Genomic DNA, 55236 nt, shown 5'->3' with positions numbered 1-55236 from the left:
CGTACCAGTCGGTGACGAGGGAGAGCGCCTCGGAGTCACAGTCCGGGTGGGTGTACGCGCACAGCAGGGCGTAGTCGTGCGATTCGAGGTCGTGCTCCTCCCAGACCCCCGACCCCTCCAGCATCCCCATCCGGCGCGCCCACGTCCTGGTGTGGGTACGCGCCGCCTCCACGTGGGGGTTGAGGCGTGCCGGATACGGCATGTAGAAATCCGGCAGAACGAAGGGCTGTGCCATGCGTGGGGGGCCTTTCGGTGAGCGTGGACATACCGCGCCACCCCCTACCCCTGGTCGGGTGGGGCCACGCACAGGCCGCATTAGTCGTATGAGCACCGGAAGGCGGAGGCGGTGCCATCCGTCAGCTCGTGGCGGCGGAACCCTTCCCCGCCTCGGGGAACACCGCACCCCTGCGGATGAACTCCGTCCGGAACTCCTCCCGGGGTATGCCACGGAACGTGAACGAGCCGTCCTTCACCTTGTCACGCAGCAGTATCTGATCACACCCGCCGCAGTACTTCGTGTGGTGCGCGTACTGCTCCCGCGCCCGCTCGCTCCGCGCGTCACGGGCGCGCACCGCGCCCCTGCTGCGATGGGCGGCGAAGCCCAGCACGACACCCAGGAGGAGGGCGCTCCACGCGATGCCCCCGTTGAAGGCGGCGAGCACGAACAGCACGGCGAGCCCCGTCAGCATGTAGGTCCGGTGGTGACGGCGAGGATCGAGCTCCGCCGCGCCCAGCGGCTTGGGGAGCCCCACGAGGGGAGACCCGGGACTCAGACCCTTCATACGAAAGCAGATGTCCATCTCCCTGTCCGGGCAGTCCGCCACCGTTCCCCCTCACCTCGAATGGGTGACACATGCCGCGTACATGTCCTGCCCATGCCGGTGATCCGTTATGCCCGGCACCGGCGGGCAGCGGCACGGTCACGCGCGGGAGAGCGTCACGTCCGACGCCTTCACGAAGGCCACCCGGTGACCGAACTGGATCTCGTAGTACGCCTCCTGGCCCCGCACCACCCGGTGCCCGGACGTGTCGAAGGCCGGCGCGTAGTAATACGCGCCCGGCACCCGGTCACCCACCACGTAACGCTGGCCCGCCAGGAGCTTGTACGGCAGCGGCGACACCGCCTGGACCGGTACGCCCGCCGGGTAGGCGGACGCCTCGGGGTAGGCCCGCCCGTAGACCGGGATCTCTGCCGCCCCGTCCTTGGGAGTCAGCACCCAGCCGCGCGCGCCCACGGCCGTCGGCCGCGTACGCGGGTTGTGGAACCAGGCCTTCTGCCCGAGGTACCAGATCGCGGTCCAGTCCCCACGCCGCTCCGCCACCGCGAACAGCTGGCCCGTCGAGGCCCGCGCCCCGGTGTCGTTGACGCCCGCGGTCGACTCCTCACCACCCGGCCGCAGCCCGACGTCCTTGACGAGAGGGGTGTTCTCCCCGGGCCCCGTGTGGAGCCGGACGGCGCCGCTGCCGTGCGGCGGGCAGGCCTCACCGGGCTTGGCGCACCCCGTGTAGAGCGGCTGGTGCGCGGTGTACCGGGGGCGGATCGTCACCACCGCGGCGCGGGGGCCGGCGGTCGGGGTGAACGGCCGCCCCAGCAGCTCGAAGTAGTGCGCCCAGTCCCAGTACGGACCCGGGTCGGTGTGCATACCGCGGACCGTGGCGGCGGTCGGGCCGGGCACATTGTCGTGGCCGAGGATGTGCTGCCGGTCCAGCGGCACGTCGTACCGCTTCGCCAGATACCGCACCAGCCGCGCCGAGGTGCGGTACATCGCCTCCGTGTACCAGGCGTCCGGCGACACCAGGAAACCCTCGTGCTCCAACCCCACCGACGTGGCGTTCACATACCAGTTGCCCGCGTGCCAGCCCACGTCCTTCAGCGGCACGTGCTGGGCGATGTGACCGTCGGACGACCGCAGCGAGTAGTGCCAGGACACGTACTCCGGGTCCTGCACCAGCTTCAGCGTCACGTCCCACGTCGCCTCCGTGTCGTGGACGACGATGTAGTCGACCGACGTGGACGCGGGCCGGTCCGCCTTGTCGTGGTTGCCGTAGTCGCCCTCGCCGAACTCCTCGTACGGGGCCGGGACCCACTCGCAGGCCACCGTCCTCGGACACTCGGTCCCGTCCGCCCCGGCCGTCCGCAGCCCCAGCCCGGCGGCCTGGGCCGTCTCCGGCACGACGTCCGGGTCGGCGGGCAGGGCCACCACCTGCCCGTTGTCCGTCGTACGACGCTCACCCGAACGGATGATGTCGTACACGTCGTTCGCGTACGTCGTGGCGGTCGCCGTGTCGTCGGCGCCCGAGTAGCGCGCCACCGCGCCGTACCAGTCACCCGGGTCGGTGCTCGCCGGGTGGCCCAACTCCCGCTGGGCGGCCGCCAGGAGGGCCGCGCCGCCGCGGATGTTCGCGGCCGTGCCGGTCCGCAGCCGCTCCGGGGCGATCCCGGACAGTCGCGCGGCCCGCTCCAGCGTTCGCAACCGGGGCGGCAGCGCCGACGGTTCCGGCAGCTCGGCGTCCGTCACGTCCTTCGCGGTACGGGAGGTGTCACCGCGCGCGTCCTCCGGGCCGTGCGAGTGGTGCGGCGCCGAGGCGAGCGCGGTGCGCGCGAAGGTCAGGTGCATCGGCCCGTACCCGCCGGTGACGCTCGGCGCGCCGCCGTGGCCGTCCCAGCGGGACTGCAGGTAAGAGACGGCGAGCAGCACGCTCTGTGGCACCCCGTACTCGGCGGCGGCCGCCGCGAAGTCGCGCTGCAGCGACCCGGACGTGGGCGGGCGCCCGGCGGTCGCGGAAGGAGCCGCCGAGACCAAGGGCAGCAGGAGTGCCACGGACGCCACCAACGCACCCGCCGTCCGTACCCGCCGTACCTGTCGTCCCGTGTGCCGCAGGACCTGTGGCCGTTCGTGTCGACGAGCCGAAGCGGACAAGACGGCCTCCTGGGACGGGTGATGTGCGACAGCACTCGTACAGGCGTATCGGCTGCCGGTCCGTCCGTCAATCAGGCGGTGAAGGAGGGGAGTTGACGTCCAGGGCAGTGCGGCGGGTGTTCCGGCCCCGTTCCGGCAGGGCTCAGTCGACCCGGACCGCGAGCAGGCAGGCGTCGTCGTCGTGGGCGCCCCGCTCGTACTCCTCGGTGAGCCGGTCGACGATCCGGCGCGGCGGCAGGCCGTTGCTCGCCGCCAGCAGCCCGGTCAGCGCGCTGATGCCCTCGGTGATGTCCTGACCACGCCGTTCGACCACCCCGTCGGTGTACAGCAGCAGCACATCACCTCGCTCCAGCCGGAACTCCGCCGTCTCGTAGGTGTGCCCCGGCAGCACCCCCAGCAGCGGCCCCCGGTGCTCCGTCGGCAGCGCGTACGCGCGCCCCTCGCGCAGCAGCAAGGGCGCCGGGTGCCCGGCACACGTCCACCGGAAGACCCGGTCGGCGCCGACGTGCCCGACCGACATCGTCGCCGTGGCCGAGGTGGGGTCGCTGCACACCAGCTCGTTGAGCCACGTGGTGACGTCCCCGGCACACGCCCCCGTCTGGGCGAGCCCCGCCACCGCATGGCGCTGCTGGGCCATCCGGGCCACCGCCTCCAGGCCGTGCCCGCTCGCGTCCCCGATGGCGATCAGCGCCCGGCCGTCCGCCAGCGGCCGGCACTTGTACCAGTCACCGCCCACCGCGGCGTCCGGCTCGGCGGGCAGATAGGCCGCCGCCACGGACAGGCCCAGTTCGGCCAGTCCCTCCGAGTACGTCGGCAACAGCGCCTCGCGCAGCGCCGAGGCCACATGCCGTTCCGCCGCGGCCTGCTGCCGCAACTGTTCCGTCTCGACCTGCTTCTCCACGAGCCGTCGACGGCTGCGCATCTGCGGAGTGAGGTCACGTGCCACGATCTGGAGCGCCCACGGCCGGCCGTCCGTGCCCGCCACCGGGCGGCCCAGCAGGTCGACCGTACGGACCTCGCCCAGCACCAGGAACCGGATCCTGGTCCAGGCCGGCTCCTCACCGGCCAGCACCGACGCGATGAACTCGCCGAACGGCCCCACATCGGCGGGCACCAGCGCATCGCACAGCTCCAGCAGGGACCACGGCAGCGTCGGGTCCGTACGGAAGATCCGCTGCAACCCCTCCGACCACGTCACCGACCCCGACAGCAGGTCCCAGCGCCCCCAGCCCATGGACGCCAGATGCTGCGCGTCGATGGTGAGGAGCTCCGCCTGGCTGCGCACCGGGCGCCAGGTCGTCAGCACCCGGTCGCCGCACGACGCCGCGTAATGCACCAGCTGGACCCGCCTGAGCCTGCCGTACCGCTCCTCGGTGTAGTCCACGACCAGGCCGTTCAGCGCACGGCCCGTCGCCATGACCTCCTTGAGCGCGGCCGGCAGCCCGCCCGTCGCCGCGCCCGGGCGGGCCTCCGCGAAGAAGAGCTGCCCCGCCTGCTGGTCGGGGGAGACCAGCCATTCGGCGGAGCGGATGTGGTTGCCCGCGCGGATGACGAAGTCGGTGACGGCACCCGAGTCGTCCCGTACGGGGGTGAGCAGCGCGGCCGACACCGGAATGGCCGGCAGCGCCGCGCACAGGCACGTCGAGGAGTCGTGCCCCTCGTCCGTGTCCACGCACGTGTGGTGAGCGCCCTGCCCCTGGCCGCACGGGCACTGGGCGGTCCCGGCACGGCCGGCGCCCTCCGGCGACGGCCCTCCCGCCTCGCCGGCGGACCGTCCCGCCGACGGCTCCGCCACTCCGGCCGTCTCCGACCTGCGGCGCACTTCCGCCCGCAGCGTCGCGATCTCGCGCTCGATGTAGGCCTTCAGCGACACCACGTCGCCGGTGAGCGACCGCGTCATGAGAACGCCACGGCCCCGGCGCCGGCAGCGGCCCCCGAGCCCGGACCCTGTCTTCTGCCGGGAAAATTCATGGTGACGGCCTTTCTCCTCGTACTCCTCACACACTCGTGCCCGTGCGGGGCATGTCCCGCACGGGCACGTACTCCGTCCGGGGGGTCAGGCGTGAACCCCATGACCCCGGTGGCCCCGCCCGGTGAACAGCCGGTAGAGGGCGAGAATGATCACCGAACCGACGATCGCGGCGATCCATGTCGACAGGTCGAAGAAACCGTCGATCGACTCCACACCGAAGATGACCTTGCCCAGCCAGCCGCCCAGCAGGCCGCCCACGATGCCGATCAGCATCGTCACCAGGATGCCGCCCGGGTCCCGCCCCGGCATCAGTGCCTTGGCTATCGCACCGGCGAGCAGCCCGATGATGATCCACGCGATGATTCCCATGCTCGACCTCCCGTAGCTTCCGCAGTTCCGCCACGCGGCGGGACATCCAGCGCGTTGCCGCGCCAGAGGCCGATAAACACCGCTGGCCCCACTGTCCCGTCCAAGGGGCGAACGACCCGGCCCGAACGAGCCGGGGGCGGGCACCTCCGTCGTCGTACCCGAACTGCCGACAGGGCCGTACCGCGTCCTCATCACCTCACCGGAACTGCCCGCCGCGGCCCGCAGCCCACCCCTGGCGATCCGCCACCCCTGACCCCCCGCACATCGACCGGGCCCGGGGAGTGGTCACGCCGCAAGCGACGGTGGCCGGACCGGCCGGGGATACGACAGCGCGCTGTGCGCCCGGTGTGTCGGCACCGGTCACACAGCGCGCTTCCCCCTCGTCGCCGGTCAGCGTGTGCCGACCGCCGCGCGCACGGCCCGCCGTGCCAGTGCGCAGTCATCGTGCAGCCGCCGCAGCAGCAGCCGCTGTTCCTCCCCGGTGGACACCGCCCCCGGCGCCGTCGGCACCGAACCGGCGGGTGGCGCTTCGCGTATCGTGCGCTGCACGGCCGTCTCGTACGTACGGATCTCCCGGGTCACCACCAGCATCAGGTTCACCAGGAACGCGTCCCGTGCCGCCGGGCCCTCGCGCTGCGCGAGCTGGCTGATGTGACGCCGGGCCGCGGGGGCGTCGCCCAGCACCGCCCACAGTGTCGCCAGGTCGTACCCCGGCAGGTACCAGCCCGCGTGCTCCCAGTCGACCAGCACCGGACCGGTCGGCGACAGCAGGATGTTCGACAGCAGCGCGTCCCCGTGACAGAACTGGCCCATGCCCTGGCGGCCACCCGCGTGCGCCAGCCCGTGCAGCAGTTTCTGCAGGTCGTCCCGGTCCCGGTCGGTGAACAGGCCCAGCTCGTGGTAGCGGGAGATCCGGGAGCCGTAGTCGAGCGGGGCGTCGAACGTGCCGGCGGGCGGGCGCCATCCGTTGAGCCGGGTGATCGCGCCGAGCGCGGCCCGCAAGTCCGCCCGGGGCGGCGCCTCCAGGGGGTGCCGGGTGAGTGCGGCGGCCCGGCCGGGCATCCGCTCGATCACCAGGGCGCAGTTGTCGGGGTCCGCGGCGATCAGGCGCGGCACACGCACCGGCGGCCGGTGGCGTACGAAGGACCGGTAGGCGGCGATCTCATGACGGAACCGCTCGACCCACGCGGGGGAGTGGTCCAGTAAACACTTGGCGACCGCGGTGGCGCGTCCGGTGGTCCCGACGAGCAGGACCGAGCGGCCGCTGCGCCGCATCACCTGCACCGGGTTGAACTCCGGGCAGATCCGGTGCACCGACGCGATCACCTTCCGCAGCTGCGCGCCCTGGGTGCCGGACAAGTCGATTCTCCCGCTGAGCGGGCCGGCCACCGTCCCCGTCCAGCGCCGGGCCCGACCCGCCTGGGTGGGATCCAGATACGGTCCGCTGCCGACCGGGACGGTGCGCTGCGGCCGGGGCGGGGCGGACACGGAGGACGATGCTGTGTACATGGGCGAGACAGATCCCTTCGTGTGCCGACGATTTGCGTACGCTGCCCCGTCCCGGCAACCGGCCGACACCCTGGGGAATGAGGGCCGGTTGCCGGGGCGGGGTGGCGCTTTCCTACCTGACACCCGGGCGCGGGTGGCACACCATCTGGCGGACCCTGGCGAACCCTGGCGAATAGTCGCCAGCCCTATGCCAGCGGGTTAGTGTCAACTCAGCCGAGAACCTGGGGGCTTGACGTGACCGGAGAACCCAACACCCGACTGGCAGACCTGTTCGGCCTCGCCGGCTGGTCCAAAGGGGAGCTCGCGAGACTCGTGAACCGGCAGGCGGCGGCCATGGGCCACCCGCAGCTGGCGACCGACACCTCGCGGGTCCGGCGCTGGATCGACATGGGAGAGACCCCGCGTGATCCCGTCCCCCGGGTGCTGGCAGCCCTGTTCACCGAGCGACTCGGCCGTGTCGTGACCATCGAGGACCTCGGGTTCGTACGACACGGGCGCGCCGGGAAACGGCGGGACGTCAGGAACACCGACAACCCTGACGGGCTGCCCTGGGCGCCCGAGCGTACGGCTGCGGTCCTCACCGAATTCACGGGAATGGACCTCATGCTCAACCGACGCGGCTTGGTGGGCGCGGGCGCCGCGCTCGCCGCAGGCTCCGCACTCACCAGCGCCATGCACGACTGGCTCCACACCGACCCCGCTCTCGCCACCGACGCACCCCGTCTCGACGATCCCCTGCACGCCGATCCCGCCGGTTTCGACCGCTACGAGGCCGCCCCCATCGGGTCGCAGGAGATCGAGGCGCTGGAACGCTCCGTCGAAGTGTTCCGCGCCTGGGACGCCGCCCGTGGCGGCGGGCTCCAGCGCAAGGCCGTCGTCGGCCAGCTCAACGAAGTCGGCGGCATGCTCGCCTACCGCCACCCCGACCACCTCCAGCGCCGGCTCTGGGGCGTCGCCGCCAACCTGGCGGTCCTGGCCGGCTGGATGTCCCACGACGTGGGCCTGGAGCCCACCGCCCAGAAGTACTTCGTCATCGCCGCCCACGCGGCCCGGGAGGGCGGCGACCGGCCACGCGCCGGTGAGGCCCTCTCCCGTGCCGCCCGTCAGATGGTCCACCTGGGCCGCCCCGACGAGGCCCTCGACCTGATGAAGCTCGCGCGGTCGGGCTCGGGTGAGGAGATCCTGCCGCGTACGCAGGCCATGCTGCACACCATCGAGGCCTGGGCGCAGGCGTCCATGGGCCGCGGTCAGGCGATGCGCCGCACCCTGGGCGAGGCCGAGGAGCTGTTCGTGTCGGACAAGACCGACGTACCTCTGCCGAGCTGGATGCAGACCTTCAAGAGTGAGGACCTGTACGGCATGCAGGCGCTCGCCTACCGGACGCTGGCCGAGCACGAGCCCGCCGCCGCCAAGCAGGCGCAGTACTTCGCGCAGAAGGCCCTGGCACTGCGCAACGACGGCCGGCAGCGGTCGAAGATCTTCGACTACCTCTCGATGGCGTCGGCCTGCTTCATCGCGGACGACCCCGAGCAGGCCGACCGTTACGCCAGGCTCGCGCTGATGTCGATGGGCGAGACGTCGTCGCAGCGCACCTGGGACCGGTTGCGGGAGATGTACCGGCTCACCGGGCAGTACGCGGGTTACTCGAAGATCGAGGACCTCCGCGAGGAGATCCAGCTGGCCATGCCGAAGAGCGCCGCCAAGAGGCCCAGGTCCCGCCGGGCCTGACGGCGTCGCACCTGACGACCTCACATCTGACGGCGTGCTCGGCCGGGGGCCGACCGGCCGCCGAGGAAGCCGCCGGCCCGCTGGGGCAGACGTCCCAGGACCGGACAGACACAGGCACTACGTACCCGGACGAACGGACCTGCCCGACGGACCGGTCGGACGCTCCGGGCCGACCACGACCCATCCGTCCCACCCATCCCGCATCCCGGTCCTCCGGGCCCAGGCATCACGACCGTACGCACCATGATGCCGGGCCGGACTCACCGGACTCATGAGCGGGCGCCGACCCTGGCGACCATCACACAGGCGTCGCCCTCACGGGGCGAACGGCCGAACTCCTCCACCACCGACCGCACACACTCCTGAGCATCGCGCGCCTGGGCGAACCGGGGCGCCAGCTCGAGCAACCTGTCCCTGCCGGGGCCACGGGTCAGTCCGTCCGTGTGCAGCACCAGCAGGTCCCCGGGCAGCAGCCGGACCTCGGCCTGCTCGTACGTCGCCCCGGACGTCGCCCCCAGCAGGGCGCCCTCCGGCCGAGTCAACGCGCGCCCCGTCCCGCCACGGAACAACAGCGGGGCGGGGTGGCCCGCCTGTGCCCAAGTGAGCGTGCGGGTCCGCGGGTCGTAGCGGCAGCACACTGCGCTGCCCAGCGCGGGCTGCGAGGAGGAGTCCAGCACCTGGTTGAGGTGGCCCATCAGGGCGCCGGGGCGGATTCCGGCGACCGCCATGCCCCGCAGGGCGCCCAGCAGCATCGCCATCGTGGACGTCGCGGACACCCCGTGCCCGGTCAGGTCGCCCGCGGTCAGCAGGGCGTCCCCGTCGGGCAGTTCGAGCGCGTCGTACCAGTCACCGCCGATCGTCGCGCTGGACCCGGACGGCAGGTACTGCCCCGCCAGGTCCAGCCCGGCGGGCCCGCCGTGCGGGAAGCCGGAGGAGCCGCGCCACGGCGGCAGGACCGCCTCCTGCAGCTCCACGGCCATCCGGTGCTCGGTCTGCTCGATGTGCTGGCGGCGCTGAAGGGAGTCGCGCGATTCGCGCACGGCCCGCTCGCTGCGGCGCAGTTCGCTGACGTCTCGTAAAACCGCCCACATCGACGCGGTGCATCCATCGACGTCCAGGACGGGCTCGCCCATCATGTGCAGCGTGCGCACCCGGCCGTCGGCACGGACGATCCGGAACTCGCCGTCGATGGGCTTGCCGTCGATCAGACAGCCGGTCACCATCGCCGTCAACAGGGCCTGGTCCTCGGCGAACACCATGGAGGGCAACTCGTCCAGGGTCATCGGGCCGGCTTCCGGTGAGCGGCCGAAGATGGCGTACAACTCGTCGGACCAACTGACCTCGTCGGTGAGGAGGTTCCACTCCGCGCTGCCGACCCGGCTGAGGAGCGACCCGGTGGGCGGCGGGTCCACGGGCGACTCGTCGGTGCCCATGCCGCCGTCGGACTCGGCCGACTCCGCGAGGCCGTCCGGCACACCTTCCTTGAGCTGACCCAACTGGGCGCCCAGATCGTCGAGTTGGTGCACGGCAAGGTCGCACAGCGCGCGCTGCCAGCGGCCCTGCGGGTCGTCCTCGTCCACCACGGCGTCCCGGCGCACGGCATCGACGTCTCCGCGCAGCCGACGGGTCTGCGAGATCAGGGCGTCCAGCGTGCCGCGCTCCGGCGGCTGTGGGGCGGGACGGTCCGCGAACAGATGGGACGGCGGCATGTCGTACTCCGATACGGGCGCGGCGCGGCCAGGGTCTGAAAAATAAGGACCGGTTACGACTGTTGCACAGGCGGAGACTGCCTGTAAGGGGTTTGGCAACACTCGATACGGTGGTGCTTGCGGCATATGCCAAAGGCCCGGTGGGAACCGGCCGTCCGGGCCGGAAGGCCACCGGATCCCGGGGGCGGGAGTGGGCGTGACGACCGGCGGGTCACGGCAGGATCGAGTCCACGTAGCCGCCGTCGACCCGCACCGCGGCGCCGGTCGTCGCCGACGCCTGGGGCGAGCTCAGGTAGACCACCATGTGCGCGATCTCCTCCGGCTCGATCAGCCGTTGCAACAGGGACTGCGGCCGGCGCTTGCGCATGAACACGCGCTGCGCCTCCTCCCAGGCCAGATCCTGGTCCACCAGCTCGTACACGAAGTCCTCGACACCACCCGTACGAGTGGGGCCCGCGATGACCGCGTTGACGGTGACGCCCGTCCCGGCGGCCTCCTTGGCGAAGCCCCGGCTCACCGCCAGCAGCGCCGTCTTCGACATGCCGTAGTGGATCATCTCGGCCGGGATCACCACGGCGGAGTCGCTGGCGATGTACTGCACGCGCCCCCAGCCGCGGCCCGTCATACCCGGCAGGTACGCCCGGGTCAGCCGCACCGCCGCGAGCACGTTCACCTCGAAGTACCGCCGCCACTCCGCGTCCGTGATGTCCAGCGCGGGCCGCGGCTCGAAGATGCCCAGGTTGTTGACGAGGACGTCCACCTCGGGCAGCAGCTCCACGGCCAGCTCGGCGCCCTCCTCGGTGGCGATGTCCGCGGCCACCGGCACCACCTCGGCGTCGGGGACCTCCGCCCGCAGCCGCTTCACGGCCGCGGTGACACCGTCCGACGTGCGCCCGTTGACCGCCACCGTCGCCCCCGAGCGTGCCAGGGCGGTGGCGATCGCCGCGCCGATGCCCTGCGTCGAGCCGGTGACCAGCGCCGTCCTGCCCGTGAGGTTCACATGCATCCGCCCGGTGTCCCTTCTCGCGTGCCGTCCCCCGCGTCCCATGGTGCCCCTCCGCCCCCGCCCTCACGCCCGGTACGAGGCTGACGTGGACCGCCGCGCAGGGGGTACCCGGACCTCCCGTGGCCGGGCCCCGGGCCGGGGCCCGGACGCAGCCGTCGCCGTCGGAAGGCAGGAGCCGTGAATATGAACGCCGGGAAGCGGGTCGTCGTCACTGGAGCCACCGGAAATGTCGGCACCAGTGTGGTGGCGGCCCTCGCCGATGACCCCCGGATCTCGTCCGTCCTGGGCCTCGCCCGCCGCCTGCCCGGCTGGTCACCGCAGAAGACCGACTGGGCCGAGGTGGACCTCCGCGAGGAGCCGGACCTGGTCAGGCACTTCGAGGGCGCCGACGCCGTGGTCCACCTGGCCTGGGCCTTCCAGCCCACACACGACCCGGTGGCCACCTGGCGCACCAACGTCCTCGGCAGCCTCCAGGTGTACCGGGACGTCTCCGCCGCCGGTGTGCCCGTGCTCGTCCACGCCTCGTCGGTCGGCGCGTACTCGCCCGGCCCGAAGGACAGCGCGGTCGACGAGTCCTGGCCCACGCACGGCTGGCCGGGGGCCGCGTACTGCCGGGAGAAGGCCTACCTCGAACGGGTCCTGGACGCCTTCGAGGCCCGTAACCCCGGGGTGCGGGTCGTACGGATGCGGCCGGCCTTCCTGTTCAAGCAGGAGTCGGGGAGCGAACAGCGGCGGATCTTCGCCGGCCGGTTCATGCCGGGGCAGCTCGCCGGGCCGAAGACGGTCCCGGTCGTGCCCGACATCCCCGGGCTGCGCTTCCAGGCCCTGCACACCGACGACGCCGCGCAGGCCTACCGGCTCGCGGTCATCAAGGAGGTCAGCGGCGCCTTCAACCTGGCCGCCGACCCGGTCCTGGACGCCCGTCAGCTCGCCGACCTGCTCGACGCCCGGGTCGTCCGCCTTCCCCGGCCGGCCATCCGCGCCGCACTGGCGGCCGGGTGGGGCCTGCGCCTGATCCCCGCCTCCCCGCAGCTCTTCGACGCCGTGCTGCGCATACCGCTCCTGGACTGCACGCGCGCCCGCGAGGAACTGGGCTGGCGGCCCCGCCGCTCCTCCCTGGAGGCCATCGAGGAGATGCTGGAGGGCATGCGCCACGGCGCCGGAATGGACACCGCCCCCCTCGCGGGCCGCAAGGTGAGCTGACCCGCCGGACAAGGCCGGGTCCACAGGTGACGGCGGCGGCCCCAGTGGGCAGACCGACAGGAGAGGGCGGGACGCCCGGGCGTCCCCACCCGCACATCCACTCGGCCGGCGACAGGGGGCAACGGTGCCGGACAGGCGTCCTCGCGGTTATCAACCCGACTGGCAACCGCGCCCCGCGACCCAGGATCTGCTCGCCGCCGTCGAGCTCATCCTCGGCAGATACGCGGCGCAATTACCGCTGACCATACGTCAGATATGGTACGCGGCCGTGTCCGACGGCGTCCTCGCGCGGCAGGAGCGGACGTACAAGCGCCTCGTCGACCTCCTCGGGATGGCCCGCCGCTCCGGGCGCATCTCCTGGCTGGCCATCGGTGACGGCACGGACGCCGCCGTGGTACCCGTCGCCTACGACGGCCCCGACGGGTTCCACCGGGTACAGCTTGACGCCGCCCGGGGCTTCCGGCTGGACCGCCAGGCCGGCCAGGAGGCCAGGCTGGAGGTCTGGTGCGACGCGGCCGGCCTGGTGCCGCAACTGGCCACCGTCACCGACCCCTGGGGTGTGCCCGTGTACGCGTCGGCGACCGGGCTGTCCGGCAAGCGGGCCGCCGCCCAGCGGGCGGCGGTGGGCGGCCACACCTCCGTACGGATCCTGGTGATCGGCGACTGGGACCCCAGCGGGCTGCACCTGTTCACGGCACTCGCCGAGGACGTCACGGCCTTCGCCGCGCTCGACGCCCCCGACGTGAGCATGCGTTTCGACCGGCTGGCCGTCACCGAGCAGCAGATCGCCGAGTTCCGCCTGCCCACGGCGCCGGTGAAGGCCAGCGACCGGCGCTCCTTCCCCGGTACGTCCACCACGCAGGCCGAGGCGCTGCCCCCCGACGCGCTGGCCGCGCTGGTGCGGGACGCGATCAGCGGCAGCCGCGACACCGAGATCCTGGCCGACGTCCTGGAGCGCGAGGAGGCCCAGCGGCGGGCCCTCCTCGACCGCTTCCCGGGGTAGCGCCGCCCTCAGGGCGGCGGGTCGCCGGGCGCCGCCGTCCCGCGCAGGCGGTCGAGACGGCTGATCACGGGAGTCGCAGTCACTCCGTGCAGGACCACCGAGCCCAGCACGGTGAACGCCACCACCGCCCACAGCTCCCGCGCCGTCCCCCCGAAGTCGTCCTGCCCCAGCGCGTACGCCAGGTAGTAGAGCGACCCGATGCCCCGCAGCCCGAACACGGCCGTCACGATCCGCTCACGCGGCCCCGCCGCCGAGCCGAACTGCGCCAGCCAGCCGGTGACCGGGCGGACCACCAGCATCAGCAGCACCACGACGACCGCGCCCTGCCAGGTCAGGTCCGCCAGACCGCCCCCGGCAACGTACCCGCCGAGCAGGAACAGCAGGAAGGCGGTCAGCAGCCGCTCGATCTGCTCGGTGAACTCGTGCAGCACCTTGTGGTAGCCGTGGCTGCGCTCGGCCGCACGGAGGGTGCAGGCGGCGACGAACACCGCCAGGAAGCCGTAGCCGTGCAGCAGCTCCGCCGTCCCGTACGACAGGAACGTGGCCCCCAGGGCGACGAAACCCTCCATGTGCTCCGACAGCCGCAGCGCCGCCGCCCTGGCGCGGAAGAACATCCACCCGAGCCCCCGGCCCACCACCACGCCGGCGGCGACCCCGATCGCGATCTTGCCCAGCACGTCGGACGCCACCCAGCCGCCGATCCACCCGGCCGACCAGCCGGCCCCCGCCGAGGCCGCCAGCGCGACGGCCGCCAGGACGAACGGGAAGGCGAGCCCGTCATTGAGGCCCGCCTCGCTGGTGAGCGTGAAGCGCACCTCGTCCTCGTCCTCCTCCGCGTCGGTCGGCTCGCCCACCCGGACCTCCGCCGCCAGCACCGGATCGGTGGGCGCCAGCACGGCGCCCAGCAGCAGGGCCACGGCGGGCGGCCAGTCCAGCAGCGCCCACGCGAGCACGGCGGTCACCACGATCGTCAGCGGCATCGTCACGCCCAGGAGCCGCCAGGTGCCCGCCCAGGCGCGGAACCCGGGCGGCCGGTTGATGGCCAGTCCGGCGCCCATCAGCGACACGATCACGCAGAACTCGGTGATGTGCTCCACCCAGATCAGGTCCCCCACCGGGTCGACCACCGGAACCGGCAGGGGCAGGAGCTGGACGGCGACACCGGCGGCCAGGAACACCATCGGCATGGAGAACGGGCGGCTGAAGACCACCCGCGGCAGGACGGCTGCCGCCAGCGCGCCGACACCGAGACCGGCGTACACAAGATCGGAAAAGGTCATTCAGCCAGAGTGCGCGTGGTGAGCGTGAACAAACCCCCGTCGGGGTCCCGCAGGGTGGCCGCCATGCCCGGGGTGTACTGGTTGACGGTGCCGCCGTGCCGTTGCGCGGTGGCCACACAGGCATCGACGTCGCGCACCGGGAAGTGGACCTCCCACCGGGGCCGGATCGCAGGGTCCGGCGCTGCCTCGAGGGCGCCGGAGCTGAGCCGGGCGACCACATGGCCGGCGCTGCGCAGGACGACCTCGTCCGCCTCGTACTCGACGTCGCAGCAGCCAGGCCGGCCGCACGCCCAGTCGAAGACCTCCCCGTAGAAGATCGCGGCCTCGAAGGCGTCCCGGGTCTGCAGCCGCAGCCACGCGGGGGCGGCCGCGCGCCAGGTCTCCCAGCCCGAGAGGAGCTGGCCCTCCCAGATGCCGAAGACGGCGCCGTCCCGGTCGGCGGCGAGCGCTCCGCGCCCGACGACGAACCCGACCGGCCCGACGGCCACCGTGCCGCTGCGCTCCCGGATGCGGGACGCCGTCTGGTCGGCGTCCTGGACGGCGAAGTACGGGGTCCAGGCGACGGCCACCTGGAGGGCGGAGGCCAGTGCTCCTATGCCGGCGACGGGGTTCCCGTCCTCGAGGGCGACGCTGAACTCCTTGCCGAGCCGTGCCGGCCGGAATTCCCAGCCCAGGACCGCACCGTAGAAGTCCTGGGCGGCGCGCAGGTCGCGGGTCATCAGGCTCACCCAGCAGGGCGCACCGAACACGGAGCTGCTGGACGTCACCCCTGACGCCGTGGTGGCTGTCGGCTTCCTGTTCATGTGCAAAACCGTCCCGGTGTCACCAGTGGTGCGGATGTGCCGCAGGTGTCCCTGCTCTCTCTTCTGCCTCTGCCCGGTGTCCATCCTTGCACTCTTTGTGGGGGATGGCCCTTCTGTCCGGCCCCGCCTCAGCCGCGCCGTCGCGGCCGTCGCGGGCGGTCGCGCCAGCGCCGCAGCGCCCGGGCCATGTGCCAGCGTTCCTCGTACAGCAGCCGGCCGACCAGCGCGCCGCCGAAGACGACGAAGCCGACGCCGACGAGCCAGGACTGGACGACCAGGAACGTGCCGACCGGCCCGTACGCCACCGCGTTGGACGCGATCAGCGGGGAGAAGACCAGGCGGGAGAAGACCCGCAGCCCGCCCAGCCCGATCACCGTGCACAGGGCCCCGGGCAGCAGGGCGCGCCAGGGCAGCCGTCCGCCGAGGAGCAGACGCTGCGACCACCAGAAGAACAGCACCGCGCTGGCGAAGGCGAGTGTCACGCGCCAGGCGAGGTCACCGCCGGTAGCGGGGCGGGAGAACACGTCCGCCGACAGCAGCAGGTAGCCGATGAGCATGGCGAGCCAGACGGCGTGGCGCCACATGGTGTGCCAGCGGGCGGCGGGCAGTTCCCACACCTTCTCGTAGCCCGTCTGCACCACACCGCCGAACGTCAGACCGAACACGGCGAGTGCGGCGATACCGAACCCGGTCGTCGACTCCAGCGCCGCGCCCGGCGGCGCGAACAGCCGCTCCACCTCGTCCGTCGAGCCCTCCGCGACCCCGAGGCCGTCCGAGAGCCACTGCGCGAAGCCGGTGCCGCCCGCCGGGTCGGCCGCCGCGATCACGATCAGCAGCGGTACGAGTGTGAGCAGCCCGAGGGCGGCGAACCCCATCGAGCGGTGCATCAGCTCCATCTCGGTGCCGGTCCGCCAGCCACGCCCGGCGGCCGAGCGGTGGAAGGCGCCGTGCAGCCGCCTGGGCCACCACGCGTGGGCCCCGTCCTCGGTGCCGGAAGACTTCTCGGACATGCAGCTCGCATACCCGGCCCAGGCGTGCCGGGTACGGGTGGACGCGGGGGAGACCCCGAATGGACCCCTCCGCCCGCGTCCCCGCGCGAGACGTCGTTACGACAGCTTGCCGTCGTAGTCGGGGAGCTTGAACGTCCTCTCCGCGTGACCGCCGACCAGGTCCGTGGGCCGGTTGCCGATGTTGGCGATGATCGTGTACCCCTTCGCCTCTATCTCGCCGCGCTTGGCGGTCTTGTACGCGCTCACCTCGTCGAACAGGTCCGGCAGGTCGCGTACGTACAGGCCGTCGACGGGGTAGCCGGCCGCCTTGAGGTTGTACGAGGTGGGGGCGTGGAGGATGCCCGGCCGGGCGGTGACGAAGAAGACGTCCACGCCACGGGAGTCCGCGTACCGGGCCAGGTCGAGGACGGGCCGGACGGCGGGCGTCGGGAACTCCCAGAAGTAGTGGAAGTCCGTTTCCAGCGACGTGTTGTCGATGTCGAGGACGACGGCGAGCTTCTGGCCGGAGGGGGACGCGGTGCGCTGCTCGATGTAGGGGCGGGCCTGGGTGAGGGCGGCTGCCACGTCGCGCTGCCAGGTGGCGTAGTCGACCCCGCCGAGCTGTGCGCCGCCGGCGGCGGCCGTGACGCGGGCGGCGGGGGCGGAGGCGGGGGCGGCCGGGGAGGCGGCGGTGGCCGCGGTGGTGGTGGCCGTGGTGAGGGCGAGGGCGGCCGTGGTGAGTGCCACTCGTGTTCTCCATCGAGCTGCATGCATGGGACTTCAACTCCTGTGGGGGTAGGGATGGGTGAAGGCGTTGGCATGCTCGCGCTCAATCATGGACGGAATGAGACGTTCCATCTACTGGTCGGTAGCGATTTGGTGGGCCGGGGCGACGGACCGGGTGAAATCCGTTTGCGCGGCCGGTCGTCCGGGCCGGACAGTGGCCCGATGCAGACGGGACCCACCATGACCGTCCGGGCTGCCCGGACCGAGGACGCGCCGCAGATCTGCGAGCTGCTCAACACCATCGACACGATCGAGATCGGAGCCCCCGAAACCGATCCGCACAGCGTCGAGGCCGACCTCGTCCACCCGGAGGTGGACCTCGAGCAGGACTCGTGGCTGGCCTTCGAGGACGACCGGCTCGTCGCGTACGCCTTGATGTGGGACGAGTCCGGTGCCGAGCGCATCGACATCGACCACTACGTCCTCCCGGACCACCAGGCCGCCGGGGAGCGGCTGCTGGAGGCGGCCGAGGAGCGGTGCCGCGCCAAGGCGCGCGCAAACGGTGCCCCGCGGGCCGTGGTCCACCTCCACCTCAACCAGCGGCCCACCACCGACACCGGCATCCTCGCCCGGCGCGGCTGGCACACCGTACGGCGCTACCAGGTGATGGTCCGCGATCTGACGCCGCACCAGGACCCGCTGCCCGAGCGACCCGCCGGGGTGACCCTGCGCGCCTGCACCGACGAGGCCGACCGGCGGCGCGCCCACGCCCTGGTCGAGGAGACCTTCGCCGAACACTTCGACCACCAGCCGCGCTCCTACGAGCAGTGGCTCGACGACCTCGACGCCACGCGCCTGGACTGGTCACTCGTGTGGATCGCCTCCGTCGAGGGCATCGGCGACGCCGCGGTGCTCCTGACCCGCAACGACCGCTCCGGCATGGGCTGGGTCCGCAACCTCGGCGTCGTCAAGGCCGCGCGCGGCCGGGGGCTGGGCGGCCACCTGCTGTGCCACGCCTTCGGCGTCTACGCCGCCCTCGGCCGTGACAGGCTCGGACTCGGTGTCGACACCCTCAACGAGAGCGGCGCCCTGCGGCTCTACGAGGCCCACGGCATGCGGCTGCACTACGCCGTCGACACCTGGGAGGTCACGCTTCCCGTGGCGGGCTGACGTCGCCGACGTCAGGGACGGCGCAGCAGGGTCTCCAGGACGGAGTCCAGGTACGCCGGGTCCGAAGGGACGGCTTCCGCGACGGCGTGCACGAGCTGGGTGTGGCCCAGGTAGGCGGTGTACGCGAGCAGGCCGCGCCGGGCCGCCGCCGGCGGGGGGAAGCCGAGGTCCTCGAAGAGGTGGGCGACGTAGCCCAGCCGCCGCTCCGTCACCCGGCGCAGCACGGCGGCCACATGAGGGTGGTCGGCGGTCGCCAGGAGCGAGACCTCCAGGGGGTCGTTCGCCGCCTCGGCCATGACCGTCTTGAAGAGGGTGCGCAGCCGGGTCTCGGGATCCGGCTCGCGCTCGGCGGCCTCGATGATCCGCTCCGTGGCGGTCTGCTCCCACCGCTCCAACGCCGCCCGTACGAGCGCGTCCCGGCCGGTGAAGTGCCAGTAGAAACTGCCCTTGGTGGTGCCGAGCCGGGCGGCCAGCGGCTCGACCGCGACGGCCGCCAGGCCGCCCCCCTCCGCCATCGCCGCGAGGGCCGCGTCGGCCCAGTCCTGGGCGGTGAGCCTCCTCCGCGTGCCTGCCGGTCGTTCGCGTGTCATGACCGTACGGTAGCGTATGGAGAAACATACGCTCCCGTATGGAGGTGCCGGCATGCGCACGGTACGGAACGTCCACGCACGCGTCATCGAGGCGCCCGCCGAGCGGGTGGGTGCCCTGCTCGACCGCCTGGCCGCCGACGACGACCCGCTCTTCCCCACTCCCGCCTGGTCGCCGATCCGGTTCGACCGCCCTCTCGGCGTCGGCGCCGAGGGTGGCCACGGCCCGGTCCGGTACCGGATCACCGAGTACATCCCGGGCCGCTGCCTCCGGTTCGACTTCCCCGCGCCCGCCGACGGCCACCACCGGCTGCACATCGAGCCCCTCGGCCCCGACCGCTGCCGCCTGGTCCACACCCTGGAACAGCGCCAGGGGGCGGCCCGCGCGCTGGTCGAGTCACTGTTCGTACGCCCCGTCCACGACACGGTCGTGGAGGAGCTCCTCGACAACGCCGAACGCGCCGCGACGGGCCGCCCCGCCGGCCGCCCCGCCGGCAGGTCGCCCTTGGTGCGGCTGCTGCACCGCTTCGGCCAGGCGCGCCCCGTCGCCACCCCGGTGCCCGACGAGGCACGGCTCGCCCGCACCGCCTTCGACCGCACCGACTTCTCCGACGCCTGGCGGATCCCGCTCGCCCCCGGCATGCCCCGCGACCCGCAGGCCTGGCGCGGCGTGCTGCCCTTCCCCGTCAAGGCGGTCGAGGGGAACGAGCTCCTCCTCGGGCTGGACGCGAGGCACCTGGACTTCCGCGCCTCCCTCCTCGTGGGCGACCAGGACGTCACCCTCAGCACGGTGGTCAGGATCCACAACCTGGCCGGCCGCATCTACTGGGGTGTCGTGCGCCACGGCCACCCGCTCATGACACGGCTGATGCTCAGCCGCACGCGGCGCACGCTCGCGCTCGCCGCACCGACGGCGGGGGAACGGCACTGGACGCGGGAAACCACCCCGGGCTGAGCGATCGGAGCCGGCAGCCGGTCGGCAGCGCCGCCGCGTCCGCCCCGGCCGGCCCGGGCACGGTCCGGCCGGCCGGCGAAGACTCGCGGCCCGTCAGGGCGATGCGGTGCCCCGGGAGGGGGTGCGCCCTCACTCGTGTGAAAACTCAGCAGGTCACTCCCTATAGGACGGCGCCAGTCCTATACGGAGGGCATGCTTCCGTCAGGACTTCTCGAGGCGGGCTGAGTGCCCCTGAGGAACTCCGGCCCTTCCGCTCGCACCCCCTCTTCCAGGAGTGAACCTGATGAAACCCCCTGCCATCTCCCCGTGCCTGGGAGTCTCCGACACCCGGGCGACCGTCGACTTCTACGAGAAGCTCGGCTTCACCGCCCTGCCCGCCGGCGACGACCCGGACGACGACCTGCGCATCCTGCTCTTCGACGGCGAGTTCGCGCTGATGGTCTACCGGGACGAGCACCTGCGCGGCTGGCTGCCCGTTCTCAAGGACACCCCGGTCGGAGCGTTCGGCATGTTCTACCTGGCAGTGGACGACTTCGACACGTACGTCGAGCGCATCCGGCCCCTGGTCACCGTCCAGAAGGACGTCATGGAGCACCAGGGCCAGAAGCTGTTCTACTTCACGGACCCCAACGGCTACGTCATCGCCGTCACCCAGAAGCAGAATTGGTGACCGCCATGACCTCCATGCGTCGTTCTCAGCCTCGGTGACAGCGAGGTACGCATCGGAACGGGAGCGGCCCGCCAGTCTGCGGAGCCTGCTCCGGTCATCAATGAGGAGCGAATTCGGCCGCTGGGAACCCGGCCGGACGAAGGGCACCACCATGACTCCCGAGGACATCGCGGAACTCGCCCTCGCGTTGCCGGAGGTGACGGAGGAGGAGCCGTACGGTCCCAACAGGCCCGTCTACAAGGTCGGCGGCAGCATCTTCGCCATGCTCGCGGCAGCCACCAGAAACCACCCCGACCAGGTCACCGTCAAGTGCGAACCCCCTCTCGCACTGCACCTGTGCGAGCAGCACGGGGCCGTACGCCCGTGGTACCGGGGCCGTCGCTGGCACTGGCTCACCGTGTGCCTGGACGATGCCACGATGCCCGACGAAGACCTCACCGACATGCTCGACCACGCCTGGGACTGCGTGGTGGCCGACCTGCCCTCCCCCACCCGCGACCGACTGCGCACCCTCCGCCACGAACAGCGAGGACCTTGAGGTCCTCCCTGTGTGGATCCTGCTGGAACGACGAACCGGTGGCGCCGGTGGAGACCAGGCCCGTGGGCGCGGGCGGCATGCCGGGAGCGGGGCTTCCGGTGTCGTCCAGACCGAAGAAGTCCACGATCCAGTGGCTGGAGCAGATGGAGTCGAGGAAGTACGCGGCCGTGGCGCCGCACCGCTCCGGTCCCGTCCCCGGGTCCACGGGAGTGCCGTGACCCATGCCCGGCACCCGGTCGACCTCCACGGCGACCGTCCCGTCGGCGGCCACGTACTGCTCCTGCCGGGTGGCGTTGGGTCCGATGAGGGTGGTGCGCGTGGGCGTCTGCGCCAGGCCGTGCAGCGCCGTCCACTGGTCGCGCAGCTCGGCGGCGTTGCGCGGCACCACCGTGGTGTCCCGGTCACCGTGCCAGATCGCCACCCTCGGCCACGGCCCCGCCCACGACGGGTGGGCGTCCCGCACACGCTGCGCCCACTGGGCAGGCGTCAGGTCCACACCGGGGTTCATGCAGGAGTACGCGGCCGCCGTGCCCCGCGCGCAGTCGTAGGGAAGCCCCGCCACCACGGCACCCGAGGCGAAGACATCGGGATAGGCGGCCAGCATCACCGAGGTCATCGCGCCTCCGGCGGACAGGCCGGTCACATGCACCCGCCGCGCGTCCGCGCCGTGGGCGGCGACGGCGTGCGCGACCATCTGCCGGATGGACGCCGCCTCGCCCTGGCCACGGCGGCTGTCGGCCGTCTGGAACCAGTTGAAGCACCTGTTGAGGTTGTTCGCCGTCGTCTGCTCGGCGAGGACCAGCAGGAAGCCGTGCCGGTCGGCGAATTCCGCCAGGCCGGAGTTGTCCGCGTAGACCTGCGCGGTCTGCGTGCACCCGTGCAGGGCGACCACCACGGGCGGCGAGGCGGGAAGGGACGCGGGACGGTGGACGTACATGTTCAATGCGCCGGGGTTCGGCCCGAACGCGGTGACGCGGGTCAGGCCGACGGCGGCGTGGGCGGTGGGTGCGGGCCCGGTGAGGGCGGCGCCGATCGCAAGGGCCAGAATGGTCACCGCGGCGAGCAGCCGCCGGAGGCGGGGGGCTGCGCCTGTGGTGGGCGTACGGCGCGAGAACGACGGGGGCATGGGCGGCTCCTCGGGGACATGCCAAAGGGATGCCCGCACCGTAGGGCGGCCCGGACACCACCGGGTATGGCAGCACGCACCACAGTCCCCCTGGCGCCGGGCGGAGCCGGAGGGATTGCGCCGGCCACCCGCGCCTGCTAAGCGGCGCACCCCGTGCCGTGCCTCGGGGAACGCCCCGGGGCAGCGCGCAGGGCGGGCTGCGCGCACCGAGCCCGGTCACGCCCCGTACACTCGTCCACCGCTGCCCGCAGCGGCGGTGAGCGACCAACAGACTTCTTGGGAAAGGTATTTCGACATGGACTCCGCCGTGCGAGGCGACGCGCCGATCTACGACAGTCTCATCGAGGAGCGCGGCGACGTCCCCGCCGACGTCCGCCGCGTGGCCGAGGAGACGCTCAGGCAGCTCACCCGGGCGCTGGACTTCGGCGCCGTGGGCCGCTCACCCGGCTACCCGGGCATGGGCTTCCCGCCCGCGTCGATATGAGCGGACGGGGAGCCGCTGACGCCTCCCCGCTGATCGCCGTGTTTCACGGCTGCTCGTCGATGAGCCCGCACACCCAGGCCAGAGCGTCGTGCACGCCACGGACCTGGGCCGCGCGCTCGGCGCTCTCGGTCGGGTCGCCGAGCTGCACCACGGCCGCGTCCAGCTCGGCCGTCAGCAGGTGGCTGGAGGGTACGTGACCGGTGCCGGCGGCCCCGGTCACCGGGGCTTCGGCGGCCCGCCCGAGCGCCCACTCGTAGGCCGCCACGGCGCCCAGTGAGAAGGGCGTCCGCAGACCGGGTGCGGCCGCCTTGTGCTCCAGCCGCTGGTACGCCGCCTCGACCTGGGCCCGGGGCTTGGTGCCGATGAGCCCGTCCTGGTTACGTTCGGAATCCACTGCCATACGTATACGTCTGACCCCAGGCGCCGATGCGATGCCCCGAAATGCGAAATTCCTCAAGGTCAGGGCAGGGTCCATTTCTGGTTGGGGCCGGTGTGGCAGGTCCACAGGTGCAGGCGGGTGCCGTCGTTCCAGGTGGCGCCTTCGGCGTCGAGGCATTTGCCGGACCGGGGGTTGCGGAGGGTCCCGTCGGTCTGGGGCTGCCATTGCTGGGCCGGGGTGGCGTTGCAGGTCCATAGCTGGATCTTGGTGCCGTCGGTGGTGGCGCCGCCGCTGATGTCCAGGCATTTGCCGAGGGCCCGCAGGGTGCCGTCGCCGGGGAGGGTCCAGGTTTGCGCGGCGGTGGTATTGCAGGTCCACAGCTGGATCCGGGTGCCGTCGCCGGTCGCGCCGCCCGCGACGTCCGCGCACTTGCCGTTCACACCCCTCACCGCACCCGTCCGGGGACCCGGCGGCGGGGTGCCGCCGGATGTCTTGACGCGGACATTGCGGAACGACACCTGATCGTCGGCACCGTGGTTCTGCAGGCCGATGTGCCCCTGGGCGAGGCTGCGCGCCGGGTCCGTGTTGGTGAAGTCGTTGATCTTGCGTCCGTTGAGGAAGACCTCCAGCCGCTCACCCGCGACCCGGATCTCGTACGTGTTCCACTCGCCCGGTGGGTTGAGCGCGGCGTCACGGGCGGTGACGTCCGCCGACCGGAACCCGTACACCGCGCCCGTCGTCCGGTCCGCGCTGTCGGTGGCGTCGATCTGGATCTCGTATCCGTTGTTCACCGCCGACCACGGATCGTCGGAGGCGGGGAATCCCACGAAGACGCCGGAATTGTCGTCGCCGTCCATCCGCCAGTCCAGCTTCAGCGAGTAGTCGCCGGTGAGTTCCCGGGCGGAATACCACAGCATCCCGAGCCCGCCCTGGGACGTGAGCGTGCCGTCGTTCAGCGCGAACGACCCCGGCCCCGCCTGCTTCCAGCCGACCGTCCCCGAACCGTCGAACAGTGGTACGTATCCGGTCTCCGGACGGCAGTCGGCCTCCGTCATCCCGGCCGCCCAGCGGATACCGCCGAGCAGATGCCGCCGGAACGCGGCCTCCGTGTACGACTCGTCCGTGTGACCGCCGCCCGTGTAGAAGGCACGGCCGCCCCGGTAGTCCTTGCACCAGGAGATCGGGTGGTCGCCGGACATGGTCCCGCCCGAGTAACTGGACTCGTCGAGCGACGCCAGGACGTGCGCGGTGGTACGCGGACTGGAGCGGTAGTTGTACCACTCGTCGAACCGCTGCCAGGCGGTGCCGAGGTGCGCCGTGGCGTCATGGGCGCGGTCCTCGACCTTCACCGTCGCCGTCTGGTTGTGCGGGTGGGAGTGGAACAGGGCGCCGGCGAGGCCCGCGTAGAAGGGCCAGTCGTACTCCGTGTCGGCGGCGGCGTGGACGCCCACGTATCCACCACCGCCCTGGATGTACTGCTCGAACGCGGTCTGCTGTGCCGCATTGAGTACGTCCCCGGTGGTCGAGAGGAAGACGACGGCCTTGTACTGCGCCAGGTTCCCGGGAGTGAAGGCCTGGGAGTCCTCCGTCGCGTCCACGGTGAAGTCGTTGCCGCCGCCCAGCGCGCGCAGCGCGGCCAGCCCGTCGTCGATGGACGAGTGACGGAAGCCCGCCGTCTTGGAGAACGCGAGGATCTTGTACGCGGGGTCCGCGGCGGCCGGACCCTGCTCGGTGACGGCCGCCGCCGGTGCGGCGGACACGCACAGCAGCGCGCCCGCGAGCCGGCAAGCGGCTCTGGTGAGAGTGGTACGCATAGCGGTTTCGCCTCCTCTCCTGCTACGGCAGGGTCCATTTCTGGTTGGGGCCGGTGTGGCAGGTCCACAGGTGCAGGCGGGTGCCGTCGTTCCAGGTGGCGCCTTCGGCGTCGAGGCATTTGCCGGACCGGGGGTTGCGGAGGGTTCCGTCGGTCTGGGGCTGCCATTGCTGGGCCGGGGTGGCGTTGCAGGTCCACAGCTGGATCTTGGTGCCGTCGGTGGTGGCGCCGCCGCTGATGTCCAGGCATTTGCCGAGGGCCCGCAGGGTGCCGTCGCCGGGGAGGGTCCAGGTTTGCGCGGCGGTGGTGTTGCAGGTCCACAGCTGGATCTTGGTGCCGTCGCCGGTCGCGCCGCCCGCGACGTCCGCGCACTTGCCGTTCACACCCCTCACCGCACCCGTCCGGGGACCCGCGCTCCCCGTACCGAAGTGGAAGTCGTCCACGTCGAACAGCGCGCCCGGGCCGCCCTTGAAGACGAGGTACAGCGCCGTCGTCCCGGCCGGCCGGTTCGAGAGCGCGGTGGAGACGTCCTGGAACGTTTCCCAGCCGCCCGTCACCGGCACCGTCGCCGTGCCGAGCAGAGCCCCGGTGGGCGAGCCGGCCCGTACCTCCAGGGTGCCGCCGACACCGCCGGAGGAGACGCGGGCGGTGAACCGGGTGGCGTCGTCCAGCACGTACGGGGTGAAGGAGATCCAGTCGCCGTTGTCGATGTGTCCGACCGTCTTCCCGCCGTGGGCGGGGGTGTGGGAGACGACCTGGACGCCCGACGAGCCGCCGTGGTGCTCGGCCTGCCGGTGGCTGGGCTGGCTGATGTTCTGGTCGTGCGTGGTGAGCGCGGGCTGGCCGTTCGCGCCCTTGTCGGTGTACTCCGCGTCCCAGACGCCGAAGATGTTCGCGTTCGGGTCGTGCTCGCCGTCCGCGATGGTCTGCACGGTGCCGGAGCAGCCGGTGGCGGAGGTCTGCGGGTGGCCGTGGCTGTCGTGTCCGATGATGAAGGTCACCTTCACCTTCGCGCAGTCGACGGTCCCGTCCTCGGGGTCGGTCACGGTGACCTTGAACGGGATGGCCGCGCCGGGGTCGATGATCCGGCCGTCGACGGGCAGTTCCAGCTTCACGGTCGGCGCGGTGTTGCCGACGGTCACCTGGACGGATGCGGTGGCGCTGAGGCCGGTGCCGTCCGAGACGGTGACGGTCGCGGTGTACTGGCCGTTGGCCGTGTACGTGTGGGACGGGTTGGCGGCCGTGGAGGTGGCGCCGTCCCCGAACTTCCACGCGTACGTCAGCGGGCCGCCGTCCGGGTCGGAGCTGCCCGCCGACGAGAACGCCACGGCCAGCGGCGCCTGGCCCGAGGTGCGGTTCGCCGAGGCCTGGGCGACGGGGGAGCGGCCCGCGGTGACGTGCTCGATGCGGTAGAGGGCCGAGTTGGCGTCCCCGTTGAAGTAGCCGGTGCCGTAGTCCAGGACGTAGAGAGCCCCGTCGGGGCCGAAGGCCATGTCCATCACCTGGGTGCCGGTCCAGGGGAAGGGGTTGATGGACTGGACGGTGCCGTCCGCGCCCTGGGCGATGCGCTTGATCCACTTGCGGCCGAACTCGCCGGCGAAGAAGTTGCCGTCGTAGTTCTGCGGAAACTTCACGGCCGACGCCGAGGAGGCGTCGTAGCGGTAGACCGGTCCGCCCATGGGCGACTCCGAGCCGCTGCCGAATTCCGGTACCGAACCGCCGTCGTACGGGATCCAGGCCGGCTGGGCCGGGGGCAGATCGGTCAGGCCGGTGTTGCGCGGCGAGGTGTTCCTGGGCGCGGCGCAGTCGAACTTCGCGCCGGTCGCGCCGGTGGCGAAGTCGTGGTCGACGTAGGCGTCGTTCTTCCCCGTGCAGTACGGCCAGCCGAAGTTGCCCGCCTTCGTGACGCGGTTGAACTCGACCTGGCCGGCCGGGCCCCGGGTCGGGCTCGCGGTGCCCGCGTCGGGCCCGTAGTCACCGACGTACACGATGCCCGTGGGCCTGTCGACGCTCATCCGGAACGGGTTGCGGAAGCCCATGGCGTAGATCTCGGGACGGGTCCTGGCGGTGCCCGGGGCGAAGAGATTGCCCGAGGGGATGGAGTACGAGCCGTCCGCGCCGACCTTGATCCGCAGGATCTTGCCGCGCAGGTCGTTGGTGTTGCCCGCCGAACGCTGGGCGTCGTAGGCCGGGTTGCGGGAGGCGCGCTCGTCGATGGGCGTGTAGCCGTCCGAGGCGAAGGGGTTGGAGTCGTCGCCGGTCGAGAGGTACAGATTGCCCTGTGCGTCGAAGTCGATGTCGCCGCCGACGTGGCAGCAGATCCCGCGGGACGCGGGTACGTCGAGGATCTTCTTCTCGCTCGCCGGGTCGAGGGTGCCGTCCGTGCGCAGGACGAAGCGCGACAGGCGGTTCACCCCGTCGAAGGGGGCGAAGTCGGCGGCCGTGCCGTCGCCGGGGGCGTCCCCGCCCGGTGTGGTGAGCTTGGGCGCGTAGTACAGGTAGACGTGGCGGTTGGACGTGAAGCCGGGGTCCACGCCGATGCCCTGGAGACCCTCCTCGTCGTGGGAGTAGACGTCGAGCTTGCCCGACACCCTGGTCGTACCGGCGGCGTCGGTGAGCCGCAGGGTGCCGTCGCGCGAGGTGTGCAGGACGGAGCGGTCGGGGAGGACCGCCATGGTCATGGGCTCGCCGGTCTCGGCCACGCCCTTGGCGAGGGTGACCTGTTGGAACTCCTCCGCCACGGCGGCGACCGCGTCGGTGGTGGCGGTGGTGGCGGTGGTGGCGGAGGTGACAGCGGCGGAGGCGGTCACGGTGGCGGGGGTCAGGAAGCCGGCCGCCAGCACCGCGGTGAGGAGCAGGGCCGGCTTCCGGCGGGGTCGTTCCGGTCTTGTGCGCACAGGAGTCTCCCGGGAACGGTGGGGGAAGCCCCGCGGTCCGGGGTGTGAGACCGCGGGGGAACACAAGGGGGAGCACAGGCGCGCGCCGTCGCGCCGAAAGGTCGCCGGCCACGGCTCATGACCGGTTCATTTCAAGGAAGTTAGCGGGCTTGGTCCGGTCGCGTAACCCCTTTCGCGGCGGCTTTCGCAACTTCTTCCTCGACCAGGACAAAGGACCGGCGGCCCGCCGGGAGGGGCGGACCGCCGGTGTGACCCGTGCCGTGGAGCGTTCGCGTCAGAACACGCTCACGCCGTACGCGCTCAGCGCCTCGGTGACGGGCTGGAAGAACGTGGTGCCCCCGCTGGAGCAGTTGCCGCTGCCGCCGGAGGTCAGACCGAGCGCGGTGCTCCCCGAGAACAACGCGCCGCCGCTGTCGCCGGGCTCGGCGCAGACGTTGGTCTGGATCATGCCGTAGACGATGTCGCCGTTGCCGTAGTTGACGGTCGCGTTCAGGCCCGTGACCGTGCCGCCACGCAGCCCGGTGGTGCTTCCGCTGCGCTGGACGGACTGGCCGACGTACGCGTTGCCCGCGGCCGTGATGTCGCGGTAGCCGCCGTTGTACAGGTACACACGGCCGTCCGCGTCCGAGGCGTTGGAGTGGCGGATGATGCCGTAGTCGTTGTTGGGGAAGCTGGAGCCCGTACGGGTGCCGAGCACCGTGGTGTTGGACGAGTTGGTGTACCAGGTGCTGCCGATGTTGGTGCAGTGACCGGCCGTCAGGGCGTAGTACGTGCTGCCGCTGCGGACGTTGAAGCCCAGCGAGCAGCGTCCGCCGCCCGCGTAGATGGCCTGGCCGCCCGCGATCAGCTTGTTGAACGTGCCCGGTGTGCGCTTGATGTCGAGCGTGCCCGCGCGGCTGCCCGCGGCCTCCTTGATGCGCGCGATCTCGGCGGCCGAGACGGTGGAGTCGGCCGTGACGACCAGCTTGCCGGTCTTCGTGTCGGTGTACCAGGCGGTACCCGGTACGTCGGCGCTGAGGACGGCGTCGCTCGCCTGGGCCAGCTGGGCGGTGGTGGCCCGGGCTCCCTCGAGCGGGGAGGCGCCGGCGCTCGGGGCGGCAAGCGCGGAGGCGGCCAGGAGAGCGGCGGCGACGGCGGTCAGCCGGGCGCCTCTCGCGATGCCGCCGAGGGGGGTGAAGCGCTTGAGGTTCACTACATCCTCCGGTGGGGGATCCGTGGCCCGCTGGGTGGGCGGGCCTGACAGAGCGCCGGCGAGACGTCGCATGACCGCTGGGTGAAGGTCATGTGCCTGACAAGCGGCGCGCTAGGAATCCTGGGCTCCGGTCGGGTGCGTGGGCAAGATCGCCTTTTGGCCGTGCTCGGCGCGCTCGCACGCCTCAGGCGCCGGGCGGGCGGGTCACGGGGTGGTGGGTGCGGGGCGTGGCGCTTCGGACGGCAGCCGGCGGGTGGGCGCGCAGGCGTGCGGAGGGGTGCGGAGGGGCGCGGAGCAAAGGCGGGGAAACTTTGCTGAGTGGTCGTCAGGTCGTTCGGAGGCGCGGGCGGTGTTCGGTGGGTCGGCGGGGGAGAGGGCTCGTGCGGCCGGCTGCGGAATCCGCCGTTCAATGCTGTTCAGAGTTCAACGGAGGCGGCGGGGGAGGGTGCCCGGGCCGGACCTTCGGTATCCGCTTCCCCGGCCTCCGGGGTGGGCGGAGGGGCGCGGGCGTTGCAGTGGCTCCCGCAATCAGGACGCCGCACAGGGAGCGAAGGGCCCCCGGCGACGGTGGCGCGACGGACCACCGCTGCCGGAGGGCCCGAGCCGTCCGGAACGGAGCGGGACCGCCGCACGCGTCACTTCCTTATGCGTCAATCACTCCCGTTCGCCCTGCGCGCCGCGGTGTCCGAATCCCGTCTTTGGCGGGTCGGCGGGCACACAGTCCGCCTCGGTCGCCTCGGTCGCCGCGATCGGTGGGATCGGTGGGGTCTGTGGGGTCGGTGCGGTGTCAGCAGGCCCAGTCCTTGTCGGGATCGAGGCCGTCCTCGCGCGGCTGGGTGAAGGAGAACCAGTTCCCCGAGTCGTCGCGGAAGATCGCCTCCGTACCGTAGGGCCGCTCCTGGGGAGCCTGGAGGAACTGCACACCCCGCTCCTTCAGCTTCTCGTAGTCCCCGTGGATGTCATCGGTCGACAGCACACCCGCACCCAGCACGCCCTTGGACACCAGCTTCCTCATCGCCTCCGCGGACTCCGGGTCCATGGCCGGGGCGCCCGGCACCATGAGCGTCAGCTGCACGTCCGGCTGGTCCTTGGCCCCGACGGTGAGCCAGCGCATGCCGCCCTCACCCATCGTCATGTCCGTGCGGACCTCCAGCCCCAGCTTCTCCGTGTAGAACTCCTTGGCCCGGTCCTGGTCCAGGACCCAGACGGTGGAAATGGCGAGACCCTTGATCATGTCGTGCTCCTCAGCGGTCGGACTTGCCCCGTCACCGTAGGCAGCGGACGCCTCAGCCCGCTTCTTCGGAATTGCGGTGCTCGGACGCCGACAGCGCGTTCGGGAACCCGCCGGCCCACAGCATCGCGTAACACCCGGGTATGAGCGCGGCCCCGCGCCCGACGTGCTTGGCGCGGTACTCGGTGGGGGAGAGCCCGGTCTCCCTCTTGAACCGGGCCGAGAACGTACCGAGGCTGGTGAAGCCCACCAGCGTGCAGATCTCGGTGACCGAGAGGTTCGCCGTACGGAGCATCTCCTCCGCGCGCTCCACGCGCCGCCTCGACAGGTACTGGCCGGGCGTCTCCCCGTACACCGCCTTGAACGCCCGGACGAAGTGATAGCGCGAATACCCCGCGTGCGCCGCCACCGCGTCGAGATCCAGCGGCTCGGCCCAGTCGCGGTCCATCGCGTCCTTGGCCAGCCGCAACTGCTTCAGGTGCCCCAGGTGCGTCGTCACGTTCCCCATGCTGGCACCCGGCACTGACAAGGGGTGTAAGGAGCCGGGTTGCGAGGAAGTCGGGAGAGACAGCAGCGAAGCCGGGCGAAGGAGAGGACATGAAGGACCGCGACCACGAGGGCCACGAGGATCACGAGGCCAAGACCGCCGCCGAAGAGGTCCTGGACGAGTTCGAGGAGGCCGAGCTGCGCCTCGACGACGGGGGCCCGGACGAGCACGACGGGGAAGCGGCTGACACCCTCACGCCCAGCAGGACGGGCCAGGAGTCCGTCCAGAACGACGAGCACCGCCGCGGCGGGCCCTCCTCCTGAGGGAGCCACGGCGCTCCGGGCCACACGGCTCGGCCACACCGTCGGCCGGACCCGGGGGCGTGCGCCTGGAGCCGCTGTCGGGGTGCCCCGGCAGCGGCACGGGGCCGCCGTGCCCGGCGGGGCGGTGGTGAGATCCGCCGTGCGGCCCGGGACCGGCTGGACGAGGATGAAGCCATACGCCCCACGTCGCCACACCCCGCACCCGCACACCGCGTACGCCCCCCCGACACAGGAAGCCCCATGACCGACAGCAGTGAGAAGCGCGAAGCTCCGGAGCCGGAGGACGAGCCCGACTTCGCCGACGAGCACTCCCGCCCCACGCATGCCGAGGAACCCTCCACGGAGGAAGCCGACGAGTCGGTGCCCTCGGGAGAGGGCGGTGACGGGGGTATGGACCCCGCCTGAGCTCTCTTCCACGGCGTGGCCGCCGCCCGCGGCGCGATGAGCGGGCGGGCGGCGGCGCGGCGGGTTCACAGCAGGGCGAGAAGGGCGTCGTCGGTACCGAGGACCGACCGCAGCGCCGGGACCTGCTGCCACGTCAGCCCAAGGGCCCGGGCCGCGAAGCGGTACGTCACGTGGTCGGCGCCGTTCGCCTTCGCGCGTACCTTTTCCAGCGCCTGCTCCCGGTCCGCGGGCAGCAGGCCTGCCCTGGCGGGCGGTCGTCCTCGCGTCCCGTGGCGTTCCCGGGCGAGCTCGTGGATGCCGGTGAGCTTCTCGGCCAGGTCGGCCGCCCCGTCCAGGGTCGGCGGCGAGATCTCCAGCAGATGCCGGGCGACGACGCTGTGCTGGATGGCCTCGTCCAGGCCGAGCCAGTGGACACGCGCGGAGGCGTCCGTGAGCGGGATCAGACGATCCACGGTTCGTACCGTCCCGCGCACTCCGCCGATCGCGGCGGTGAAGAGCGCGGAGGCCTCGGAGGGGTGCCAGGCCAGCGCGGTGGCGGCGGTCGCGGCGTCCCGGGTCGTCGGTGTCAGACTGCGGTTCCCCAGCCGGCCGAGCAGAACCTCCTGGGGGATCTCCCCGTCGGTTCCCGGACCGGCGACGTACACGGTGGCGTCGACACCGGCGAGCTTGCACGCGGCCAGGGTCAGCGCGTCCACCAGTGGGCTGCACAGGGTGTCCTCGTCGCCGTGGGCGAGGATGTCCCCGCCGATGTCGACGATCCGGACGTGTGTGCGCCCGTCACCGTGCTCATGGACGTCGTGTGCGAAGCGCCGGACCTGCTCCGCCATGCCCCGCAGCCCCTGGTAGGGGTCGAGCAGCACCAGCCTGGCCGGGAGGTCCCGGGCGAGGCGCGGGAGCGTCGAACCCGCCGGCGGCACCGGGCGGGTGACCGGGGTCACGACGGGCCGGCTGCCGACCCTCAACAGCCCCGTGAAGTGGGCATCTCCCAAGGGGCCCGGCGTGGGGTCGACCTCCAGGCGCTCCCAGGCGTACGTGACGATCGTGGGCGCACCGCCGCTCGAATCCGAATCCGAATCCGAATCCGAATCCGAATCCGAATCGGATGCGGTGCCCGTGCAGGGACCGGGGCCCGTGGCTGCGGACAGGGCGGCCGCGGACAGGGCGGCCGCGGTGATCGCGGTGCCCACGGGGTCGCCGCCCCCGCCCGCCGCGATGAAGACGTCGCTCACGCGCTGTCCCGGGCGGGGGTGATGCCCGTGATGCGTACCGGAGTCCCCATGTTCTTCTTCGCCCGCATGTTGGCGTTGTGCAGCCCCTCGTAGTACTCGCGATCGAGGTTCTTGACGTGATCGGAGTAGAACATCCAGGACAGGACGTCCCGGTACTTGAAGCCCTTCGGTGTGAGCTGGATCCGGCGCGGCCCGACGTGGTGGATGAGCCCGTTGCTCTCCGCGGCGTCCAGCACCGCGCCCACCTCACCGGCGATCTTGTCCAGGCCGAAGCGGTCCAGCTCCGACAGGTCGAGGTCGAAGGAGTCCAGTACGAGCCGTTTGCGGACGATCTCTTCCGGCGTGAGGGCGAAGCCCGTGGTGGGACGGAGCCGGTGCTCCTTCGCGGCGGCGATGTAATCGGCCACCTCGGTCAGGGACGGCTTGACGCTGCCGGTCATGTAGTCCAGGACGGACGTGTAGGAACGGGCCCCGACGCCGAGCCCGAGCAGGGGGACGCCGTGAAAGGTGAGGACCTTCTGTACGTAGCCGCCACGACCGGGCTTCTTGTAGCGGACCGAGCCCTCCTGCACGTACCCGTGCTCGGTGAACACCTTCCGCGCGTAGTCGTAACGCTCGTACAGCTCCGGCTTCCACATGTACTGGTAGGCGCCGGTCTTGGAGAACCAGGCATCCGGCCGCACGGTGAGGAAGTACGTGGAGATGGTGGTCGGGGCGAGCTTGGCGAGCTCGTCCACCGAGTGCCGCCAGGTCTCCGGGGTCTGTCCGGCGAAGCCCATGATCAGGTCCGTGGACAGGTCCGGCAGCCCCCGCTCCTGGACGATGGAGACGGCCTGGCGGATGACGTCCTCACCGGCCTGGCCGCGGCCCGCCTCCCGGATCTCCTGGGGGACGAGCGACTGGATGCCGATGTTGGCCCGGGTCAGCCCCAGCTCCAGCAGCCGGCTGAAGCCGTCGGGGTCGGCGACGATCGAGTCCGGCGTGGCCTCCACGGCGACCTCTTCCACCGTGGACCGCCAGTTCGGGTAGATCTCCGCGAGCGTGGTGAAGATCTGCTCGAAATGCCGGGTCGACAGGAGGGCCGGAGTGCCGCCCCCGATGTACACGGTGCGCAGTCGCCGCGCCCGGATGATCTCGGCGTGGTCGCGCATCTGCGTACAGAGAGCGTCGGTGTAGGCGTCGTAGAGGTCCTCGTCGGTGGAGATCACCGTGTAGAGGTTGCAGAAGCCGCACTTGTAGCGACAGAAGGGGACGTGCAGGTACAGGTTGAGTTCCGGTACCTGGTAGGCCTCCAGGTCCTTGGCCCAGACGTCGTGGACGTCCCAGGCTCCCTCTTCGAGGGGGCGGTAGGTCGACCGGGGCGGATAGGAGTACTGATAGGGCGGGATGACACCTTGTCGGATGTGGTCGGCGAGCTGATCGTGCAGGCTGTTCACGCGGGATCTCCCCATTTCGGGTCATGCCGTCGTTCTTACCGTGCGCGACGATTCGATCACGCCACATTTTGTTGAAGCTATGGGCGGTGTGCACCAAGTCACCGCCGGACAAAGCGGGTTCACCGGTAGCTTTGTCCAACTCGCGTGCGCTGACGGGCAGTTCTTTTCAGAGAAGAGGCCGATGGACGGCGCCGCGCCCTGACGGGTCCACTGACCTGGTGAACATCAGCCAAGAGCCGGGCACGACCGGCGTGATGGTGATCGAACCGATGGGGAACGCCGGGTACTTCCTCGTCGAGGCGGCCGCGCGCCTGGATCTGCGCCTCTACGCGGCCACGCACAAGACCGTCCACGACCGCTACCCACCGTGGCTCAGGGAGGCGCTCGCCGGTGTGTGCTTCACCGACCTGACGGACACCGGCCGGGCGCTGACCGACATGGAGGCGTTCTGCCGCGAACACCGGATCACCGGTGTCGCGGCCTGCTGGGAGCTGCTGACGCCGCTCACCGCCCTGCTGGCCGCACGCCTGGGGCTTCCCGGCAACGACCCCGGCCTCGCCATGGCGGCCCGCAACAAGATCGTGATGGCCGAGGCCTTCCGTGCGGCCGGAGTACCGGCCCCGTGCGGAGCGGCGGTCACCGATGCCCGGCACGCCCACCGGGTCGCCGCCTCCGCCGGGCTGGGCTGGCCGCTGGTGGTCAAGCCGGCCGAGCAGGGCGGATCCTGGGGGGTCAGCGTGGTGCACGGCCCCGACCAGCTCGACCGGGCGGTGGCCGCGGCACAGCAGCACGCCACGGCCACCCCGCACGGCCTGCCGCTGGACACCCGCGTGCTGCTGCAGAGCTATGTGCCGGGCGAGGAGTTCTCGGCCGATACGGTCGTCTGCGACGGCGTGCCCTACCCCCTGCCCGTGGTCCGCAAGGACACCACGACCGGGCGGTACCGGGTGGAGACCGGGCACACCTGCCCGGCCGGTCTGTCCCGGGAGAGCGCCCTCGCCGTGCAGCACACCGCCGCCCGCGCCGCCCTTGCCGTGGGCGTACGGAACGGCATCGCCCACACCGAGGTGAAGATCCCGCCCGGTGGCGGGGGCCCGGTCGTGATCGAGACCGGCGCACGTCCGCCCGGTGACAACATCTGCGAGATCGTCGAGGCCGCGACCGGCGTCAACGAGGCGGTCGCCCACCTGCACGCCGTGACGGGGCGCCTGCCCGACACCACGCCGACGCGTGACGCGGCCGCCGCCATCCGCTTCCTGCTCCCCGAACGTGGCGGGGTACTGGAGCGGGTGGCCGTCCCCGGCCTCCCCGGTACGCACAGCGAGATCCACATCCAGCCGGGCGAACCCGTCCCGGAACCGGCGGACAGCTCAGGGCGCATCGGCCACGTCGTGGCCCGTGCGCACACCGTCGAAGACGCCCGCCGACTGGCCGACAGGGTGTTGGCCGGCACACAAGTGAGAGTGAACTGACTGTGCAGAGCATGCGGAAACTGGCGTTCCTGCGGTCCGTCGACATCCGGCGCGCCGATCCGTACATCCAGCAGTGCGTACGGGAGCTGGCACGCGGCGGTGTGGAGACACGCCTGTTCCACACCCATGGCGAGGCGGACGACGACGACTTCCCCGGCGAACGCCAGCGAGTGGACCCCGCCGTCACCCCGGCGGAGCTCGCCCGGCTGGTGGCCGACTGGGGAGCGGACGCCGCCGTCTCCCTCTCGCTGCCCTGCGAGAACGCGCTGCGGGACGCCGTCGTGAAGCAACTCCTCGACGGCATCGGCATACCGACCGTCATGACACCGCTCGCCGCCACCCGGGCCCTGTCCGACAAGTGGGAGACCAAACAACTGCTGGACCGTGCCGGCCTGGACACCCCGCGGGGAGTCCGGGCCGATTCCGACCTCCTCGCGGGCCGGGGCCTGCCGGTGTCGGCGTACGCCGACGCCCTGCGGGTCTCCGCCGAGGAGATCGGCTACCCCCTGCTGTCCAAGCCCATCTGGGACTCCACCAGCATGGGCATCCGCGCCCTCCCCGATCCGGCGGCGCTGGACGCCTACCTGGCCGACCCGCCCGAGGTGTCGGCGGTCATCGAGGAGTGCGTCACCGGCGACCTGTGCTCGGTCGACATCGTCGGCCGGCCCGGCGGCTACCAGGTGCTACCGCTGTGCTGGACCGGAACCGCAGGCACCGAGCCGGTGTTCACCTTCGCCGACCTGCGCTGGTGCGGACCCCGGCCGGAGGCAGACGCGGCCTTCGCGCCCGTCGCGACGAAGCTGGCGGCTCTGTGCGAGGAGCTCGGTGTGTACGGGTCGGTCAACGTCGACATGATCTACACCGGCTCCCGGTACGTGGTGCTGGAGATCAATCCCCGCATCGGCGGGGCCACCACACTGTCCTGTGCGGCCTCCGGCACCAACACCTTCCGGTCGCTGGCGGACATGGCCCGCGGCCGGTACACCGCCGGGACGGCCCGCCGCACGCGGTGGGCCATCGAGTTCCTCTCCCCGGAACGGCTGTCCCCGCACGGGCGTGCCGAACTGACGGAACGCCTGGACCTCGTCACCGCGCACGAGCTGGTCATCGACGACGCCAGTCACGGCGACATCGTCGTCCTCACCGTCGCCGAGGGCGAGGAGGAGCAGGCCGTCAAGGCCCTGGAGGCGGTACACACCACGAGCGGCTTCCCCCGGCCGGAGGTGCTGGACAAGGTCCGCGCCCTGCTCGCCCCGTGACCGCCACAGGCAGCGGCGCAGGGACCGGCAACGGCGACGCCACCGGCACCGGCGACGCAACCACCGGCACCGGCACTCGCACCCGAACCGGCAGCGTCCGCCCCGGCCGGGTGCGCCGCGCACTCGGCCTCCCGGCCACGGGCGGCCACGGACTGTTCATCTCCGGCAACCTCATCGACTCCCTCGGCAACGGCATGCTCCTGCCCCTGGGACTGCTCTACTTCACCACCGCCGAAGGCCTTCCGCCGGCCGTCGTGGGCGTCGCCGTCACCCTGGGCCAGCTCGCCGCGCTCCCCGTCGTCTTCCTGGCCGGCCGCTTCATGGACCGGCGTGGCCCCCGGCGCCTCACCGTCTTCGCGAACCTCGTCGGCGCCGCCGGGTTCCTCTCCTTCCTCGCCGCCCACCGGCCCTGGCAAGTGGCCTGCGCCTACTTCCTCGTCCAGTCCGGCGTCAACGCGTACTACACGGCGCAGCGCACACTGATCACGCACACCGTCCCCGCCGCCGAGACCCGCGCCTGGTTCGCCCTGACCAGCAGTCTGCGCAACATCGGCATCGGCGCCGGGGCGGCGCTGGCGGCCACCGCGCTCGCCCTGTTCGGCTCCGGGCCCTGACCTGGCTCATCGCGGCCGCCGCGCCCCTGTACCTGGTCGCCGCCGCATGCTTCGCCGGTGTGCCCACCAGCCCACCGCCACCGGCCTCGAAGCCCCCCACCACTTCGAAAGCCCCCACCGCCTCGAAGCCCCCCACCGCCTCGAAGCTCCTCACCACCCCGAAAGCCCCCACCTCCTCGACGTCCTCCACCATCCCCGAAGAGACACCTTCCCACCCCCGACCACCTGCCGGGGCCGACGGCGACAGCACCCGCCGCTACCTGCTCCTGGTCGCCTGCAACGTCCCGTTCGTGCTGGCCCAGTCCATGCTGTCCGTCCTCATCGCCCTCTACACCACTCGAGCCCTGGGACTGCCCGCCTGGACGGCGAGCGTCCTGCTCGTCCTGAACACCGTGATGGTCTCCGCCCTCACCAGCCCCCTCACGGCCCACGCCGCACCCGCGAAGGCCCGGCACGCCATCACCCTCGGCTATGCCCTGCTCGTGGCCGCCATGCTGGCCTTCGCCGCCCCGGCACTGCCCGCACTCACCGGCACGGCGTGGCCCGCGCTGCTCGTGGCCATCGTCCTGTTCAGCCTGGCCGAGATCTTCTACTCGCCGGCCATGAACGAACTCTCCGTCACCCTTACGCCCAGCGCCGCACGCGGCAGCCGGCAAAGCCTCTACCAGCTCTCCTGGGCGGCGGGGAACATCACCGCCCCCGTCCTGTTCACCACCCTGCTCGACGCCGGCGCCCTGCTGCCCTGGGCCGCCCAGGGTGCCGCCTGCCTCCTGGCGCTGATCGCGGTCCCGGCCCTCGAACCGTCCCGCAGGGACCGCGGCCGGCCGCGCGGAAGGACACCACGTTGAAAGCCGAGATCACCACCAGCATCGCCACCGTTCCGGCGGCGGAATGGGACCGGCTCGCCCGGCACGCGGGCGTGTACCTGTCCCACCGCTGGCTCGCCGGAGAGGAGGCGGACCCCACCGCGAGCGCCTCCTACGTGCTGGTACGCGATGCCACCGGCGCCCTCGTCGCCGCGGCGCCTCTCTACGTCGTCCACACCGAACCCAACACGTACTACGAGCCGTCCCGTCTGCCGCCCGGTGCCGGGTGGCCGAGGGTGGTCGCGGGCGCCCGCCGGGGCTATCACAACTCCCCGCTGACCGACCCCGGTCTCTCCGACGAACAGCGCACCGCCTGCCTCGGCCTGCTGCGCGACGCCGCCCGCACCCTCGCCGCCCGGCACGGCACCACCCACTGGTGGCCCTACCTGACCGAGACCGCCACCCGGCAGCTCGCCGCCCTCTACCGGGCGGCCCCGCACCGGCTCGACGACGACGCCACCATCCCTCTGCCCGGCACCGGTTTCGACGACTACCTCGCCTCTCTGCCCTCGAAGCGCCGTGTCGCCATCCGCCACGAACAGGCGGCCTTCCACGCCGCCGGACTCGACGTCCGCCATCACACGCTCGCCGGCTGCCACCAGGACGCCGGCCGCCTCCTCGCGGCCCTCCAGACCGCCCACGGCCATGCCGACGACACCGCGGCCATGACGCGCCTGCTCACACAGCAGGCCGACGCCATGGGCGAGCAGGCGCGCGTCGTCGCCGCCTACGACGGCCCCCGCATGACCGCCTTCTGCCTCTACTACCACTACGGCGCCACGACCTGGCTGCGCGCCGTCGGCACCGACCCGGCCCGAGCCGTGCCGTTCGCCTACTTCGCCCTGGCCTACTACCTGCCCATCGCGGACGCCTACCGCCACGGCACCACCGCGGTGCACGCCGGTATGAAGGCCATTCGGGCCAAACGCCTCCGCGGCGCCCGCATCACCGGCCTGTACGCCCTGCATGACGGCCCGCCGGAGCACATCGGCGACAAGGACTCCGTCCACGACGGCCCGCCGGAGCGCCCGGGCGGACAAGGCGGTCCACCGGCCGCGGACACCCGTCCCTAGGCCACCGTCTGGGACGCCACGGCCTCCGGGCGCAGATCCGCCAGGTCCAGCAGGCGTGCCGGGCGGTCCGGTACCGCGATACGGCTGCTGACGGCGAGGTCCGGGCCCACGTGGAGCAGCTCGCCCGGCTCCATGAGGCGCCAGTGCGGGTTGTCGTCCATGCGCTCGCTGGCGACGACGACCGCCGGGGCGTCGGCCAGGTCGGTGGAGTGGACGCGCAACCGGCCCCCGGCGCCGGTGTGGTCGAGGTGCCGGTCGCCGTGGTGGCCGCCGGCCGGCCGGTGCAGGACGTACAGGCGGTGGGTGTCGGGATAGCGCAGCGCCCACAGCTCGTCGTGGGTGACGAGGACCAGGTTGAGCGCGTAGAGGGGCAGGCGGGCGGCGACCCAGCGGGCGGCGTCCCCGATCCCCGCCGCGACGTCGCCGCCATGGGCCCGGACTCGCCGGGTGATCAGCGCGAAGAAACGCTCCGAATCGGTGTCCCCCCTCACCAGCGCCCGGTCCTCGGCCAGTTCGGCGTCGAGCGCTTCCGGCTCCTCGATCACCCCGTTGTGGGCGAAGAGCCGTCCCTCCTGGAGGAACGGATGGGTGTTACGGGCCTCCAGGCCACCCGTGGACGCGTAGCGCACATGGGCGACGAACGTGGCGGAGCGCACCTGCCGCGCCTCCTCGGCGAAGGCACGGTCCCGGTACGCGGCGATGGGCGCCTTGTCGATCCGGGGCGTGCCGTCGTCGTCGAAGTGGCCGAGGCCCGTCCCGTCGGGGTCGCGCCGGCTCTGGTCCCTCAGGCTGTCGGGAGCGTCCAGCAGCCAGAACGTGGCACGCGTACGCCGTGGGGCGCTGCTCAGCCCGAACAGTCGGCACATCGGGGGTTCCTCTCCGCCGGTCGGTGAACGTGCTCAGTGCCGGCCGGGCCGCCCGTTGTCCTTGGTCTCGGTACCGTGGGTGAACCCACCGGCGTCGTCGGCGTCGCGCTGCGGGCCGGGCTGGCGCTCCAGCCGCGCCAGCACCCGGCGCAGGTCGTCCAGGAGCAGGTCCGCCAGGTCGTGGCCGAAGCCGTTGCGCACGACCACGCGCAGCACCGCGAGATCGTCGCGGTTCCTCGGAAAGGTGTAGGCGGGCACCAGCCAGCCGCGCTCCCGCAGCGCCGCGGACACGTCGTACACGCTGTACGCCCCGATGCCCTCCCGGATCCGGAAGGCGAACACCGGCGCCTGGCCGCCGTCCGTGACGAGCTCGAACGGGCCCAGCTCGGCGATGCGACGCGCCAGCCGCATCGCCACGTCCCGGCACGTCTGCTGCACCCGGCGGTACCCGTCGAACCCCAGCCGCAGGAAGGTGTAGTACTGCGCGACCACCTGGGCGCCGGGCCGGGAGAAGTTCAGCGCGAAGGTCGGCATGTCACCGCCCAGGTAGTTGACGTGGAAGACGAGGTCGTCCGGGAGCGCGGCGGTGTCCCGCCACAACGCCCAGCCCACTCCGGGCATGACCAGCCCATACTTGTGCCCGGACGTGTTGATCGACGCCACCCGCCGTACCCGGAAGTCCCACTCCAGACCGGGATCGACGAACGGCGCGATCATCGCGCCGGACGCACCGTCCACGTGGACCGGCACGTCCAGGCCCGTGCGCGCCTCCAGGTCGTCCAGGGCGGCCGCGATGTCCGCGACGGGCTCGTAACTGCCGTCGAACGTCGAGCCGAGGACGGCGACGACCCCGATGGTGTTCTCGTCGCACAGCTCGACCGCGGTCTCCGGCGTCAGGTGGTACCGGTCGCCCTCCATGGGGACGCAGCGGGGCTCCACCTCGAAGTAGTCGGCGAACTTCTCCCAGCAGATCTGTACGTTGATGCCCATCACCACGTTGGGCCGGTCCACGGACTTGCCCGCGGCCCTGCGGCGGTGCTGCCAGCGCCGCTTGAGCGCCAGCCCGGCCAGCATCGACGCCTCGCTCGACCCGGTCGTGGAGCACCCGATCACCTGATGGGGGTCCTCGGCGTGCCAGAGGCGCGCCAGCATCTGCACGCACCGCGTCTCCAGCTCGGCGGTCTGCGGGTATTCGTCCTTGTCGATCATGTTCTTGTCGGCGCACTCGGCCATCAGGCGCTGGGCCTGCGGCTCCGCCCAGGTGCTCACGAACGTCGCGAGGTTCAGCCGGGCGTTGCCGTCCAGCATCAGCTCGTCGTGCACGAGCTGGTAGGCGGTGTCCGGATCCATCGGCTCGTCGGGCAGGGCATGGCGCGGAACGGTGACGGGCTCGCGGCTGAAGAGCGGGTTGAGCTGGAGGTCACGGCTGCGCCGCACGTCGTGCCGGGAACGGCTCGCTCGGTTCAGGGGCATCGCTCGGCGTCCTTCCACACGGATCGGCCCGTGCCTCCATGCGCCTTTCCCGCCCTTCGGCACCCGGCCCGCACACCGCGCCCCATTCCCCCGAAATGGCCCAATGGGCTCCGCGTACGCCAACTTCCTCGACCGCGAACCGGGTTCCCTGACCACGGGCAAGCTTGCCGACTTCGTCGTCCTCTCCCGTGACATCCTCACCGCCGAGCCGCAGGACATCCCCGGCACCGTCGCCGGGACCGTCGTGGTCGGCGGGGAGGTCGTCCACACGGCGGACTGAGGCCACCGCACCGGCCCCTCCGGGGAACCGTGTGAACGTATACACGAACAGTGAACGTTGGCGCGAAACAAGGCGGTGAACGCTCTGCTCCGTACCTGGCCGGACACCCAACGCGACGGGAGCGGCCGGTATGCGCCACCGCACGTAACGGGTTTCGCCCGGACCGGTGCGCCACCCCCGGGCGTGCCGGTACGGTCCGCCCATGGACGACTTCGAGTTGACCAAGGGCATCGACGCATGCACACCGCCCGACCGGTTCGTGCGACTCCGGCTGGCCGCCTACGACGCCGCCGCGGACGCCGGCATCTCCTGGGCCCTGAAGGCCCAGCAGCCGCGCCGGGCCGAAATTCGCATCGCGCGGGAACTGCACCAGGACATCCAGGCGGCACGGGCCGCCTGGAGCGCGCCCGACACCCCTGACGACCACTGGCCCCAGCTCGTGCGCAGGCTGCACAGCCTGCTCCACATCAGCCACCTCATACCCGCCCTCCTGGAGACCAGCGGCGGACAGGACCTCGACGAGGACTTGGTCCAGGCGCTGCGGACGGCCGCCGTGATGTGCGGCGGATTCGACCGGCCGCTCACCGAACTCGAGGAGTCCCTTCGCGGCACCTCCCGCCACCACGGCCACGCGGTCGACCTCGACCTCCTGGCAGCGGCGTCCCGGCACGCCCTGACCGCCCTGCTCCTCCTGGACAAACAACTGCTGTCGAAGATCGCCGCCCGGGGGAGCATGCCCTAGAACGGAAGCACCCCCTGGTGCGGAGTCACGCCCGCGCGGAGTCACGCCCGCACGCTGCATGCCGCTGGAACCGGAAGTACGCCCCGCGCGGAGCGGGCCTCTCACACCGCCGGGCCCGCCAGGTGCCGCCCGGGGCGGTGGCGGATCCGTGCGGCCAGCACCGCCACGTCATCCTCCGCGTCGTGCGCCTCCAGCCGGGCGAGCACCTGATCGAGCAGCTCCTGCGTCCCGGCCCCGGGCGGCAGGCGCAACCCGGCCAGCCGCGCCAGCGACACGTCGATGTCCTCGCCGCGCCGCTCCACCAGGCCGTCGGTGAACAGCACCAGCGTCTCCGTCGCGTCGAGATCGCGGGCGCCCAGCTCATAACCCCCCACACCCGTCCCCAGCGGCGGACCGACCGGCACGTGCACCAGTTCCCCCGTGCCGTCCACGGTGAACACGGCGGGCGGCAGGTGCCCGGCACTGGCGAACGCCGCCTTGCCACGCGCCGGATCGACCCGGACGAGCAGGCAGGTGGCGGGCCGGCGGCCGGCGTCCTCGGTGATGGCCGCGTCGAGCTGCCGCAGCACCCGGTGCGGTGGCAGGTCCGTGGAGGCGACGTAACGCAGCATCGACCGGTAGGCGTTCATGTCGACGGCCGCGTCCAGGCCGTGCCCCATGACGTCGCCCATGACGAGCAGCGTCCGCCCGTAGTGCAGCCGCACCGTTTCGAACCAGTCGCCTCCCACCAGGGTCCCGTCGCCCGCCGGCAGGTAGCGGGTCGCGAGGTCGAGGTTCGGGTGGGGCCGCCCCGGCTCGGCCAGCAGCGCCCGCTGGAGGTTCAGCGCCGTACTGTGTGTCGCCGTGTGCCGGCGGGCGTGCCCGAGGTGTACGGCGGCCAGCCGGGCCGCGTAGTGCACGGCGGCCGTCTCGTCGTCCGTGAACGCCGGACCCGCGCGGACGGCGAGCAGCACGCCGTACACACGGCCCAGCGCCAGCAGCGGTACGGACACCGCGCTGAGCGGGCCGTCGGCCGGCCTGCCGCGGGCGGCCGTGATCGGATGCCCCTCGTCCAGAGCGCGGACCGCCAAGGGACGGCCGGTCCCCGTCGGCACGACCCCGGGCGCCAGCAGCTCCGCACGGCCGGCGGTCGCCGCACGGACCAGCCCCGCCGCCGGGACGGGGCCCGAGACCGGGGCGTCCTCCGGCAGCAGGTCCACCGCGGCGGCGTCGCACAGTCGCCCGCGGACGAACGCGGCCAGTTCCGCGCAGGTGGTCTGCTCGTCCAGGCTGGTCCCGATGGACTCGACGGCCTGCTCCATCGCCCCGAGCCGGGCCACGACAGGGGCGGCGCGGCCACGCGTCAGGTCCGCGGAGTCACTGCCCTCGGTCAACGGCAGCACCTCCATGCCAGGAGCTGGTACATCCAGTGTGACGGGAGCGGCGCCGGACCGCGTCCGGGTGCCTGCCCGCCCCCGTCACCCCGTCACCGCCGTGACAACCGCCGCCAGGAGCGGCGCACCAGCCGCCGCAGTCGCCGCACCGGCCGGTACGGCCCGCCCCGCGCCGGTTCCCCGGCGGCACCGCCCAGCGGGACCTGCGGCATCAGATAGCGCATGCCGCCGGTCTCCAGCACGCAGAAGGGGACACCGCCCATCTCGCGGGGATGGCTGACCGTGACGGCGACCGGCCGCGGCGGATCGCCGGGCAGTTCCGCCGTCACCGTGCCGCCCTTGTGCCGGCCCGGCCCGTACGCGACGACCTTGCCGTCCACCAGGACCTCGAACGCGCCGGTGCCGCCCACGAACTGGACGGTGACGGAGTGTCCGTCCTGATCGACATGAAAACGGTGACCGAGGGCCATGACGTGCCTCCCGGGTCAGTACGAGCCGACCGTAACCCCAGCGTACGTACCGCGGCCCCCGCGCCGCCGCCTCACGCCCAGAGCGCCGCCGCCAGCGATACGCCCGCGAGGACCGCGCCCAGACCGGCGACCACACTGCCGACCACGTTCAGGGCCGCGTAGAACACGGCCCCGCCCTCCACCAGGCGCAGCGTTTCGTAGGAGAACGTCGAATAGGTGGTGAGCGCCCCGCACAGCCCCGTACCCAGCAGCAACCGCAGCCCCGACGGAGCCGCCCCCGCCGTGACCGCGCCCGTCACCACCCCCAGCACCAGGCAGCCCAGCACGTTGACCGTGAACGTGCCCCACGGGAAGACCGAGTCGTGCCTCGCCTGCACGGCCCGGTCGGTCAGGTACCGCAGCGGCGCCCCGACCGCCGCGCCCGTGACCACCCACACCCAGTTCACGTCGCCCGCTCCCCGTCGGCGAACCGGACGACCTCACAGGCGTCGAGGACCACCAGCCCGTCCCCGAGCAGCCCGTCCAGTCGCGGCAGGAACGCCCGGACGCGTTCCTCGGCATCCACGATCACGACCGCGACGGGCAGGTCCTCGCTCAGTGAGAGCAACCGTGCGGTGTGCACCAGGGACGACGCCCCGAAACCCTCGAAGCCGCGGAAGACCGAAGCCCCGGCCAGCCCCGCCTCATGGGCCCGATGGACGATCTCGCTGTACACGGGCCGGTGACGCCATACGTCGTTCTCGCTCACGAAGATGGTCGCCCGCAGCGCCCGTTCGCCCACCACCGGTCCGGTCATACCCGCCTCCACGCGATCACGCGGCGCGTCAGCCACGCCGCCGTCCCCACCGCCGCCAGCGCCAGCGCCGGCGTCAGCCCGAGATACACCAGCCCGGCCCGGGCCCGTGCGCCTTCCACGAGCTGCTGGACGTCCACCGCGTACGTGGAGAACGTGGTGAACCCGCCGAGCACGCCCGTACCGAAGAAGGGCCGAACCAGCCGGTGGGCGGCCCACACGTCGCTGATCACCACCATGAACACACCGATCAGCGCGCAGCCGACGGTGTTGACACCCAGCGTCGTCCACGGAAAGCCGCCCATGGGGGTGGGCCACAGCAGCGACGCGCCGTAGCGTGCGGAGGCGCCCATCGCGCCGCCGAGTGCCACGACCGCCACCACCGGCGCCTGACCGCGCCACGCTGTCATGAACGTCCGTCTCCACCGGCTGGGGCCGCCCCGTGCCGGCCGCGGCCGTCAGCGTAACGCCCGGCTACCGCCGCAGGCCGTCCAGGGGCCGCAGGTCGGTGTCGGTCAGGGCACGCCCGGCGCCCTGCGGCTCGGGGCTGCCGGTGTTGCCGTACGACTGCGTCGAGAAGTTGCCGTTCTGCGTGTGCACCTGGCGGTCGTCCACCGCGGAGGCCACGGGCGCGGAGGCACCGAGAACGGCCGCGGCGACGCCGGCGGTGGCCAGAACCTTCTTGATCATGGGCTCGTCCTTATCGTCGAAGGCGTCGAAGGTCGTCGAAGCGACCGGGAGTTCGGTCTGCGTAACGGTCCCGCGCCGACGGACGTATGCCGCATTCACCCGTTTGCCGGGGCGACCGGGCCGGTGGTCACCGGCGCACCGGCCGGAAGTACCGCTCCAGGGCCCACGCCGACAGCCGCCGACCGGCGGCGTTGCCGGCGGTGTCGGCGAACCGGGTGCGGATGCCCGCCCACACGCAGCAGTGACCCCGGGGCGGGCGCTCAACCGCTCCGCCACCGGGGCCTGCGCTGTCCGGGGCAGTCACGCCACCCGGACGGAGTGAGCCGCGTCAGTCGTCGACGCGCTCCATGACCTCGCCGAGGTCGACGAACGCGAAGTTCGTGGCCTCGCGCTCCCCGTCCACCGGAGTGTCGTGGCCGTCCTGCACGACCAGCAGCCCGTGCGGATACCTCGTGCCGAGCGGGGCGTTGAGGACGGCGGCACCGTCGCACTCCTCCGACCCGTCGACCGCGCCGTCGGCCGTGGCGGTGACACGGAACCCACCCTCGTACTCGCCCGCGTCCTCCAGCTCACGGTCGTACAGGGCGAAGGTGTCGTCGCCCTGGCTGGAGGCCAGCAGGTAGCCGTCGCCGTCGGACTCGGTGAGCAGGGTCAGGCCCTCGACGTCCGCCGCCAGGCGGGTGCCGCCGAACCCCGGGTCGGCGCCGGCGGCGCACTCCTCGCTCTCCTCGTCGTACACCGCCGGTACGCCGTACTCGCGGACGCGGTCGAGGAGCTTCGGCGCGGCGCCCGTCAGGTCCGCGCGCATGAGCCAGATGCCGACGTCCTCCTGCCCGGCGTACAGCATGCCGTTGGCCGGGTCGACCACCATTCCCTCGACCTGGGGCAGCTCGCCGGGCTCGCCGCACGGCGTCCAGGAGGTGCCGTCGGGCAGCCGGAAGGAGGACGGCAGGTCCAGGCTGCGGATCTTCCGGTAGGTCACCGTGCCGTGCGGGGTGGGCAGGAGTTCCAGCAGGGCGACGGTGGTGCGGTTGCGGCGGCTGACCAGCGCGTACGAACGGCCGGACGCGGCATCGGTCCAGGTGGCGAGCCCGTAGGCGGTGTGCTGCTCGTTGATCTCGGCCTGGTTCGCCGAGAACACCGGCGGGGCGGCGGGGTCGGTGACGTCGACGAGCGGGCCGCCGGCGCGGCCGGGGGCGATGCGGTGGATCCGCAGCCGGTCGTGGCCGCGGTCGGTCGTGACGGCGACGTCCGCGCGGCCGGACGACAGGCGCACACCGTGGACCAGGTCGACGTTGTTGAAGCGGCCCGGGGCGTCGTCCGGCCCGGCGGCCGGGGGAGCGGACACCGACTGCACCCGGCGGGCGTCGAGGTCGTACACGCGCAGGCCGCCCTCCTTCGCGGTGGCGATGACCAGGCTGCGGTCCGGGTGGGCGGCGTTGCGCCAGATCGCCGGGTCGTCGGCGTTGGCGTTGCCGCCCGCCTCGTCGTCGTACAGCGTGGCGGTCTCCGCGCGGGGAGCGACACCAGGCAGCGACGTGGCGGTGCGTGCCGGGTGCGCGGCGACGGGAGGCGTGGCGGTGAGCGCCGCCAGAGCCGTACCCAGGACGAGGGCGGCCGACCGGACGGGACGGTGCCTGAACACGAGAGGAACCCCTTGCTGTCGGGAGCATGGCAAACCGGTGCCGATCCTTCGATGGCGCGGTGACCGGCCGGCCTACGCCCGGTGTGCCTCTCGTGAACTCGTCGCGTCGCGGTCCGCCCGCCGCTCAGGTGGGCGCCCCGGGCGCCGGCGCCTCGGCGGGCATCTCCTCCGGCACGGCCACCGGGCCGGGCGCCGGTCCACCGGGCTCGAACCCCGCCAGCATCCGCTCCAGCTCCGCCTGGTCCGGGCCCATGAAGGGGTCGGCTCCGGGCGCGGCGCTGATCGAGTCGACCATCCGCGACGCGAGGCCGGTGGCCGGCGGCAGATGCGTCGACAGCACGATCTCGGGGTCCATCTCCCGCAGCGGCCGCACGGTGGCGAGGTACTTGTCGACATCCACGGTGTGCACCCACGGGCTGTCGACGGTGGCCCACAGCAACTGCGCGGCCCGCAACTGCTCCGGAACGAGCGCCCCCGCGTCGTCACCCTCGGCCAGGTCCACGCTCGGCATGGGCGCCCCGAAGCAGTCCGAACTGAAGCAGGCACGCGCCCTGTCGTCGTAGAAGCCCACCGTCGCCGGATTGTCGAAGAGCGGCGGCCGGAACGCCCTGAGCGTACGGTCACCGACGTCCAGGGACTGGCCCGGGTTCAGCAGGAACACCCGCTCCAGCGGCAGCGGCCGCTCGGTGGACATGATCCCGGCGCCGACGTACGTGGTGACGATCCGCGCCTGCGGAGCCGCCTCCAGCAGCGCGAACAAGCCGCCCGTGTGGTCCCGGTCGGGGTGGGTCAGCCATATCCACCGCACGTCCGCGGGGTCGACCGCCGAGCCGAGCGTCTCCAGGAAGTTCCGGTCGGGCAGGCTCACACCGGTGTCGACGACGACCGGTTCCTCCGCGTGCAGGACGAAGGCGTTGATGGGCAGGAATCCGATGCCGGCCACCTCGAGGGAGTCCGCGAGGACGGTGATGTCGCGCCCAGCTCTGTGCATGGTCATGGTGGAGCTCCGATCCCCCCGGCGGTGGAGAAGGCTCGCGGCCGCGGACGGGAAGCGCGCGGGCCCCCGCCCGTGACTCGCTCCCCGTCTTCCATGGTGGTCCCGCCCGCACCCGCGCGCATTCCGGCCGCGCGATCGCGGCGGCGGCGTTCGGCAGGGGGAGCCGGTGGTACTCGGCTCAGCAGCCGTTCCGGCCCACCGGCGTGCGTGCGCGCCGGTATGGAGGCACGGTGGCAGGACGGAGAGGAGCGGTCATGGGCGGCGCAGAGGGGACCCCGGCCGACCGTGGCACGGCGGGCGGTCCGGGGGCGGAGGCGGCGGTGGCCGAGCCGTCGTCCGCGGAAGGGCTGCTCGACGTCCTCGGAGTGGCCGCCGTGGTGCTGGACGCGGACGGGCGCATCGTGCTGTGGAGCCCCCAGGCCGAGGAACTGCTGGGCTACACGGCCGAGGAGGCGCTCGGCCAGTACGGCGCGCACCTCCTGGTCGCCGAGGAGAACTTCGAACGGGTCATCCACCTGTTCGAACAGGTGATGAGCAGTGGGGACGCGTGGTCGGGGGAGTTCCCCGTACGGCGCAAGGACGGCACGACACGCGTGCTGGACTTCCGCAACATGCGGCTCCTGGACGACCGGGGCGACTACTACGCCCTGGGCCTCGCCACCGACCAGGCGACGCTGCGCAGGGTCGAACGGGACCTGGCGCTGTCGGTACGTCTGGTCGACCAGTCCCCGATCGGCCTCGCCGTCCTCGGCCCCGATCTGCGGTACGTGGGGGTCAACGCGGCCCTGGAGCGGATCGACGGGCTGAGCGCCGACGAGCACAAGGGCCGACGCGTCGCGGAGGTGCTCCCGTTCGTCGACGCCGAGACGGTCGACGAGGCGATGAGGGGCGTCCTGGACACCGGCGTACCCGTGCTCGACCGGCAGATGGTGGGCCGTACCGCCGCGGACCCCGACACCGATCACGCCTGGTCGGTGTCGCTGTACCGGCTGGAGGACGTCGGGGGCCGGGTGCTGGGGCTGGCCGTGTCGGTGGTCGACGTGACCGACCGCTACCGTGCGGCCACGGAGGCCGAGCGGGCGCGCCACCGCCTGTCCCTGGTCGCCGACGCCTCGGTACGCATCGGCACCACCCTCGACCTGGAGCAGACCGCCCGCGAGCTGGCGGGCATCGCCGTACCCGAGCTCGCCGACGTCGCCGCGGTCGACCTCCTGGACACCGTGCTGGAAGGGCGGCCCGGCCGCGTGGCCGCGGACGGTCCGGCGGTCATCCGGGCCCTGGCCGTCGCCGCCGCCTACCCGACCGTCGCGGTCGAGGCCGCCGACCGGCCGGGCGAACCGGCCCACTACAGCGCCGACCGGCTCGTCACCCGCTGCGTGCGCACCGCGCGGCCGGTCCTGGTGGCCGAGGTCGACGACGACTCCCTGTCCTGCATCGCCCGGGACCGTCACGCGGCGGACCTCCTGGCCAAGGCAGGCGTCCACTCGTACCTGGCCGTGCCGCTGATCGCCCGGGGCGAAGTGCTGGGCGCCCTCGACCTCAAACGCGCCCGCAACCCGCTCCCCTTCACCGAGGACGACGCCCTGCTCGCGAGCGAGCTGGCCGCTCGGGCGGCGGTCTGCATCGACAACGCCCGCCTCTTCCGCCGGCAGCGGGAGACCGCGCTGACCCTCCAGCGCAGCCTGCTCCCCAAGGCGCCCCGCCATCTCGTGGGCCTGGAAGTCGCCTCCCGCTACCAGCCGGCCGGGGCGGGCAGCGAGGTGGGGGGCGACTGGTTCGACATCGTCCCCATGGACGACGGACGCACCGCCCTCGTGGTGGGCGACGTGATGGGCAGCGGCATCAACTCCGCCACCACCATGGGCCGTCTGCGCACCGCCACCCAGACCTTGTCACGGCTCGCCCTCGAACCCGCCGAGGTCCTCCGGCACCTCGACGAGATCATCGCCGACCTGGAACCGTCCCTCGCCACCTGTGTGTACGCGGTCTACGACCCCCACCGCGCCCAGTGTTGCCTGGGTACCGCGGGCCACCCCCCACCCGTCCTCGTCCGCGCCGGTGAAGGCCCCCGACTGCTCGATCTGCCCTCGGGCGCCCCCCTGGGAGTCGGCGGCGTCCCGTTCCACGACGTCACCACCGCCATGGCCCCGGGCGACCGGCTGGTGCTCTACACCGACGGCCTGGTCGAAACCCGCGACCAGGACATCGACACCCGCCTGGACCAACTGCTGGACCTCCTCCGCACACCCGACCCGTCCCTTGAGCACACCTGCGACCGCCTCCTCCGCGAACTGCGGCACGGCGGCAACCACGACGACGTCGCCCTCCTGGTCGCCCGCGTCCGCGACTGACCCCGGTCCGGTCGGCCTCCCGGAAAACCGATCGCCCCGTCAGGCCGCCCGTCCCTACGCTGTCCCGAGCGGGACCGCGCGCGGCCCCGTAGGTTGCGGAGCCGTGGCAGAGCGGTCCATTGCGATCGCCGTGGGGGAGGTCCCCCTCACGGCGACTGAGGGGTTACGGCGGACCTGCCCGCACCCTTCCGCGGGTTCGAATCCCGTCGGCTCCGCAACTGCCCTTTCACCGAGCGGGTCCGCGGACCGGGAGGCAGGCGCGGCCGCTTCGACGGGTCCCGGCCTCCACCGCGCCTTTCCGGGAAACCCGCCCCTGAGCTCGATGTGCGAGCACGCCCGGTCCCGACGATATGACCGGACCCGGTGGTATTGGCCGTGACTGATGGCTGATTGGGGCGTTGGTCTGGCTATGACCACGTCTCAGCGTATTCTCGCCGCCCTCGCCCTGGCCGCCGGCGCTTCCGTGCTGTCGGCCCCCACCGCGGGGGCGGCCATCGTGCCCGCGCCGGGCCCCCAGGGGCCGTCGCTCCTCAACCGGGTCGACGACCTCGCGTCGATCGCCGTCGACCCCGAGCACCGTGACCAGGTACCCACGGTGACCGAGCAGTTCGACGGGCTCGACGGCCTCCAGCGTCTCGGTGAGGCGCGGCAGCTCATCGATCCGGTGGCGCCGGTGCTGGGGCTGCTCCCGGTGAGCTGAGCCGCCGGTCCGTGAGGGGCGCGGCTACTCGAACCGGGCCGTGTCGCCCGCCCCTCGGCGTACGATCTCGGCCTCGCCGCCCGAGAAGTCGATGACCGTGGTCGGTTCGGTGCCGCAGTCACCCGAGTCGACCACGGCGTCCACCACGTGGTCCAGACGCTCCTTGATCTCCCAGCCCTGCGTCAGCGGCTCCTCCTCGTCCGGCAGGAGGAGGGTGCTGGACAGCAGCGGCTCACCGAGCTCGGCGAGCAGTGCCTGGGTGACCACATGGTCCGGGATCCGGACCCCGACGGTCTTCTTCTTGGGGTGCAGCAGTTGGCGGGGCACCTCCTTCGTCGCGGGGAGGATGAAGGTGTAGCTGCCGGGTGTCGCCGCCTTGATCGCGCGGAAGACGTCGTTGTCGATGTGCACGAACTGGCCGAGCTGCGCGAAGTTCTCGCACACCAGAGTGAAATGGTGACGGTCGTCAAGGTTCCGGATCGACCTGATCCGGCCGATGCCGTCACGGTTGCCGAGCTGGGAGCCCAGGGCGAAACAGGAATCCGTCGGGTACGCGACGAGCGCGCCGGAGCGGATCATGTCGGCCACGCTGCTGATCGTGCGCCGCTGGGGGTTCTCGGGGTGCACGTCGAAATACTTCGCCATCCGCCGAGCCTACGCGATCAGGCCACCCGCGCCCACGCGGCCCGGACACCGCCGCGTCATCCGAGCCCACTCCGCGTCCCCCGGCACCCCGGCGAACGCGGCGCCATTGCCAGGGAACGGGCGAGGTCGTTGCGCCGACGGCAGGTGGACCGAACGCGGCCGGCCCTCACCGCCGGGACACGTGCTCCATCGGCAGGAGCTCGGGCCGCTTCGCGGTGCGTCCGTCGCCGGAGGACCGGCCGCGGAGCCGGCGTCCCAGCCAGGGGCCCAGGAATCCGGCCGCCCAGCGCAGTTCGGCCCCCGCGGCACGCCACGCCGTCGGGGCCGGGTGCGGTGGCAGCGGGCGGGCCCAGGCGTCGTCGCTGCCGGGCAGACGGAGGGCCTGGGCGACGGCCGCCGCGATCCGCTCGTGGCCGAGGGGCCCGGCGTGGAGACGGTCCGCGGTCCACAACCGGGGGTCGGCGGAGACGGCCTCCGCGCCCGTGTCGGCGACCGTGACGCCGTGGCGGGCGGCGGCCGCGCGGATACGGGTGTTGAGGTCGGACACCCGGGACCTGAGCGGTCGGGCGAGCGGCGCGATCCGCCCGATGTCGGGGAAGGTCAGCGTCACCACATGGGCCCCGGCGGCCGAGAGCGCGGCGAACATCTCTTCCAGGTGACCGGCCACCTCCTCGGCGTCGAACCGGGGCCGCAGCAGGTCGTTCACCCCGGCGACGACCGTGGCCAGGTCGGGTCGGAGGGCCAGGGCGGGCGTGAGCTGTTCGGCACGGACCTGACCGGCGAGACGCCCTCGTACGCCCAGATTGGCGTACCGGAGGCCGGGGTGTGCCGCAGTGAGGTGCTCGGCGAGCCGGTCCGCCCAGCCCCGGAGGCCGGTCGTGTCGTCCCCGTCGCCGATTCCTTCGGTCATGCTGTCGCCCAGGGCGACGTAACGCGCGTACTCACCGACGGGCATGATCGGTCCTCTGCCTCTCTCTCAGGACTCCCGCGATCCGCAGGCACCAGTCGCGGTGCTCCCGCTCGAAGGACAGGCCGCGCAGACAGGTCAGGTACGGTCCGATCCGCTCGCCCCGGAGCAGGAACTCCTCCTCGTCCGCGCCGCCGCGCATCTGCCGCAGCAAGGTGCTCAGGAGCTCGATCTTGGCCTCGGCCGCGGCCGCCCGCTCCTCGAGCTGCTCGATCACGGGAGCGGTGCCGATACGGTCGGCCGCCTGCACCTTGACGAGCAGATCGTCGCGGATGAACGAGGGCTTCGACGCGGCCTCGGCGAACGTCTCCAGTTCCGCCCGTCCGGCCTCGGTGACCCGGAAGAGGCGCTTGTTGGGCCGGGACTCCTGGACCACCTGCCGGCCCGCGACGAGCCCTTCCTTCTCCAGCTTGGTGAGCTCGGCGTACAGCTGCTGCGGCAGCGCGTACCAGAAGTTGGCGACGCCGATGTCGAACGCCTTCGCCAACTGGTACCCGCTGTACTCGCCGTCCAGCAGCGCGGCCAGCACCGCATGCCGCAAGGCCATCGTGGCGGTCCCCTTCCCCTTCCGTGCCCGAGCCTGCATCATACTCAAAAAAGTGACTAGTCAGATTCTTGAGTACGAGGAGGGGTCATGGGGACCTGGCAGAAGACCGCCGACGATTTCCGCGCCGCGGTGGAGAAGCGGGAACTCGCCGCACTGGAGAACCTGTTCACCGAGGACATCCGCCTCTACAGCCCGGTGAAGTTCACCCCCTTCGAGGGCAGGCCCATGGTGCTGGGACTCTTCGGCGTCCTGCTGCGGACCTTCGAGGACCTCCGCTACATCGGGCATTTCGAGGGTGCCGCCGAGACCAGCGGTGACGGCCGGGAGGCTCCGGCGGCGATCCTGCCCTTCCGCGCCACCGTGGGCGGCAAACGGATCCACGGCATCGACCTGCTCCACTTCGACGGGGCCGGCCGGATCAGGGAGTTAACCGTGATGGTCCGTCCGCAGTCCGCCGTGCACGCGCTCGGGGAGGCGGTACTCGCCGGCCTCGTCGCCGACGGCCTCGTCCCGACGGCGGGCTGACCGGTTCCACGGACCGTCGGGGAGAGGGTGCGTCGGGCCGGCATCTTCGCTCGTGACGCCCTGCTGTGGAAGCTCGAAGGTCTGTCGGAATGCGACATCCGCCGGCCCGTGACTCCGACCGGGACCAACCTGTTGGGGCTGGTCAAGCATGTGACAGGCGCCGAGGCGATGTACTTCGGTGACACCTTCGGACGGCCGGTCGACGCACCACCGCTCCGGAACACGGGCGACGCGGAACCCAACGCGGATCTGTGGGCGACGGCCGATGAGACGCGTGAGGACATCGTCGAGCAGTACCGGCGGGTGTGCGCGCATTCGGACGCGACGATCGAGTCGTTGGACCTCGACGCGGTCGGCCGCCTGCCGAGGGGTGACCGGAGCGGGATCACGCTTCACCGCATCCTCGTTCACATGATCGCCGAGACCGATCGGCACGCGGGGCATGCCGACATCGTCCGGGAACTCGTCGACGGAGCCGTCGGGTTGCGCGACGGCGGCGACAACATGCCTGCCGGCGACCCGGCATGGTGGGAGAGCCACCGGAAACGGCTGGAGCGCATCGCCGAGGAGGCCGCACGAAAGGCGTAGTCCTGCACTTCAGCGAGCCGACGGCGTCCTGGACCCCGCCGCCGGTCCGCCCCGCCCACACCACGCAGGCGGGGGGGGGGGGGGGGGGGGGGGGGGGGGGGGAGGGGGGGTGGGGGGGGGGGGGGGGGGGGGGGGGGGGGGGGGGGGGGGGGGGGGGGGT

56 protein-coding genes and 1 tRNA gene (1 of these 57 running past the window's edge) are annotated in these 55236 nt (G+C 72.2%); 22 read left to right on the top strand and 35 right to left on the bottom strand.

The window, feature by feature from the left end; all coding sequences use genetic code 11:
* The 6 genes from ACZ6C1_RS04875 to ACZ6C1_RS04850 all read right to left on the bottom strand — a co-directional run.
* A protein-coding gene (locus tag ACZ6C1_RS04875; protein WP_469237710.1) for a terpene synthase family protein crosses the window boundary here: on the bottom strand, window positions 1–235 show its 5' end (the start). The gene continues 2060 nt to the left of window position 1, outside the view; 235 of the gene's 2295 nt are visible here — the first part of the coding sequence; the start codon lies at window positions 233–235; the stop codon falls past the left edge of the window.
* 121 nt (window positions 236–356) lie between these two features.
* Window positions 357–752, bottom strand: coding sequence for a hypothetical protein (locus ACZ6C1_RS04870; protein ID WP_469237708.1), 396 nt, complete (start codon window positions 750–752; stop codon window positions 357–359).
* A 168-nt stretch (window positions 753–920) separates the two neighbouring features.
* Window positions 921–2822, bottom strand: coding sequence for an N-acetylmuramoyl-L-alanine amidase (locus ACZ6C1_RS04865; protein WP_469237706.1), 1902 nt, complete (start codon window positions 2820–2822; stop codon window positions 921–923).
* Between the two features lie 241 nt (window positions 2823–3063).
* Window positions 3064–4821: a PP2C family protein-serine/threonine phosphatase gene (locus tag ACZ6C1_RS04860; protein WP_469237704.1), complete on the bottom strand. Its 1758-nt coding sequence runs from the start codon at window positions 4819–4821 to the stop codon at window positions 3064–3066.
* A 156-nt stretch (window positions 4822–4977) separates the two neighbouring features.
* Window positions 4978–5262 carry a GlsB/YeaQ/YmgE family stress response membrane protein gene (locus tag ACZ6C1_RS04855; protein WP_469237703.1) on the bottom strand — a complete coding sequence of 95 codons (285 nt, stop codon included), beginning with the start codon at window positions 5260–5262 and terminating at the stop codon, window positions 4978–4980.
* A 390-nt stretch (window positions 5263–5652) separates the two neighbouring features.
* Entirely contained in the window at window positions 5653–6771 is a 1119-nt protein-coding gene (locus tag ACZ6C1_RS04850) for an aminoglycoside phosphotransferase family protein (protein ID WP_469237701.1), read from the bottom strand.
* Between the two features lie 234 nt (window positions 6772–7005).
* Here ACZ6C1_RS04850 and ACZ6C1_RS04845 point away from each other — a divergent pair, with 234 nt between their 5' ends.
* Complete coding sequence (locus ACZ6C1_RS04845; protein ID WP_469237699.1) at window positions 7006–8499, top strand: DNA-binding protein NsdB; 1494 nt, start codon at window positions 7006–7008, stop codon at window positions 8497–8499.
* Window positions 8500–8768: 269 nt separating this feature from the next.
* Here ACZ6C1_RS04845 and ACZ6C1_RS04840 read toward each other — a convergent pair whose 3' ends face one another.
* Complete coding sequence (locus tag ACZ6C1_RS04840; protein WP_469237697.1) at window positions 8769–10208, bottom strand: PP2C family protein-serine/threonine phosphatase; 1440 nt, start codon at window positions 10206–10208, stop codon at window positions 8769–8771.
* Window positions 10209–10419: 211 nt separating this feature from the next.
* Window positions 10420–11214 (bottom strand): SDR family NAD(P)-dependent oxidoreductase, encoded by a 795-nt coding sequence (locus ACZ6C1_RS04835; RefSeq protein ID WP_469237695.1) that lies wholly within the window; start codon window positions 11212–11214, stop codon window positions 10420–10422.
* 183 nt (window positions 11215–11397) lie between these two features.
* Between ACZ6C1_RS04835 and ACZ6C1_RS04830 the strand changes: the two genes are divergently transcribed.
* Both ACZ6C1_RS04830 and ACZ6C1_RS04825 read left to right on the top strand, forming a co-directional pair.
* Window positions 11398–12417, top strand: a complete 1020-nt coding sequence (locus tag ACZ6C1_RS04830; protein ID WP_469237693.1) for an NAD-dependent epimerase/dehydratase family protein — start codon at window positions 11398–11400, stop codon at window positions 12415–12417.
* A gap of 268 nt (window positions 12418–12685) precedes the next feature.
* Window positions 12686–13420 carry a hypothetical protein gene (locus ACZ6C1_RS04825; RefSeq protein ID WP_469237691.1) on the top strand — a complete coding sequence of 245 codons (735 nt, stop codon included), beginning with the start codon at window positions 12686–12688 and terminating at the stop codon, window positions 13418–13420.
* Window positions 13421–13428: 8 nt separating this feature from the next.
* Here the strand turns inward: ACZ6C1_RS04825 and ACZ6C1_RS04820 are convergent, their stop codons facing one another.
* The 4 genes from ACZ6C1_RS04820 to ACZ6C1_RS04805 form a co-directional block, all read right to left on the bottom strand.
* The gene (locus tag ACZ6C1_RS04820; protein ID WP_469237689.1) at window positions 13429–14700 is read right to left on the bottom strand and encodes a cation:proton antiporter; all 1272 of its coding nucleotides are present in this window, start codon (window positions 14698–14700) and stop codon (window positions 13429–13431) included.
* A complete protein-coding gene (locus tag ACZ6C1_RS04815) occupies window positions 14697–15503 on the bottom strand; it encodes a VOC family protein (protein WP_469237687.1) in 807 nt (268 codons plus the stop codon). The genes ACZ6C1_RS04820 and ACZ6C1_RS04815 overlap by 4 nt, the downstream gene beginning before the upstream one ends.
* 128 nt (window positions 15504–15631) lie before the next feature.
* Complete coding sequence (locus tag ACZ6C1_RS04810; RefSeq protein WP_469237685.1) at window positions 15632–16513, bottom strand: ribonuclease BN; 882 nt, start codon at window positions 16511–16513, stop codon at window positions 15632–15634.
* A 96-nt stretch (window positions 16514–16609) separates the two neighbouring features.
* On the bottom strand, window positions 16610–17266 hold the full coding sequence (locus ACZ6C1_RS04805) for an HAD family acid phosphatase (protein WP_469237684.1): 657 nt from the start codon (window positions 17264–17266) through the stop codon (window positions 16610–16612).
* 174 nt (window positions 17267–17440) lie between these two features.
* On the opposite strand from ACZ6C1_RS04805, the gene ACZ6C1_RS04800 reads away from it, so the two are divergent.
* A complete protein-coding gene (locus tag ACZ6C1_RS04800) occupies window positions 17441–18388 on the top strand; it encodes a GNAT family N-acetyltransferase (protein WP_469237682.1) in 948 nt (315 codons plus the stop codon).
* 11 nt (window positions 18389–18399) lie between these two features.
* Here the strand turns inward: ACZ6C1_RS04800 and ACZ6C1_RS04795 are convergent, their stop codons facing one another.
* Window positions 18400–18978, bottom strand: coding sequence for a TetR/AcrR family transcriptional regulator (locus ACZ6C1_RS04795; RefSeq protein ID WP_469237679.1), 579 nt, complete (start codon window positions 18976–18978; stop codon window positions 18400–18402).
* Between the two features lie 52 nt (window positions 18979–19030).
* On the opposite strand from ACZ6C1_RS04795, the gene ACZ6C1_RS04790 reads away from it, so the two are divergent.
* The 3 genes from ACZ6C1_RS04790 to ACZ6C1_RS04780 all read left to right on the top strand — a co-directional run bounded on the left by ACZ6C1_RS04790 (window position 19031) and on the right by ACZ6C1_RS04780 (window position 21138).
* Window positions 19031–19930, top strand: a complete 900-nt coding sequence (locus tag ACZ6C1_RS04790) for a DUF2867 domain-containing protein (protein WP_469237677.1) — start codon at window positions 19031–19033, stop codon at window positions 19928–19930.
* 283 nt (window positions 19931–20213) lie between these two features.
* Window positions 20214–20600: a VOC family protein gene (locus ACZ6C1_RS04785; protein ID WP_469237675.1), complete on the top strand. Its 387-nt coding sequence runs from the start codon at window positions 20214–20216 to the stop codon at window positions 20598–20600.
* Window positions 20601–20700: 100 nt separating this feature from the next.
* Complete coding sequence (locus tag ACZ6C1_RS04780) at window positions 20701–21138, top strand: MmcQ/YjbR family DNA-binding protein (RefSeq protein ID WP_469237673.1); 438 nt, start codon at window positions 20701–20703, stop codon at window positions 21136–21138.
* On the opposite strand, the gene ACZ6C1_RS04775 is transcribed toward ACZ6C1_RS04780, so the two are convergent.
* Window positions 21035–22264 carry an extracellular catalytic domain type 1 short-chain-length polyhydroxyalkanoate depolymerase gene (locus tag ACZ6C1_RS04775; RefSeq protein ID WP_469237671.1) on the bottom strand — a complete coding sequence of 410 codons (1230 nt, stop codon included), beginning with the start codon at window positions 22262–22264 and terminating at the stop codon, window positions 21035–21037. The two genes, ACZ6C1_RS04780 and ACZ6C1_RS04775, sit on opposite strands and share 104 nt — an antisense overlap.
* A 295-nt stretch (window positions 22265–22559) precedes the next feature.
* Here ACZ6C1_RS04775 and ACZ6C1_RS04770 point away from each other — a divergent pair, with 295 nt between their 5' ends.
* Entirely contained in the window at window positions 22560–22748 is a 189-nt protein-coding gene (locus ACZ6C1_RS04770) for a hypothetical protein (protein WP_469237669.1), read from the top strand.
* Window positions 22749–22791: 43 nt separating this feature from the next.
* Here the strand turns inward: ACZ6C1_RS04770 and ACZ6C1_RS04765 are convergent, their stop codons facing one another.
* From ACZ6C1_RS04765 to ACZ6C1_RS04740, 6 genes are all read right to left on the bottom strand, one after another.
* Window positions 22792–23142, bottom strand: coding sequence for a hypothetical protein (locus ACZ6C1_RS04765; RefSeq protein ID WP_469237668.1), 351 nt, complete (start codon window positions 23140–23142; stop codon window positions 22792–22794).
* A gap of 65 nt (window positions 23143–23207) precedes the next feature.
* Complete coding sequence (locus tag ACZ6C1_RS04760) at window positions 23208–24941, bottom strand: ThuA domain-containing protein (RefSeq protein WP_469237666.1); 1734 nt, start codon at window positions 24939–24941, stop codon at window positions 23208–23210.
* 22 nt (window positions 24942–24963) lie between these two features.
* Complete coding sequence (locus ACZ6C1_RS04755) at window positions 24964–27681, bottom strand: PQQ-dependent sugar dehydrogenase (protein WP_469238168.1); 2718 nt, start codon at window positions 27679–27681, stop codon at window positions 24964–24966.
* Between the two features lie 430 nt (window positions 27682–28111).
* Window positions 28112–29029, bottom strand: coding sequence for a S1 family peptidase (locus tag ACZ6C1_RS04750; RefSeq protein ID WP_469237664.1), 918 nt, complete (start codon window positions 29027–29029; stop codon window positions 28112–28114).
* Window positions 29030–29816: 787 nt separating this feature from the next.
* Window positions 29817–30263, bottom strand: coding sequence for a VOC family protein (locus tag ACZ6C1_RS04745; RefSeq protein ID WP_469237662.1), 447 nt, complete (start codon window positions 30261–30263; stop codon window positions 29817–29819).
* Window positions 30264–30315: 52 nt separating this feature from the next.
* The gene (locus tag ACZ6C1_RS04740) at window positions 30316–30768 is read right to left on the bottom strand and encodes a helix-turn-helix transcriptional regulator (protein WP_469237661.1); all 453 of its coding nucleotides are present in this window, start codon (window positions 30766–30768) and stop codon (window positions 30316–30318) included.
* Window positions 30769–30857: 89 nt separating this feature from the next.
* Here ACZ6C1_RS04740 and ACZ6C1_RS04735 point away from each other — a divergent pair, with 89 nt between their 5' ends.
* Both ACZ6C1_RS04735 and ACZ6C1_RS04730 read left to right on the top strand, forming a co-directional pair.
* On the top strand, window positions 30858–31070 hold the full coding sequence (locus ACZ6C1_RS04735) for a hypothetical protein (RefSeq protein ID WP_469237660.1): 213 nt from the start codon (window positions 30858–30860) through the stop codon (window positions 31068–31070).
* A 240-nt stretch (window positions 31071–31310) separates the two neighbouring features.
* Window positions 31311–31475 (top strand): hypothetical protein, encoded by a 165-nt coding sequence (locus ACZ6C1_RS04730; protein ID WP_469237658.1) that lies wholly within the window; start codon window positions 31311–31313, stop codon window positions 31473–31475.
* 65 nt (window positions 31476–31540) lie between these two features.
* Here ACZ6C1_RS04730 and ACZ6C1_RS04725 read toward each other — a convergent pair whose 3' ends face one another.
* On the bottom strand, window positions 31541–32704 hold the full coding sequence (locus tag ACZ6C1_RS04725; protein ID WP_469237657.1) for a DUF1152 domain-containing protein: 1164 nt from the start codon (window positions 32702–32704) through the stop codon (window positions 31541–31543).
* Complete coding sequence (locus tag ACZ6C1_RS04720) at window positions 32701–34140, bottom strand: coproporphyrinogen-III oxidase family protein (protein WP_469237656.1); 1440 nt, start codon at window positions 34138–34140, stop codon at window positions 32701–32703. Before ACZ6C1_RS04720 ends, ACZ6C1_RS04725 begins: the two co-directional genes overlap by 4 nt.
* Window positions 34141–34358: 218 nt before the next feature.
* Here ACZ6C1_RS04720 and ACZ6C1_RS04715 point away from each other — a divergent pair, with 218 nt between their 5' ends.
* From ACZ6C1_RS04715 to ACZ6C1_RS04695, 5 genes are read left to right on the top strand one after another with little or no spacing between them, the layout of a single operon-like run.
* A complete protein-coding gene (locus ACZ6C1_RS04715) occupies window positions 34359–35612 on the top strand; it encodes an ATP-grasp domain-containing protein (protein WP_469237654.1) in 1254 nt (417 codons plus the stop codon).
* Window positions 35613–35623: 11 nt separating this feature from the next.
* Window positions 35624–36871, top strand: a complete 1248-nt coding sequence (locus tag ACZ6C1_RS04710; RefSeq protein WP_469237652.1) for an ATP-grasp domain-containing protein — start codon at window positions 35624–35626, stop codon at window positions 36869–36871.
* Window positions 36868–37485, top strand: a complete 618-nt coding sequence (locus ACZ6C1_RS04705) for an MFS transporter (RefSeq protein WP_469237650.1) — start codon at window positions 36868–36870, stop codon at window positions 37483–37485. Before ACZ6C1_RS04710 ends, ACZ6C1_RS04705 begins: the two co-directional genes overlap by 4 nt.
* A 59-nt stretch (window positions 37486–37544) precedes the next feature.
* Entirely contained in the window at window positions 37545–38333 is a 789-nt protein-coding gene (locus ACZ6C1_RS04700; protein WP_469237648.1) for an MFS transporter, read from the top strand.
* Window positions 38330–39424: a peptidogalycan biosysnthesis protein gene (locus ACZ6C1_RS04695; RefSeq protein ID WP_469237647.1), complete on the top strand. Its 1095-nt coding sequence runs from the start codon at window positions 38330–38332 to the stop codon at window positions 39422–39424. Before ACZ6C1_RS04700 ends, ACZ6C1_RS04695 begins: the two co-directional genes overlap by 4 nt.
* Here ACZ6C1_RS04695 and ACZ6C1_RS04690 read toward each other — a convergent pair.
* Complete coding sequence (locus ACZ6C1_RS04690; RefSeq protein ID WP_469237645.1) at window positions 39421–40290, bottom strand: class II glutamine amidotransferase; 870 nt, start codon at window positions 40288–40290, stop codon at window positions 39421–39423. The two genes, ACZ6C1_RS04695 and ACZ6C1_RS04690, sit on opposite strands and share 4 nt — an antisense overlap.
* A gap of 33 nt (window positions 40291–40323) precedes the next feature.
* Entirely contained in the window at window positions 40324–41763 is a 1440-nt protein-coding gene (locus tag ACZ6C1_RS04685; RefSeq protein ID WP_469237643.1) for a glutamate decarboxylase, read from the bottom strand.
* A gap of 103 nt (window positions 41764–41866) precedes the next feature.
* Between ACZ6C1_RS04685 and ACZ6C1_RS04680 the strand changes: the two genes are divergently transcribed.
* On the top strand, window positions 41867–42043 hold the full coding sequence (locus ACZ6C1_RS04680; RefSeq protein WP_469237641.1) for an amidohydrolase family protein: 177 nt from the start codon (window positions 41867–41869) through the stop codon (window positions 42041–42043).
* 202 nt (window positions 42044–42245) lie between these two features.
* Window positions 42246–42785: a hypothetical protein gene (locus tag ACZ6C1_RS04675; protein ID WP_469237639.1), complete on the top strand. Its 540-nt coding sequence runs from the start codon at window positions 42246–42248 to the stop codon at window positions 42783–42785.
* A 101-nt stretch (window positions 42786–42886) separates the two neighbouring features.
* Here ACZ6C1_RS04675 and ACZ6C1_RS04670 read toward each other — a convergent pair whose 3' ends face one another.
* From ACZ6C1_RS04670 to ACZ6C1_RS04635, 8 genes are all read right to left on the bottom strand, one after another.
* Complete coding sequence (locus ACZ6C1_RS04670) at window positions 42887–44086, bottom strand: PP2C family protein-serine/threonine phosphatase (RefSeq protein ID WP_469238166.1); 1200 nt, start codon at window positions 44084–44086, stop codon at window positions 42887–42889.
* A gap of 164 nt (window positions 44087–44250) precedes the next feature.
* Window positions 44251–44628, bottom strand: a complete 378-nt coding sequence (locus tag ACZ6C1_RS04665) for a hypothetical protein (RefSeq protein ID WP_469237637.1) — start codon at window positions 44626–44628, stop codon at window positions 44251–44253.
* Window positions 44629–44699: 71 nt separating this feature from the next.
* Window positions 44700–45074 (bottom strand): fluoride efflux transporter CrcB, encoded by a 375-nt coding sequence (gene crcB, locus ACZ6C1_RS04660; RefSeq protein ID WP_469237635.1) that lies wholly within the window; start codon window positions 45072–45074, stop codon window positions 44700–44702.
* Window positions 45071–45424: a DUF190 domain-containing protein gene (locus ACZ6C1_RS04655; protein ID WP_469237633.1), complete on the bottom strand. Its 354-nt coding sequence runs from the start codon at window positions 45422–45424 to the stop codon at window positions 45071–45073. The genes crcB and ACZ6C1_RS04655 overlap by 4 nt, the downstream gene beginning before the upstream one ends.
* Window positions 45421–45831 (bottom strand): fluoride efflux transporter FluC, encoded by a 411-nt coding sequence (locus tag ACZ6C1_RS04650; RefSeq protein ID WP_469237631.1) that lies wholly within the window; start codon window positions 45829–45831, stop codon window positions 45421–45423. Before ACZ6C1_RS04650 ends, ACZ6C1_RS04655 begins: the two co-directional genes overlap by 4 nt.
* Before the next feature lie 64 nt (window positions 45832–45895).
* Entirely contained in the window at window positions 45896–46111 is a 216-nt protein-coding gene (locus ACZ6C1_RS04645; protein WP_469237629.1) for a hypothetical protein, read from the bottom strand.
* Window positions 46112–46439: 328 nt separating this feature from the next.
* Entirely contained in the window at window positions 46440–47756 is a 1317-nt protein-coding gene (locus ACZ6C1_RS04640) for a phytase (RefSeq protein ID WP_469237627.1), read from the bottom strand.
* Window positions 47757–47880: 124 nt separating this feature from the next.
* Window positions 47881–48753: an MBL fold metallo-hydrolase gene (locus tag ACZ6C1_RS04635; protein ID WP_469237625.1), complete on the bottom strand. Its 873-nt coding sequence runs from the start codon at window positions 48751–48753 to the stop codon at window positions 47881–47883.
* Window positions 48754–49007: 254 nt separating this feature from the next.
* Here ACZ6C1_RS04635 and ACZ6C1_RS04630 point away from each other — a divergent pair, with 254 nt between their 5' ends.
* The 3 genes from ACZ6C1_RS04630 (at window position 49008) to ACZ6C1_RS04620 (ending at window position 51804) form a co-directional block, all read left to right on the top strand.
* The gene (locus tag ACZ6C1_RS04630) at window positions 49008–51104 is read left to right on the top strand and encodes a SpoIIE family protein phosphatase (protein ID WP_469237623.1); all 2097 of its coding nucleotides are present in this window, start codon (window positions 49008–49010) and stop codon (window positions 51102–51104) included.
* Between the two features lie 97 nt (window positions 51105–51201).
* Window positions 51202–51319, top strand: a tRNA-OTHER gene (locus tag ACZ6C1_RS04625).
* A gap of 194 nt (window positions 51320–51513) precedes the next feature.
* Window positions 51514–51804, top strand: a complete 291-nt coding sequence (locus ACZ6C1_RS04620; protein ID WP_469237621.1) for a hypothetical protein — start codon at window positions 51514–51516, stop codon at window positions 51802–51804.
* A gap of 24 nt (window positions 51805–51828) precedes the next feature.
* On the opposite strand, the gene ACZ6C1_RS04615 is transcribed toward ACZ6C1_RS04620, so the two are convergent.
* From ACZ6C1_RS04615 to ACZ6C1_RS04605, 3 genes are all read right to left on the bottom strand, one after another.
* Complete coding sequence (locus ACZ6C1_RS04615; protein WP_469237619.1) at window positions 51829–52449, bottom strand: L-threonylcarbamoyladenylate synthase; 621 nt, start codon at window positions 52447–52449, stop codon at window positions 51829–51831.
* Window positions 52450–52615: 166 nt separating this feature from the next.
* A complete protein-coding gene (locus ACZ6C1_RS04610; RefSeq protein WP_469237617.1) occupies window positions 52616–53404 on the bottom strand; it encodes an SGNH/GDSL hydrolase family protein in 789 nt (262 codons plus the stop codon).
* Window positions 53391–53963 carry a PadR family transcriptional regulator gene (locus ACZ6C1_RS04605; protein ID WP_469237616.1) on the bottom strand — a complete coding sequence of 191 codons (573 nt, stop codon included), beginning with the start codon at window positions 53961–53963 and terminating at the stop codon, window positions 53391–53393. The genes ACZ6C1_RS04610 and ACZ6C1_RS04605 overlap by 14 nt, the downstream gene beginning before the upstream one ends.
* Window positions 53964–54050: 87 nt before the next feature.
* Between ACZ6C1_RS04605 and ACZ6C1_RS04600 the strand changes: the two genes are divergently transcribed.
* Together ACZ6C1_RS04600 and ACZ6C1_RS04595 are read left to right on the top strand one after the other, a co-directional pair.
* Window positions 54051–54488 (top strand): nuclear transport factor 2 family protein, encoded by a 438-nt coding sequence (locus ACZ6C1_RS04600; protein ID WP_469237614.1) that lies wholly within the window; start codon window positions 54051–54053, stop codon window positions 54486–54488.
* 27 nt (window positions 54489–54515) lie between these two features.
* Window positions 54516–55076, top strand: coding sequence for a DinB family protein (locus tag ACZ6C1_RS04595; protein WP_469237612.1), 561 nt, complete (start codon window positions 54516–54518; stop codon window positions 55074–55076).
* The last annotated feature ends 160 nt before the right edge of the window (window positions 55077–55236 follow it).

The organism is Streptomyces sp. NPDC041796 (assembly GCF_055590785.1).
The sequence above is the reverse complement of the archived record's forward strand: the minus strand, read 5'-3'. Positions and strand labels throughout refer to the sequence as shown.

Coding starts and splice junctions, on each gene's coding strand:
- ACZ6C1_RS04860 (WP_469237704.1), bottom strand. CDS start 4,821: ATGACGCGGTCGCTCACCGGCGACGTGGTGTCGCTGAAGGCCTACATC.
- ACZ6C1_RS04855 (WP_469237703.1), bottom strand. CDS start 5,262: ATGGGAATCATCGCGTGGATCATCATCGGGCTGCTCGCCGGTGCGATA.
- ACZ6C1_RS04850 (WP_469237701.1), bottom strand. CDS start 6,771: ATGTACACAGCATCGTCCTCCGTGTCCGCCCCGCCCCGGCCGCAGCGC.
- ACZ6C1_RS04840 (WP_469237697.1), bottom strand. CDS start 10,208: ATGCCGCCGTCCCATCTGTTCGCGGACCGTCCCGCCCCACAGCCGCCG.
- ACZ6C1_RS04835 (WP_469237695.1), bottom strand. CDS start 11,214: ATGCATGTGAACCTCACGGGCAGGACGGCGCTGGTCACCGGCTCGACG.
- ACZ6C1_RS04830 (WP_469237693.1), top strand. CDS start 11,398: ATGAACGCCGGGAAGCGGGTCGTCGTCACTGGAGCCACCGGAAATGTC.
- ACZ6C1_RS04820 (WP_469237689.1), bottom strand. CDS start 14,700: ATGACCTTTTCCGATCTTGTGTACGCCGGTCTCGGTGTCGGCGCGCTG.
- ACZ6C1_RS04815 (WP_469237687.1), bottom strand. CDS start 15,503: ATGAACAGGAAGCCGACAGCCACCACGGCGTCAGGGGTGACGTCCAGC.
- ACZ6C1_RS04810 (WP_469237685.1), bottom strand. CDS start 16,513: ATGTCCGAGAAGTCTTCCGGCACCGAGGACGGGGCCCACGCGTGGTGG.
- ACZ6C1_RS04805 (WP_469237684.1), bottom strand. CDS start 17,266: ATGCATGCAGCTCGATGGAGAACACGAGTGGCACTCACCACGGCCGCC.
- ACZ6C1_RS04800 (WP_469237682.1), top strand. CDS start 17,441: ATGCAGACGGGACCCACCATGACCGTCCGGGCTGCCCGGACCGAGGAC.
- ACZ6C1_RS04795 (WP_469237679.1), bottom strand. CDS start 18,978: ATGACACGCGAACGACCGGCAGGCACGCGGAGGAGGCTCACCGCCCAG.
- ACZ6C1_RS04790 (WP_469237677.1), top strand. CDS start 19,031: ATGCGCACGGTACGGAACGTCCACGCACGCGTCATCGAGGCGCCCGCC.
- ACZ6C1_RS04785 (WP_469237675.1), top strand. CDS start 20,214: ATGAAACCCCCTGCCATCTCCCCGTGCCTGGGAGTCTCCGACACCCGG.
- ACZ6C1_RS04780 (WP_469237673.1), top strand. CDS start 20,701: ATGAGGAGCGAATTCGGCCGCTGGGAACCCGGCCGGACGAAGGGCACC.
- ACZ6C1_RS04775 (WP_469237671.1), bottom strand. CDS start 22,264: ATGCCCCCGTCGTTCTCGCGCCGTACGCCCACCACAGGCGCAGCCCCC.
- ACZ6C1_RS04770 (WP_469237669.1), top strand. CDS start 22,560: ATGGACTCCGCCGTGCGAGGCGACGCGCCGATCTACGACAGTCTCATC.
- ACZ6C1_RS04760 (WP_469237666.1), bottom strand. CDS start 24,941: ATGCGTACCACTCTCACCAGAGCCGCTTGCCGGCTCGCGGGCGCGCTG.
- ACZ6C1_RS04745 (WP_469237662.1), bottom strand. CDS start 30,263: ATGATCAAGGGTCTCGCCATTTCCACCGTCTGGGTCCTGGACCAGGAC.
- ACZ6C1_RS04740 (WP_469237661.1), bottom strand. CDS start 30,768: ATGGGGAACGTGACGACGCACCTGGGGCACCTGAAGCAGTTGCGGCTG.
- ACZ6C1_RS04735 (WP_469237660.1), top strand. CDS start 30,858: ATGAAGGACCGCGACCACGAGGGCCACGAGGATCACGAGGCCAAGACC.
- ACZ6C1_RS04730 (WP_469237658.1), top strand. CDS start 31,311: ATGACCGACAGCAGTGAGAAGCGCGAAGCTCCGGAGCCGGAGGACGAG.
- ACZ6C1_RS04710 (WP_469237652.1), top strand. CDS start 35,624: ATGCGGAAACTGGCGTTCCTGCGGTCCGTCGACATCCGGCGCGCCGAT.
- ACZ6C1_RS04690 (WP_469237645.1), bottom strand. CDS start 40,290: ATGTGCCGACTGTTCGGGCTGAGCAGCGCCCCACGGCGTACGCGTGCC.
- ACZ6C1_RS04685 (WP_469237643.1), bottom strand. CDS start 41,763: ATGCCCCTGAACCGAGCGAGCCGTTCCCGGCACGACGTGCGGCGCAGC.
- ACZ6C1_RS04680 (WP_469237641.1), top strand. CDS start 41,867: ATGGGCTCCGCGTACGCCAACTTCCTCGACCGCGAACCGGGTTCCCTG.
- ACZ6C1_RS04675 (WP_469237639.1), top strand. CDS start 42,246: ATGGACGACTTCGAGTTGACCAAGGGCATCGACGCATGCACACCGCCC.
- ACZ6C1_RS04670 (WP_469238166.1), bottom strand. CDS start 44,086: ATGGAGCAGGCCGTCGAGTCCATCGGGACCAGCCTGGACGAGCAGACC.
- ACZ6C1_RS04665 (WP_469237637.1), bottom strand. CDS start 44,628: ATGGCCCTCGGTCACCGTTTTCATGTCGATCAGGACGGACACTCCGTC.
- ACZ6C1_RS04655 (WP_469237633.1), bottom strand. CDS start 45,424: ATGACCGGACCGGTGGTGGGCGAACGGGCGCTGCGGGCGACCATCTTC.
- ACZ6C1_RS04650 (WP_469237631.1), bottom strand. CDS start 45,831: ATGACAGCGTGGCGCGGTCAGGCGCCGGTGGTGGCGGTCGTGGCACTC.
- ACZ6C1_RS04645 (WP_469237629.1), bottom strand. CDS start 46,111: ATGATCAAGAAGGTTCTGGCCACCGCCGGCGTCGCCGCGGCCGTTCTC.
- ACZ6C1_RS04635 (WP_469237625.1), bottom strand. CDS start 48,753: ATGACCATGCACAGAGCTGGGCGCGACATCACCGTCCTCGCGGACTCC.
- ACZ6C1_RS04630 (WP_469237623.1), top strand. CDS start 49,008: ATGGGCGGCGCAGAGGGGACCCCGGCCGACCGTGGCACGGCGGGCGGT.
- ACZ6C1_RS04620 (WP_469237621.1), top strand. CDS start 51,514: ATGACCACGTCTCAGCGTATTCTCGCCGCCCTCGCCCTGGCCGCCGGC.
- ACZ6C1_RS04615 (WP_469237619.1), bottom strand. CDS start 52,449: ATGGCGAAGTATTTCGACGTGCACCCCGAGAACCCCCAGCGGCGCACG.
- ACZ6C1_RS04610 (WP_469237617.1), bottom strand. CDS start 53,404: ATGCCCGTCGGTGAGTACGCGCGTTACGTCGCCCTGGGCGACAGCATG.
- ACZ6C1_RS04605 (WP_469237616.1), bottom strand. CDS start 53,963: ATGGCCTTGCGGCATGCGGTGCTGGCCGCGCTGCTGGACGGCGAGTAC.
- ACZ6C1_RS04600 (WP_469237614.1), top strand. CDS start 54,051: ATGGGGACCTGGCAGAAGACCGCCGACGATTTCCGCGCCGCGGTGGAG.